This window comes from Streptomyces sp. NBC_00647 (genome assembly GCF_045207245.1).
GTDB lineage: Bacteria > Actinomycetota > Actinomycetes > Streptomycetales > Streptomycetaceae > Streptomyces.
This window is the reverse complement of record NZ_CP109040.1, coordinates 7217097-7274767: the sequence shown is the minus strand read 5'-3', so window position 1 is coordinate 7274767 and position 57671 is coordinate 7217097. Positions and strand designations below refer to the sequence as shown.

Annotated in this window: 40 protein-coding genes and 2 pseudogenes (2 of these 42 cut by a window edge); 17 read left to right on the top strand and 25 right to left on the bottom strand. The window is 71.5% G+C overall.

Going from position 1 to position 57671, the window contains the following annotated elements; all coding sequences use genetic code 11:
* Nucleotides 1-777, bottom strand: the 5' portion of a protein-coding gene (locus tag OG788_RS32105) for an ABC transporter permease subunit (protein WP_356752471.1). The gene continues 288 nt to the left of window position 1, outside the view; the window shows 777 of its 1065 coding nt (coding positions 1-777); it begins with the start codon at nt 775-777; its stop codon lies beyond the left edge, outside the window.
* A gap of 26 nt (nt 778-803) precedes the next feature.
* Nucleotides 804-2483, bottom strand: a complete 1680-nt coding sequence (locus tag OG788_RS32100) for a Tat pathway signal sequence domain protein (protein WP_406374708.1) — start codon at nt 2481-2483, stop codon at nt 804-806.
* Nucleotides 2484-2847: 364 nt separating this feature from the next.
* On the opposite strand from OG788_RS32100, the gene OG788_RS32095 reads away from it, so the two are divergent.
* Entirely contained in the window at nt 2848-5700 is a 2853-nt protein-coding gene (locus tag OG788_RS32095) for a glycoside hydrolase family 3 C-terminal domain-containing protein (protein ID WP_406374707.1), read from the top strand.
* 252 nt (nt 5701-5952) lie between these two features.
* Here OG788_RS32095 and OG788_RS32090 read toward each other — a convergent pair whose 3' ends face one another.
* From OG788_RS32090 to OG788_RS32080, 3 genes are all read right to left on the bottom strand, one after another.
* Complete coding sequence (locus OG788_RS32090; RefSeq protein ID WP_406374706.1) at nt 5953-7398, bottom strand: aldehyde dehydrogenase family protein; 1446 nt, start codon at nt 7396-7398, stop codon at nt 5953-5955.
* A 248-nt stretch (nt 7399-7646) separates the two neighbouring features.
* Nucleotides 7647-9314: a PucR family transcriptional regulator gene (locus OG788_RS32085; RefSeq protein WP_406374705.1), complete on the bottom strand. Its 1668-nt coding sequence runs from the start codon at nt 9312-9314 to the stop codon at nt 7647-7649.
* Nucleotides 9315-9517: 203 nt separating this feature from the next.
* Nucleotides 9518-11665 carry an ATP-binding protein gene (locus tag OG788_RS32080; protein WP_406374704.1) on the bottom strand — a complete coding sequence of 716 codons (2148 nt, stop codon included), beginning with the start codon at nt 11663-11665 and terminating at the stop codon, nt 9518-9520.
* Between the two features lie 303 nt (nt 11666-11968).
* Here OG788_RS32080 and gabT point away from each other — a divergent pair, with 303 nt between their 5' ends.
* Nucleotides 11969-13303, top strand: coding sequence for a 4-aminobutyrate--2-oxoglutarate transaminase (gene gabT, locus OG788_RS32075; RefSeq protein ID WP_356752459.1), 1335 nt, complete (start codon nt 11969-11971; stop codon nt 13301-13303).
* A 197-nt stretch (nt 13304-13500) separates the two neighbouring features.
* A pseudogene (locus OG788_RS32070) lies at nt 13501-14442 on the top strand (hypothetical protein); the annotation flags it as partial.
* Here the strand turns inward: OG788_RS32070 and OG788_RS32065 are convergent.
* From OG788_RS32065 to OG788_RS32030, 8 genes are all read right to left on the bottom strand, one after another.
* Nucleotides 14384-16213 (bottom strand): chitinase, encoded by a 1830-nt coding sequence (locus tag OG788_RS32065; RefSeq protein ID WP_406374703.1) that lies wholly within the window; start codon nt 16211-16213, stop codon nt 14384-14386. The pseudogene OG788_RS32070 and the gene OG788_RS32065 overlap by 59 nt on opposite strands.
* Nucleotides 16214-16333: 120 nt before the next feature.
* Nucleotides 16334-16792, bottom strand: coding sequence for a hypothetical protein (locus tag OG788_RS32060; RefSeq protein WP_406374702.1), 459 nt, complete (start codon nt 16790-16792; stop codon nt 16334-16336).
* Between the two features lie 160 nt (nt 16793-16952).
* Nucleotides 16953-18380, bottom strand: a complete 1428-nt coding sequence (locus tag OG788_RS32055) for an NAD(P)/FAD-dependent oxidoreductase (protein ID WP_406374701.1) — start codon at nt 18378-18380, stop codon at nt 16953-16955.
* A gap of 32 nt (nt 18381-18412) precedes the next feature.
* Nucleotides 18413-19213, bottom strand: a complete 801-nt coding sequence (locus OG788_RS32050; RefSeq protein ID WP_266763303.1) for an ABC transporter permease — start codon at nt 19211-19213, stop codon at nt 18413-18415.
* Nucleotides 19214-20143 (bottom strand): ABC transporter permease, encoded by a 930-nt coding sequence (locus OG788_RS32045; RefSeq protein ID WP_351540373.1) that lies wholly within the window; start codon nt 20141-20143, stop codon nt 19214-19216.
* Nucleotides 20143-21294, bottom strand: a complete 1152-nt coding sequence (locus OG788_RS32040; protein ID WP_406374700.1) for an ABC transporter ATP-binding protein — start codon at nt 21292-21294, stop codon at nt 20143-20145. Before OG788_RS32040 ends, OG788_RS32045 begins: the two co-directional genes overlap by 1 nt.
* Nucleotides 21295-21299: 5 nt before the next feature.
* Nucleotides 21300-22547, bottom strand: a complete 1248-nt coding sequence (locus OG788_RS32035) for a spermidine/putrescine ABC transporter substrate-binding protein (protein WP_406374699.1) — start codon at nt 22545-22547, stop codon at nt 21300-21302.
* 76 nt (nt 22548-22623) lie between these two features.
* Complete coding sequence (locus tag OG788_RS32030) at nt 22624-24150, bottom strand: gamma-aminobutyraldehyde dehydrogenase (RefSeq protein ID WP_406374698.1); 1527 nt, start codon at nt 24148-24150, stop codon at nt 22624-22626.
* 208 nt (nt 24151-24358) lie between these two features.
* Between OG788_RS32030 and OG788_RS32025 the strand changes: the two genes are divergently transcribed.
* Together OG788_RS32025 and OG788_RS32020 are read left to right on the top strand one after the other, a co-directional pair.
* Nucleotides 24359-24910 (top strand): NADAR family protein, encoded by a 552-nt coding sequence (locus OG788_RS32025; protein WP_406374697.1) that lies wholly within the window; start codon nt 24359-24361, stop codon nt 24908-24910.
* 316 nt (nt 24911-25226) lie between these two features.
* The gene (locus OG788_RS32020; RefSeq protein WP_351540661.1) at nt 25227-26750 is read left to right on the top strand and encodes an MFS transporter; all 1524 of its coding nucleotides are present in this window, start codon (nt 25227-25229) and stop codon (nt 26748-26750) included.
* 28 nt (nt 26751-26778) lie between these two features.
* Here OG788_RS32020 and OG788_RS32015 read toward each other — a convergent pair whose 3' ends face one another.
* A complete protein-coding gene (locus tag OG788_RS32015) occupies nt 26779-27810 on the bottom strand; it encodes a DUF4190 domain-containing protein (protein ID WP_406374696.1) in 1032 nt (343 codons plus the stop codon).
* Between the two features lie 420 nt (nt 27811-28230).
* On the opposite strand from OG788_RS32015, the pseudogene OG788_RS32010 reads away from it, so the two are divergent.
* From OG788_RS32010 to OG788_RS32000, 3 genes and pseudogenes are all read left to right on the top strand, one after another.
* Nucleotides 28231-29390 (top strand): annotated as a pseudogene (locus OG788_RS32010) (adenosine deaminase); the annotation flags it as partial.
* A gap of 31 nt (nt 29391-29421) precedes the next feature.
* A complete protein-coding gene (locus OG788_RS32005) occupies nt 29422-30105 on the top strand; it encodes a glycerophosphodiester phosphodiesterase (RefSeq protein WP_406374695.1) in 684 nt (227 codons plus the stop codon).
* A 435-nt stretch (nt 30106-30540) separates the two neighbouring features.
* Complete coding sequence (locus tag OG788_RS32000) at nt 30541-31689, top strand: serine hydrolase domain-containing protein (protein ID WP_406374694.1); 1149 nt, start codon at nt 30541-30543, stop codon at nt 31687-31689.
* Here OG788_RS32000 and OG788_RS31995 read toward each other — a convergent pair.
* The 6 genes from OG788_RS31995 to OG788_RS31970 form a co-directional block, all read right to left on the bottom strand.
* Entirely contained in the window at nt 31682-32209 is a 528-nt protein-coding gene (locus OG788_RS31995) for a hypothetical protein (RefSeq protein WP_406374693.1), read from the bottom strand. The two genes, OG788_RS32000 and OG788_RS31995, sit on opposite strands and share 8 nt — an antisense overlap.
* 62 nt (nt 32210-32271) lie before the next feature.
* The gene (locus tag OG788_RS31990) at nt 32272-33636 is read right to left on the bottom strand and encodes an FAD-dependent oxidoreductase (RefSeq protein WP_351540396.1); all 1365 of its coding nucleotides are present in this window, start codon (nt 33634-33636) and stop codon (nt 32272-32274) included.
* A 177-nt stretch (nt 33637-33813) separates the two neighbouring features.
* Nucleotides 33814-34317, bottom strand: a complete 504-nt coding sequence (locus OG788_RS31985; RefSeq protein ID WP_406374692.1) for a hypothetical protein — start codon at nt 34315-34317, stop codon at nt 33814-33816.
* Nucleotides 34301-34792 (bottom strand): RNA polymerase sigma factor, encoded by a 492-nt coding sequence (locus OG788_RS31980; protein ID WP_406374691.1) that lies wholly within the window; start codon nt 34790-34792, stop codon nt 34301-34303. The genes OG788_RS31985 and OG788_RS31980 overlap by 17 nt, the downstream gene beginning before the upstream one ends.
* Nucleotides 34793-34969: 177 nt before the next feature.
* Entirely contained in the window at nt 34970-35593 is a 624-nt protein-coding gene (locus OG788_RS31975) for a class F sortase (protein ID WP_406374690.1), read from the bottom strand.
* On the bottom strand, nt 35590-35955 hold the full coding sequence (locus tag OG788_RS31970; RefSeq protein WP_406374689.1) for a sortase-dependent protein: 366 nt from the start codon (nt 35953-35955) through the stop codon (nt 35590-35592). Before OG788_RS31970 ends, OG788_RS31975 begins: the two co-directional genes overlap by 4 nt.
* A 347-nt stretch (nt 35956-36302) precedes the next feature.
* Here OG788_RS31970 and OG788_RS31965 point away from each other — a divergent pair, with 347 nt between their 5' ends.
* The 3 genes from OG788_RS31965 (at nt 36303) to OG788_RS31955 (ending at nt 45327) form a co-directional block, all read left to right on the top strand.
* Complete coding sequence (locus OG788_RS31965) at nt 36303-38861, top strand: S8 family serine peptidase (protein WP_406374688.1); 2559 nt, start codon at nt 36303-36305, stop codon at nt 38859-38861.
* Nucleotides 38861-41836 carry an FG-GAP repeat domain-containing protein gene (locus OG788_RS31960; RefSeq protein ID WP_406374687.1) on the top strand — a complete coding sequence of 992 codons (2976 nt, stop codon included), beginning with the start codon at nt 38861-38863 and terminating at the stop codon, nt 41834-41836. Before OG788_RS31965 ends, OG788_RS31960 begins: the two co-directional genes overlap by 1 nt.
* Before the next feature lie 158 nt (nt 41837-41994).
* Nucleotides 41995-45327 carry an ATP-binding protein gene (locus tag OG788_RS31955; RefSeq protein WP_406374686.1) on the top strand — a complete coding sequence of 1111 codons (3333 nt, stop codon included), beginning with the start codon at nt 41995-41997 and terminating at the stop codon, nt 45325-45327.
* A gap of 46 nt (nt 45328-45373) precedes the next feature.
* Here OG788_RS31955 and OG788_RS31950 read toward each other — a convergent pair whose 3' ends face one another.
* Nucleotides 45374-46294 carry a LysR family transcriptional regulator gene (locus OG788_RS31950; RefSeq protein ID WP_406374685.1) on the bottom strand — a complete coding sequence of 307 codons (921 nt, stop codon included), beginning with the start codon at nt 46292-46294 and terminating at the stop codon, nt 45374-45376.
* A gap of 150 nt (nt 46295-46444) precedes the next feature.
* Between OG788_RS31950 and OG788_RS31945 the strand changes: the two genes are divergently transcribed.
* Entirely contained in the window at nt 46445-47407 is a 963-nt protein-coding gene (locus OG788_RS31945; RefSeq protein WP_406374684.1) for a DMT family transporter, read from the top strand.
* 86 nt (nt 47408-47493) lie between these two features.
* Here the strand turns inward: OG788_RS31945 and OG788_RS31940 are convergent, their stop codons facing one another.
* From OG788_RS31940 to OG788_RS31930, 3 genes are all read right to left on the bottom strand, one after another.
* On the bottom strand, nt 47494-48684 hold the full coding sequence (locus OG788_RS31940) for a PotD/PotF family extracellular solute-binding protein (protein WP_406374683.1): 1191 nt from the start codon (nt 48682-48684) through the stop codon (nt 47494-47496).
* A gap of 82 nt (nt 48685-48766) precedes the next feature.
* The gene (locus OG788_RS31935) at nt 48767-50407 is read right to left on the bottom strand and encodes a sensor histidine kinase (protein WP_406374682.1); all 1641 of its coding nucleotides are present in this window, start codon (nt 50405-50407) and stop codon (nt 48767-48769) included.
* Nucleotides 50404-51060 carry a response regulator transcription factor gene (locus tag OG788_RS31930; RefSeq protein ID WP_406374681.1) on the bottom strand — a complete coding sequence of 219 codons (657 nt, stop codon included), beginning with the start codon at nt 51058-51060 and terminating at the stop codon, nt 50404-50406. Before OG788_RS31930 ends, OG788_RS31935 begins: the two co-directional genes overlap by 4 nt.
* Before the next feature lie 405 nt (nt 51061-51465).
* Here OG788_RS31930 and OG788_RS31925 point away from each other — a divergent pair, with 405 nt between their 5' ends.
* Nucleotides 51466-52077, top strand: coding sequence for a hypothetical protein (locus OG788_RS31925; protein ID WP_406374680.1), 612 nt, complete (start codon nt 51466-51468; stop codon nt 52075-52077).
* A gap of 114 nt (nt 52078-52191) precedes the next feature.
* On the opposite strand, the gene OG788_RS31920 is transcribed toward OG788_RS31925, so the two are convergent.
* Nucleotides 52192-53631 carry a gamma-aminobutyraldehyde dehydrogenase gene (locus OG788_RS31920; RefSeq protein ID WP_266763217.1) on the bottom strand — a complete coding sequence of 480 codons (1440 nt, stop codon included), beginning with the start codon at nt 53629-53631 and terminating at the stop codon, nt 52192-52194.
* Between the two features lie 188 nt (nt 53632-53819).
* Between OG788_RS31920 and OG788_RS31915 the strand changes: the two genes are divergently transcribed.
* From OG788_RS31915 to OG788_RS31900, 4 genes are all read left to right on the top strand, one after another.
* Nucleotides 53820-54335: an Lrp/AsnC family transcriptional regulator gene (locus OG788_RS31915; protein WP_351540434.1), complete on the top strand. Its 516-nt coding sequence runs from the start codon at nt 53820-53822 to the stop codon at nt 54333-54335.
* Entirely contained in the window at nt 54320-55702 is a 1383-nt protein-coding gene (locus OG788_RS31910; RefSeq protein WP_351540436.1) for an aspartate aminotransferase family protein, read from the top strand. The genes OG788_RS31915 and OG788_RS31910 overlap by 16 nt, the downstream gene beginning before the upstream one ends.
* Nucleotides 55703-56037: 335 nt before the next feature.
* Nucleotides 56038-56775, top strand: a complete 738-nt coding sequence (locus OG788_RS31905; RefSeq protein ID WP_406374679.1) for an ABC transporter ATP-binding protein — start codon at nt 56038-56040, stop codon at nt 56773-56775.
* Nucleotides 56757-57671: the 5' portion of a hypothetical protein gene (locus OG788_RS31900; RefSeq protein WP_406374678.1), read on the top strand. Its footprint extends 690 nt past the window's final position; the window shows 915 of its 1605 coding nt (coding positions 1-915); its start codon is at nt 56757-56759; its stop codon lies beyond the right edge, outside the window. The genes OG788_RS31905 and OG788_RS31900 overlap by 19 nt, the downstream gene beginning before the upstream one ends.

Genomic DNA, 57671 nt, shown 5'->3' with positions numbered 1-57671 from the left:
CCACATCCGCCGCCAGCGCCCGGCTCCGTCCATGGCGGCGGCCTCGTACAGGTCGGGCGAGACGGCCGACAGGGCCGCGAGGAAGACGATGATGCCCCAGCCCGCGTCCTTCCAGACGCCCTCGGCCGTCACCAGGAACTTGAAGATCCCCGGGTCGGTCATCAGGTCGATGCCCTGGTGCCCGTGTTGGCGCAGGGTCTGCGCGATGATGCCCGCCCCGCCGAAGATCTGCTGGAAGACGGTGACGACGAGGACCCAGGAGAAGAAGTGCGGGAGGTACATGACCGCCTGGGCGACCGCCCGGACCCGGGGCCTGACCACGCTGTTGATGAGCAGCGCGAGCAGGACCGGGATCGGGAAGTACAGCACCAGTTGGAGGAAGAACAGCACGAAGGTGTTCTGGACGGCGTGCCAGAAGGCCGAGTCCGCGAAGATCCGCTGGAAGTTCTCCAGGCCGGTCCAGGGGCTCTCGAACATCGCGACGAAGCCGTTGTCGCTCAGATACGGGTCGTAGTCCTGGAAGGCGACGACATTGCCCAGGACCGGTATGTAGGTGAAGACGAGGACCAACGCGACAGCCGGCAGGGTCATCAGGATCAGGGTGCGGTCGCGTCGGAACCGCAGCCGGAAGCTCAGCTTTCCGGCGCCCTGTCCGGTCCGCCGGCCTGCCCTCCGCCGGGCGGCGCGCCCTGCGGCGCGGTCCGGCGGACTCCCGTCCGGGCTCCTCTTGCCCGCCTGTGCCCCGGCCCTGCTCCGAGGCACCGTGCTGTTCGACACGGCCTTCTCCTTGCCTCAGCCCTGGGTCACTTGGCCGCGGAGCCGTTGTCGTCGAGCAGCTTCTTGTACCAGGCGCGCAGGTCGTCGCCGCCCTTCTGCTTCCAGTCCGCGACGGCCTGCTGCATGTCGCCGACCTTCTTGCGGCCCCGGACGATGTCGTCCTCCAGCTGCTCGAAGTCGTTGGCGAGGTTGGTCCACCGGTTGGGCTCGGTGATCGTCAGGCCGTAGAAGGAGGACTTCTTGGTGAAGGCGCCCATGCGCTGCTGCCACTCGACCTGGAGCTTGGCGATCTCCGGCAGATCGGGGTGGGCGAGGTAGGCGGCCGGGTCACCGGTGTAGTCGTAGGCGCCGTTGACCTCGTTGGTGCCCTTGGTGGTCTTGGTGGGGAGGCCGTCCTTGAGCGTGTAGTCGGTGCCTTCGACGCCGTACACCGTGAGCATGTACTCCTTGGTGCCGTACGGCGCCGCGCAGAAGTCGGCGAGCGCGAGGAAGTCCTTGATCTGCCGCTTGGACGCCTTCTTGCTGACGAAGGTGAAGATGCCCGCGGGCTGGGTGGCCCAGAGCGTGGGGTCACCGCCGTCGGGGCCGAAGATGTCGAACGCGCCCATCTCGAAGTCCGTCTTCTGGGTGCGCTGTTCGGCCGTCGAGCCGTACCAGTAGGACAGGTCGCCGTTGAAGACGAGGGACTGGCCCGCGGTGAATCGGTTGGACGCGTCACCCTTGACGGCCCGGGCGTCGGGGTGGACGACGCCCGCCGCGTACAGCTTGCGCGTCCACTCCAGGGCTTCGAGGTACTCGTCGGTCTCGATCCGGTTGACCAGCTTGCCGTCCCGGAGGTCCCACCACAGCGCCTTGTCACTGCCGTTGAGGACGCCGTAGATGTTGAAGGCCGTCCACTTGAGGTCGTCGCAGGCCCACACCTTGGCCTTGGCGTCGGTGGCCTCCTTCGCCCAGGACAGGAACTCGTCGGGCGACTTGGGCAGGGTGTAGCCCTTCTTGGCGAAGATGTCCTTGCGGTAGAAGGGCGCGATGTTCGTGACGTAGGAGGCCGGCATCGGGATCGCGCGCAACTGGCCGCCGAAGATGGAACGCTGCCAGGCGTCGGTCGGTACGGCCGCGAGGTTCGGATAGTCCTTGACCTTGTCGCCGGACAGGTACGGCCCGAGGTCGGCGAACTTGGCGTTGATGGCGCTGGGTATCTTGCCGTTCAGGTTCCAGCCCGGGACGACCACCACGTCCGGGATGTCGCTGGAGGCGAGGATCGCGCCCAGCTTCTCGTCGTAGGTGTTGCCGTCCTGGTTCTGCCAGGTGGCCCTGACGCCGATGGCCTCGTTCATGGCCGTGTAGTACGCGTTGTCGCCGGCCGGCGGGCTGCCCCAGAACGGCGACATGATCTTCAGGTCGCTGCCGCCGCCCAGCTTCTTCGGGACGGACGTCTTCAGCGCGGTCAGGTCGATCGCCGCGGTGAAGCCCGCCGCCGATCCGTTCTTCGACGGAAGGTCGGGCGTGACGACGCTCGACGCCACGAACGTCGGAAGGATCTTCTGGGCGTCCTTCCCCGAGGTGGTGCCGTCCTTCTTGCCGTCCTGTCCGCCGCCGCAGGCGGCGAGCAGGGGCATTCCGCCGGCCACGGCGGCCGCTGCGACCGCCGTGGAGGCGAGGAAGCTTCTCCGGCTGGGGGCGGAGGTGGCGGAGTTCGGCGTCATTGCGTCAACCCTTCATGGCGCACAGCAGGACACCCGGCGGTGGGGCCGTCGGCTGCGGTGTCTTGAGTGGATCCGGCTGAGCCGAAGCGGTCATCGGAGGACTGTGCCCTCCGAGAGGGAAGCCCCACAGTCGAAGCGCTTCGATGTTGCTGCGAGGTTAAGTGAACGCCTGGGGGTGCACAAGGGTCGATCCCAAGATTCCTCGGAGGGGTCACCCAACCAGGCTCTTCCGCCTGGCACTTGACATCACTGCCGGGAAACGGAGTTGTTGCGCCCGGGTGTCTTGACACCCACCCCTCGTTCGATCGAGCATCGAAGCGCTTCGAAAGTGCCTCTCGCCGCTCCATCGCAAAGGGATCGCCACGTGACCGCACAGACGCCACCCATGCCGCCTTTCCGCGACGCGAGCCTGCCGTTCGCGAAGCGCATCGACGACCTGCTGGCGCGGCTCACCCTCGACGAACGGATCGCGTTCCTGCACCAGTTCGCGCCCGCCGTGGAGCGACTCGGGGTGCGGGCCTTCCGCACCGGCCAGGAGGCGCTGCACGGGGTCGCCTGGATGGGTCCGGCGACGGTGTTCCCGCAGGCCGTCGGGCTCGGCGCGACCTGGAACGAAGCTCTCGTGCGCCGGATCGGCGAGGCCGTCTCCGCGGAGGTCCGCGCGATGCGCGCCCTCGACGACCGCGTGGGCCTCAACGTCTGGTCCCCCACGGTCAATCTGCTCCGCCACCCGCTGTGGGGCCGCAACGAGGAGGGCTACTCGGAGGACCCGGGGCTCACCTCCGCCATCGCCACCGCGTACACCCGCGGGCTGCGCGGCGGCCATCCGGCCTATTGGCGTACGGCGCCCGTCCTCAAGCACTGGCTCGCGCACAACAACGAGACGAGCAGGGACACTTCGTCCTCGTCCGTCCGCCCGCGCGTGCTGCACGAGTACGATCTGCGCGCCTTCCGCGAGACCGTCGAGGCCGGCGCGGTCGCCGGCGTGATGCCCGCGTACAACCTGGTCAACGGCCGCCCCAACCACGTCTCGCCGTATCTGCGCGAGCACCTGCGCACCTGGACCGGCCAGGAGATGCTGGTGTGCTCGGACGCGGGCGCGCCCTCCAACCTGGTCGACTCCGAGCACTATTTCGACACCCACGAGGAGGCCACCGCCGCGGCGCTCCGCGCCGGCGTCGACAGCTTCACCGACCACGGCACGGACGGCTCGCGGATCGCCGAGCGCGTCCGGGGCGCCCTGGAGCGGGGCCTGCTGAGCGAGGCCGACATCGACGCGGCGGTCCGCCGCCAGCTCTCCGTGCGCTTCCGGCTGGGCGAGTTCGACCCGCACCTCGACCCGTACGCCGACACCAAGGACTTCGACACGCCCGCCCACCGCGCACTCGCCCGGGAGGCAGCGGAGCAGGCGGTCGTCCTCCTCAAGAACGACGGTCTGCTGCCGCTCGGCCCCGGCGTCCGCGTCGCCGTCGTCGGCCTGCTCGCCGACGAGTGCAAGCTCGACTGGTACAGCGGCACGCTGATCCACCGCTCGACCCCGCTGGAGGGCCTGTACGAGCGCTTCGGCGCCGAGCGCGTGGACTTCGCCGAGGGCGTGGACCGCGTACGCCTGCGGACGTCGTCCGGCGGGTACCTCGCGGTGCCCGCCGACGACGGCGGGTCCGGTGGGACGCGCGGGGCCGAAGGCGCCCTCGACCCGGCCCTGCTCGCGGGCCGCACGGACCTGCACCCGCTGACGGCCGACACCGTCGGCACCGAGCTGGCGCTGATCGACTGGGGCGAGGGCGTCCTCACCCTGCGGGCCCCCGACGGCCGGTTCCTCTCGGTCGCCGACGACGGCTTCGTCCGCGCCTCCGCCGACCAGCCGGGCGGCTGGGTCGTCCAGGAGACCTTCCGCCTGGAACCCTCCGCATCCCATGAGAACGGCCACCTCCTGAAGCACCTGGGGACGGGCAGGTACGTCTCTGTCGCCGCCGACGGCGTGAAGGTTGCCGAGGAGGAGCCCGGGAACGCCGAGATCTTCGAGCTGGAGTTCGGCGAGCGCGGCGAGGACGCGGTGGCCCGGGCCGCCGCCTCGGCCGACGTGGTCGTCGTCGTCGCGGGCAACGACCCGCACATCAACGGCCGTGAGACCGAGGACCGTACGACGCTGCGGCTGCCCGCTCATCAGGAGCGGTTGCTGCGCGCCGCCCGCGCGGCGAACCCGGACACGGCGCTGGCCCTGGTCTCCGCCTACCCGTACGCGGTCGACCACGCCGAGCTGCCCGCCGTGCTGTGGACCGCGCACGGCGGCCAGGCGGCCGGCACCGCGCTGGCCCGCGTCCTCGCCGGTGACGTCTCACCCGCGGGCCGCCTCCCGCAGACCTGGTACGCCGGGGACGACGACCTGCCCCGCCTGTTCGACTACGACGTGATCGGCAGCCGGCAGACCTATCTCTACTTCGAGGGCACTCCCCTGTTCCCCTTCGGACACGGCCTGTCGTACGCCTCGTTCGCCTACGCGGATCTCCAGGTCGGGCGGAACGCCGACGCGTTGACGGTCTCCTGCACCGTCACCAACACCTCGGCGGTGACCGCCGACGAGGTGGTCCAGCTCTACACCCGCGCGGTCGCCCCGTCCGTGCCCCGCCCGCGCCGCGAGCTGGCGGGACACCACAGGTTCCGGCTCGCTCCTGGCGCCTCGACGGTGATCTCTTTCGAACTCCCCCTCTCGGACCTCGAGTTCTGGGACGTGGCGCACGGCCGCCGACGCCTGGAGGCGGGCGCGTACGAGCTGCTGGTCGGCGCGTCCAGCGAGGACATCCGGCTCAGCGCGACCGTCGAGCTCGAGGGCGAGCCGGGTGCGCCCCGCCCGGTCCGCGAACGCGGCCTGGACGCGGCCGACTTCGACGAACAGCGGGACACCGTCATCGTCGACCGTACGAAGACGGCGGGCGACGCGGTGACCCCGGTGGACGGCGGCACGGGCGAACTCGTCTACCGGGGCTGCGACTTCGGCGAGGGCGCCACTCGGATCACCGCAGAGGCGGCGGGCGAGGGTGTCGTGGAACTCTCCCTGAACGGCGGCCCGCCGGTCGCCGAACTCCCGCGGGTCGCGACGCGGGGGGCCTACGACTACCGCACCGTCGCCACGGCGTTCAGCGCCGACGGTGTGCACGACGTCCACCTCAGACTGCGCGGCCCAATACGGCTCGCGCACGTCGGCTTCTCCGGCTGAGGGTCCGGAGGAGGCGGCGCAGGGGTCCGGCACCGGAAGGCATCGGTGCCGGGCCCCTTCATCGGTGACGTTATCTGAAAACGATTGTCACTAGACATGCCGTTTTCGGTCATGTCCCGGCATGCCGACGGCCGAAGCCTTGCTGTGGCGCGACGGCCGGAGCCTTCCCGCGACGGGGTCAGGTCCCGATACGCCGACGGCCCGAGCCCCCGCACAGCGGGCTCGGGCCGTCGGCTTCGGGAAGGTCCGCCGTCAGAGGGCAAGACCCGTGAGCACCAGCACACGCTCGTAGGTGTAGTCGTCCATCGCGAACTTGACGCCCTCGCGGCCGACACCGGACTGCTTCGCACCGCCGTACGGCATCTGGTCGGCGCGGTAGGACGGCACGTCGCCGATCACGACACCGCCCACCTCCAGCGCGCGGTGGGCACGGAAGGCGGTCTGCAGGTCGTGCGTGAACACACCTGTCTGCAGGCCGTACTTGGAGTTGTTGGCGGCGGCGAACGCGGCGGCCTCGCCCTCCACCCTCTGCACGGTGAGGACCGGCCCGAAGACCTCCTCGCAGGAGATCGTGACATCGGCCGGCACGTCGGCGAGCACGGTCGGCGCGTAGGAGGCACCGTCCCGCTTGCCGCCGGTGAGCAGCGTGGCGCCGGCCGCGACGGCCTCGTCCACCCAGGACTCGACGCGCTGGGCGGCGGCCTCGCTGACCAGCGGGCCGACGTCCGTCGTGTCGTCGGACGGGTCGCCGGTGACCTGCGCCTCGACGGCGGCGACGATGCGCGGCAGCAGCCGCTCGTACACCGACGCGTCCGCGATCACGCGCTGCACCGAGATGCAGGACTGGCCGCCCTGGTAGTTGGAGAAGGTCGCGATGCGGGTCGCGGCCCAGTCCAGGTCCGCGTCGCTCGCGAAGTCGGCGAGGACGACGGCCGCGCCGTTGCCGCCCAGCTCCAGGGTGCAGTGCTTGCGCGGCACCGAGTCCATGATCGCGTAACCGACCGTCTCGGACCCGGTGAAGGAGATGACCGGAAGCCGCTCGTCCTGGACCAGGGCGGGCATCCGCTCGTTGGCGACCGGCAGGATGCTCCACGAACCGGCCGGAAGGTCGGTCTCCGCCAGCAGGTCACCGATGATCAGTCCGGAGAGCGGGGTCGCGGGCGCCGGCTTCAGGATGATCGGGGCACCCGCGGCGATGGCCGGGGCGACCTTGTGGGCGCACAGGTTCAGCGGGAAGTTGAAGGGCGCGATACCGAGGACGACACCCTTGGGGAAGCGGCGCGTGAGGGCGAGCCGGCCCTGACCGCCCGCGTCGGTGTCGAGGCGCTGGGCCTCGCCGCCGTTGAAACGGCGGGCCTCCTCCGCGGCGAACCGGAACACGGACACCGCGCGGCCGACCTCGCCACGGGCCCACTTGATCGGCTTGCCGTTCTCGGCGGAGATGAGCTGCGCGATCTCCTCGGTGCGCTCGGCGAGGCGGCGCGAGACGTGATCGAGGGCGGCGGCGCGCACGTGGGCCGGCGTGGCGGCGAACTCGTCCCGCACGGCGTGGGCCGCGGCCACGGCCTCCTCGACCTGCGCCTCGGTGGGCACGCTGACCTGACCGACGACCCGGCCGTCCCACGGCGAGGTGACGTCGAACGTGGTCTCACCGGTGGCCTGGCGGCCGGCGAGCCAGAAGGCGTGGGGGGAAGTCATGTGCGAGTCCCGGCCCTTCCATGTCGAGGGGTGTTTCTGGTGGTCTTGCGCTTTCCCGTCCACGGTAGGGCCGGGACCACCGCGGGTCGTTTGTCCGGCGCGTAGCAGTCGGGGAGCGGGGTACGCCGGATTGGCCTGATCGCCCGGTGATCCGTATCCGAAGGCCGGGGTCGCCGTGTCCCGTGCCGAGCGCCTCGCCCCTGTCCTAGCCGGCCAGGGTTCAGGAATGCGTCCGCGGCGGGCCGGGCTCACTCCCCCGGTGCGGTCGTGGCCTTCAGGGCCAGCCAGAGTTCCATGCGGACGTCCGCGTCGTCGAGTGAGCGTCCGAGGATCTCCTCGACCCTGCGCATCCGGTAGCGCAGTGTGTGCCGGTGCACCCCCAGGTCGGCGGCCGCCGCGTCCCACTGGCCGTGGCGCGACAGCCAGGCCCGCAGCGAGGCGACCAGGTCTCCGCGTCCGGTGGCGTCGTGTTCGTGGAGCGCCCGCAGGAGCCCGTCCGCGAAGGCCCGCACCGCGTCGTCCGCGAGCAGCGGCAGCACGGACCCGGCGGCCAGCTCCTCGTGCTCGACGAGGAACCGGCCCCGCCGCCGGGCGACGGACAGGGCCTGTTCGGCCTGCTTGTAGGCGGCACGGGCGGCGATCGGACCGGCGGGTGCCGAGAGCCCGACGACGAGTTCGTCCTCGTCCCCGGTGGCCCCGGCGGGCTGCTCGCGCGGGGCGGTCCGCGCCGCCTCCAGCACCACGGCGTAGTCCCCGCAGGCGGCGACCGCGGCGCCCCCGTCCACGGCGAGGACGACCAGCCGCTCCCCGTCGGGCACGACGAGCACGGACTCCCCGGCACGCGCGGCGGCGGATTCGACGACCTCGGCGAGGCCGCCCAGCGGATCGCCGTTGACGTCGGGCACGGCGACCGGGGTCTTCGCGGGCGCGGCGGCCCCCACGCGCGCGTGCCCGTCGGCGTGCGCCCGCCCGGCCGAGGCGGACACCGACTCGGCGATGATCAGCCGGAAGGGCGCGTCGAGCAGTTCGCCGTAGAGGTCACCGGCGACGGCCCGGGCGTGGTCGGGTTCCCCGGCGAGCAGCATTCCGAGCACGGCCGCCCCGATCCGCTGCTCGGCGGCGTGCAGGGATCGCGACCGCTCGGTGGTGAGCGTCAGCAGGGCGATCGCCGAGTGCACGGCGTAACGCTCGGCGGTGCCGAGGGCTCCGGCGGTCCCGACGGCGAGCGCGGCGCGCGGCCTGCGTCCCGTTCCGAGGGAGTGGAGTTCGACGCGGTCCTCCCCGCCCACCACCGAGCTCGCGGGCGCCGGCCGCTCCCGCAGCCGCTCCACGTCCGGGGTGAGCCGCGCGGCGCGGCGGCCCGCCCAGTCCGGCGCGGTGGCGACGACGGCGCCGGACGCGTCGTAGAGCGCCGCCCATCCGTCGACCTGTCCGGCGAGCGCGGCGAGCAGTCCCTCCGGCCCGTCGCTCAGCGCCTGTTTGGTGAGTTCGCGCTGTGCCGCGAATCCGGCGGTGACGGCCCGGTACTGATCCGCCGCGATGGCGGCGGACACCGCCTTGCTGATGGCGAGGAAGGGGGTGCGCCGGGGCACTTCGAGGAGGGGCAGCCCCTCCTCCTCGGCCGCGTCGACGAGCGCCTTCGGGATCTCCTCGTAGTTGACCCCGACGGCGAAGCCCAGCCCGACGACTCCGGCACCGGCCAGCCGCTTCACATAGCGCCGCATGACCTCGGGATCGTCCGCGTCCAGCTTGAGCGCGGTGATCAGCAGCAGTTCCCCGCCCTCCATGTACGGCACGGGGTCCGCGAGCTCACTGACGTGTGCCCAGCGGACGGGCACGTCCAGGCGCTCCTCGCCCGCGCGCACCGTGAGCTTGAGCGCGGAGTGGTGGACGAGCGAGGCGAGCGTGGGGGGCATGAGGCCTTCAGGTCTGTGTGATCTCTGTGATCTTTTGTCCGCCGCGTATGAACGGCCTGTGTCGATTCTGCCTCACCGTACGGTCGCCGCGTGTGGTCCTGTCCATACGTCCTGGTCAGCGGGTCCCGGTGTCCACGCGTCCCGTCGGCGAGGTCCCGGGAGGCGGGACCGACCGCCCGGCGGCGCGTTCCGACCGGCTCCGTTCAGCCCCGCAGGTCCACCAGCAGCGGGGGCGCGTGCTCGCCCTTCACGCTGGTCAGCGACAGCACCGCGTGCCCCGGCGGCACCCCGTGGGCCAGTTCGGACGCGGACCAGCGCTCCCGCTCGACCTGACGCACGGTGACGGCCCGCGCGGTCGGCGCGTTGCCGGTGATCACCCGGCGCAGCATGTGCACGGCCTTGCCGGCGGGCGTCTCGGCGATGATCTGCCGGTCGGTGACGTCACGCGCCTCGATCCATTCCTTGCCCCAGACCTCGGCGAAGTCCTGCCCGTCCCAGGGGGTGAGCCCGGACAGGGCCATCCGGCAGCCGATGGCCCCGAGCAGCGGGCTGCGCAGCGGCCGGGGGGCGTCGTCGAGGGTGCGCAGCGTCAGGACCGCTCCCGCGTTGCCGGACCGCAGCCGCTGGATGCCCCGTACGGCCTCGGGGGTCACGACGCCGCTCGCGTCGTCGAGGACGAGGCAGGCGAACAGCGACCGGTCCTCGCGTACCGCGACGCTGGCCGTGAACTGCGCGAGCACCAGCCGCGCGAGAATCCGGGAGGCGTCGGCGTGGCCGCGGGCCGGCAGATCGATCCGGACCCGCACCGGATGGTCGAGGGCGCGCAGTGAGAAGGGCCGCGACTGCCCCGAGGTGTCGAAGAAGCCGGCGAACGCCGGCCGGTCGAGCAGCGCGACCCGGTCGGCGAGCACCTCTCCGACGTCCCCCGGGTGCCCCAACTGCCGCTCGCGGGCGTCGAGTTCCCGCAGCAGCGATTCCTGGCCGGTGTCCTCGAGGCCGCTGCGGAGCGCGCCGAGGGGTCCGGGGGCTCCGTCGAGCAGCTGCCGCAGCTCGGGCACGGACGGGAACCTGCCGTGGACGGCCTGGAAGGGCCCGAGCAGCTGGGCGAGCACGGTGGTGGACCGCCGGCTGTCGCCGCCGGGGTGCGGGTCGGCGAGATCACCGACGAGTGCCTCGGCGAGCACGGCCGCGGCCTCGTCGGGGTCGGTGGTACCGCCGTACAGGTCCAGGTCGTACACGGACTCGGGATTCCCGATCCGTACGACCACGTCGTACGCGTCGACGGGCCCGAGCCCGGCGCCCGCCGCACCGACCACGACCACGGCGGCCCGCCCGGCGAGGGCGTGCAGGCACAGCGACTCGGCGAGCGGCCAGACGACGCTGCCGGTCTTGCCGGATCCGGGGGGCCCGACGGCGAGCAGCGAGGTGCCCAGCAGCTCGGGTCCGAGGGCGAGTCCGGTGCCGCGGTAGGCGTAGGGATTGCGCGCGTCGTCGGCGGTCGTGCCGAGCCGTACCTGCCCGGTGACGAGGTCGTGGCGCGCGAGCCGCCCGGGCAGGTCGCGCTCCCCGGAAGGGTGCAGGCAGGCGGCGGAGCCGTCCTTCAGCACCGCCCCGGTGAAGGTGGCGAGGCTGTGCCGCCCGCTGCGTACGCCCTGCCAGGCCCGCGCGATCCGGGCGTGGTCGACGTCGCGCATCAGTCCGGAGCGGGCCTCGGCGGCGAGCCGGTCGGCGGCGTCGACACCACCGGCCGCGCGGAGCTGGTTCCACTGGACGGGGTCGTCCTCGGGGGCGGGCGGGCGTTCGCTCACCGGCGCGGCCCGCCGCCACGCGGGAAGCCCCCAGCGGCGCCAGACCTCACTCCAACGGCCCAGACGCCCGACGCCGATCATGATGATGAGGGCGATCAGCGTGTAGTAGCCGTACCAGAGGAAGAACGCGCTTCCGACACGGTCGTCGCTGTGCCGCCAGGAGTCCGGGGTGAACAGTTCGAGGGGCAGGACCCACCAGCCCCCCAGGTAGCCGTTCCACAGCAGTGACCAGATCAGCCATCCCACGAGGAAGGCGATCACGGCACCGCTCAGCAGCTGCCGGGCCGGAATCCGCTCGGGCTCCTCCTCCGGGCGCGGCCGGTGCCCGAACCGCCACACGCCGAGTGCCGCGTCCGGCCGGGGCGCGCGCACCCAGTCCACGAACGCCGACCCGTCGGGCAGCGGAGGCACCCCGGGCGCCCGTGCGGGCCGGGGCGGAGCGGACGGCGGTCCCGGCGCCGCCGCCCCGTCCGGCGGCCCTGCCGGACGCGGCACAGGATTGGCATGTGTGCCCCGCGCGTCCTGGGTCCCGTCGCTGTCCATCGCCCTTGCCCCCTGACCAGCCGATCCGTGCGTCGTCCGCGAGTCAATCTAGTGCCCCTGCGGGGCGAGTTCACCGTTTACGCGGCCGGGCCCGCTCCGGGGCCGGAGCGGGCGGTCCTCCGCCCCTCTATGTCCACCGCGGACAACCGATTCCTCCGACAACGCCCACATGGAGCATGCCGACCCCCCGCCCTCGGCCCTAGCCTGCGAAGAAAGAAGGCAAGCGTCCGAAAACACCCCCGCCCGGACCACCCCGCGTTCGCCGGGGACCGTCCGGTTCGCAAGATCATCAGGGAGCCCCTCATGACCGCACTTCCGCAGGAGCGCCGCGTCGTCACCGCCATCCCCGGCCCGAAGTCGCAGGAGCTGCAGGCCCGACGCACCGCCGTGGTCGCGGCCGGTGTGGGGTCGGTGCTCCCTGTCTTCACCACGCGCGCCGGCGGCGGGATCATCGAGGACGTCGACGGCAACCGGCTCATCGACTTCGGCTCCGGCATCGCCGTGACGTCGGTCGGCGCGAGCGCCGAGGCCGTCGTGCGCCGCGCCTCCGCGCAGCTCCAGGACTTCACCCACACCTGTTTCATGGTCACGCCGTACGAGGGCTACGTCGCCGTCGCCGAGGCGCTCGCCGAGCTGACCCCGGGCGACCACGCCAAGAAGTCCGCGCTGTTCAACTCGGGCGCCGAGGCCGTCGAGAACGCCGTCAAGATCGCCCGTGCGTACACCAAGCGCCAGGCCGTCGTCGTCTTCGACCACGGCTACCACGGCCGGACGAACCTCACGATGGCACTGACCGCCAAGAACATGCCGTACAAGAACGGCTTCGGCCCGTTCGCGCCCGAGGTCTACCGCGTGCCGGTCGCCTACGGCTACCGCTGGCTGACGGGCCCGGAGAACGCCGGCGCCGAGGCGTCCGCCCAGGCCATCGACATGATCAACAAGCAGATCGGCGCCGACAACGTCGCCGCGATCATCATCGAGCCGCTGCTCGGCGAGGGCGGCTTCATCGAGCCCGCGAAGGGCTTCCTGCCGGCCATCAGCCAGTTCGCCAAGGACAACGGCATCGTCTTCGTCGCGGACGAGATCCAGTCCGGCTTCTGCCGCACCGGCCAGTGGTTCGCCTGCGAGGACGAGGGCATCGTCCCGGACCTGATCACCACCGCCAAGGGCATCGCGGGCGGTCTGCCGCTCGCCGCCGTGACGGGCCGCGCCGAGATCATGGACGCCGCGCACTCCGGCGGCCTGGGCGGCACCTACGGCGGCAACCCGGTGGCCTGCGCCGGTGCGCTCGGCGCGATCGAGACGATGAAGGAGCTCGACCTCAACGCCAAGGCCAAGCACATCGAGTCGGTCATGAAGACCCGCCTCGGTGCCATGGCCGAGAAGTTCGACATCATCGGCGAGGTCCGCGGACGCGGCGCCATGATCGCGATCGAGCTGGTCAAGGACGCCGCCACCAAGGAGCCGAACCCGGAGGCGGCGGGCGCGCTCGCCAAGGCCTGCCACCAGGAGGGCCTGCTGGTCCTGACCTGTGGCACCTACGGCAACGTCCTCCGCTTCCTGCCGCCGCTGGTCATCGGCGAGGACCTCCTCAACGAGGGCCTCGACATCATCGAGCAGGCCTTCTCCCGCATCTGACATCCGCGTCGCCGCAGCACCGGAACGCGGGACACCGCCACGGCGGATTCCGCTTGGTTCCGGTGCTGCGGCGTTCCGGGTCGGAGCGTGTGAAGAAGGTGTGCGAGGTGCATGACGGGACGCGATTCCGCCTGTCGGAGCCGCACCCCCTGCCGTAGGTTCTAACCAGATCAGAGATACACCTCGCCCACAGGGGACTGTGGGTGGCACCGGGTCGAGGCCTCCCCAGCTTCGCCCTGGTCGTGCCCTCGCGCACACACCCGGAGCTTCCGGCTTCGGTTCTCCTCACCGATCGGACAGTCGCCCGCCCCAAACCCCCCGGGGCGCGCGGCATTCCGGTCCGGACGGCCGCCTCGGAACCACCCCCCCTGTTCCGGGGCGGCCGACCCTCCTTCTTCTTTTTTCTTTCTTCCTCTTCGCGGACCCGTCGCTGCTCAGAGCCGGCGCAGCCCGTACCGGACGGCCGGACCTGTTCTGACAGGCTGTCCCCCATGCCACCCGTGCCCCTCCTGTTCGGCCTGCTCGCCCTCGGCTTCGTTTTCATCACCTGGCAGGTCGTGGCGGACGGCCCGCTCCTGGGCCTGGACGAGCGGCTGAGCGGCGCCGTCGTCCACCCGGACCGGCTCTCCGAGTTGCTCGCCGATCTGGGCAACGTCCAGGTGGCGGTTCCGGTCCTCGCCCTGACGCTGGGATACGTCGCGTGGCGGCGGCGCGCCGCCGGTCTGGACCGATGGTGGCTGCCGCCAGCCGCCGCCGCGGTACTGATGGCCGTCGTCCCCGCGCTGATCGTGCCGCTGAAGGAACTCGTCGCCCGCCCGGGCCCCCCGGTCATGGGGCCCGGCACCGGCTTCTATCCCTCGGGGCACACCGCGACCGCCGCCATCGCGTACGGCGCCGCGGCGCTGCTCCTCCTTCCGCTGCTCGGCACCGCGGGCGCCCGCCGCGCGGTACTGGCCGTCTGCGTGATCCTGAACGCGTGCGTGGCCTTCGGCCTGGTCCGGCGCGGCTACCACTGGCCACTGGACGTGGTGGCCAGTTGGTGCCTCTGCGCGGTGCTGCTGTACTCCCTGTGGCTCTTCCTCAGCCGAAGTACGCGTCGAAGTTGCGAGAGAACTCCCAGCCGCCGAACCGGTCCCAGTTGACCGACCAGGTCATGAGGCCGCGCAGGCCCGGCCAGGTGCCGTGGGTGGCGTACGAACCGCAGTTGGTCTTCTTCGTGAGGCAGTCGAGCGTCTTGGTGACCTCGGCCGGGGACACATAGCCGTTGCCGGCGTTGGTGGTGGCGGGCATGCCGACGGCTATCTGGTCGGGGCGCAGGGGCGGGAAGACGTTGCCCGCGTCTCCCGCGACCGGGAAGCCCGTCAGGAGCATGTCGGTCATCGCGATGTGGAAGTCGGCGCCGCCCATGGAGTGGTACTGGTTGTCGAGGCCCATGATCGAGCCGGAGTTGTAGTCCTGGACGTGCAGCAGGGTCAGGTCGTCGCGCAGGGCGTGGATCACGGGGAGGTAGGCGCCGGCACGCGGGTCCTGGCCGCCCCACTTCCCGGTGCCGTAGTACTGGTAACCGAGCTGGACGAAGAAGGTCTCCGGGGCCATGCTCAGGACGAACTTCGAGCCGTACTTGGCCTTCAGGGTCTTCAGCGCCGAGATGAGGTTGACGACCACCGGGGTGGTCGGGTTCTTGAAGTCGGTGTCGCTCGCGTCCAGGGAGAGCGAGTGACCCTCGAAGTCGATGTCCAGGCCGTCCAGGCCGTAGGTGTCGATGATCTTCGAGACCGAGGAGACGAAGGTGTCGCGGGCGGCCGCGGTCGTCAGCTGGACCTGGCCGTTCTGGCCGCCGATCGAGATCAGCACCTTCTTGCCCGCCGCCTGCTTGGCCTTGATCGCGGCCTTGAAGTCGGCGTCGCTCTCCACCGTCGGGCACTCCGTGACCGGGCAGCGGGTGAAGCGGATGTCGCCCGAGGTGGTGGAAGTCGGTTCACCGAAGGCCAGGTCGATGACGTCCCAGCTGTCCGGCACGTCGGCCATGCGTGTGTAGCCCGCGCCGTTGGCGAAGCTCGCGTGGAGGTAGCCGACCAGGGCGTGGGTGGGAAGGTCCGAGGAACCGCCGCCGCCCGAACCCGCGGACGTCGTCGCGGTCACCGTCGCCGACTTGGCCGACTCGCCCGCGTCGTTCGTCGCCGTGACCTGGAAGGAGTACGCCGTGGAGGCCGTCAGACCGCTCACGGTCGTCGAGGTGCCGGTGGCCGTCTGGACCTTGACTCCGTCGCGGTAGACGGCGTAGCCGGTCGCGCCCGCCACCGCCGTCCAGGACAGGCCGACGGACGAGGAGCCGACGGTGCCGACCTTCAGTCCGGTGGGCACGGCCGGCGGCTGTCCGGCGTCGACGCCGGGGCCGGTCAGCGAGAGGTCGTCGGCGTAGTACGTGCCGGTGCCGTACCAGCCGTGCGTGTAGATCGTGACCTTGGTGGTGGCGGCGCCGGTCCGGAAGGTGGTGCTCAGCTGCTGCCAGTCGGCCGCGGACTGGGTCCAGGTGCTGACGTCGGTCGTGCCGGTGCCGGTCGCGCCGAGGTAGACATAGCTGCCGCGGACGTAGCCGGAGAGGGTGTACTGCGCGTCGGGTTTCACGGTCACGGTCTGCGAGCACTGCGCGAAGTCGTTGCCGGCCGGGGTCGCCTTCAGCGCCGAACTGCCGCCGTGAACAGGGGAGTTGACGGTGCTGCCCGCCGTGCAGGTCCAGCCGTCCAGGCCCGACTCGAACCCGCCGTTCCTGGCGAGGTCCGCGTCGGCCGCACGGGCGGCCGACGAGAGCGTGACGAGGCCGGGCAGGGCCAGGGCGGTGGCCGTGCACACGGCGAGAAGCCTTCGATGACGACGGGCGAACGGTCTGTCGTGTCCGGTCCGGTCCACAACTGCCTCCGGGCATGGGGGGATGGGAGGATGGAGCGCGCCCAACTTGGTCCAGACCAATTCGCTTGTCAAGACCTCCGACAGGTAACCGGCTCCGGACGGCCGCCGGGCCCGGCCCCCTCACCGTTGCCGGTCCTCGTTGCCGGCCAGGCCCGCCGCGGCCTCGTGCATGGCCAGTTCGAGCAGGGCCGGGTCCGTGAGCGTGCCCGAGCCGTCCGGCGGGACCAGCCACCGGACCCCGCCGGTCGACCGTCCCGGGTAGGGCACCACGATCCAGGTGCCGGCGCCCGCGGTGCGCACCCCCGTCCCGAGCCACCGGGCCGCGGTGCCCGCGGGCACGAAGAACCCCATCCGGGCGTCGCCGAAGTCGACGAGCACCGGCCCGGGTTGGTCGATCACCCGGGTCAGCACGTCGAGCGTGGGATAGCCGAGCTCGCCCGGCAGGATGAGTACGTCCCAGGCCCTCCCCGCCGGCAGCAGCGCGATCCCGAGGGGATTGCGCTCCCACTCCCAGCGGCAGGCCTCGGGATCCGGAGCCACGGATGTCAGCCACTCGACCGCCGCCTTGGGCCCTGTCATGACGGAACCTCCCTCTCGTGTCGACGCTGGTCGCGTCACAGAGGAGAGGGAGGTTCGGGCCGGGCATTACGCGGGTTCGGGCCACCAGTTGGCAGTGGACCGGGTCACACCGGCGGTGGTGGGCGTACGCCCGTGGATCAGGTCCGGGATCACACGCCGCTCAGCTGTCGAAGCCGAGGCCCAGCCGGTCCATCGTCTTCAGCCACAGATTGCGCCGGCCGCCGTGCGTGTCCGCCCGTGCCAGCGACCACTTGGTGAGCGCGATGCCGGTCCAGGCGAAGGGCTCGGGCGGGAACGGCAGCGGCTTGCGGCGGACCATCTCCAGCTCGGTGCGTTCGGTGCGTTCCCCCGCCAGCAGGTCGAGCATCACGTCGGCGCCGAACCGGGTGGCGCCCACGCCGAGGCCCGTATAGCCCGCCGCGTAAGCGACTTTGCCCCCGTGGGCGCTGCCGAAGAACGCCGAGAAGCGCGAGCAGGTGTCGATCGCGCCGCCCCAGGCGTGGGAGAAACGGACACCCTCCAGCTGCGGGAAGCAGGTGAAGAAGTGCTCGGCAAGCTTGGCGTAGGTCTCGGGGCGGTCGTCGTACTCGGCGCGCATCCGGCCGCCGTACGGGTAGATCGCGTCGTAACCGCCCCACAGGATGCGGTTGTCCGCCGACAGCCGGAAGTAGTGGAACTGGTTGGCCGAGTCGCCGAGACCCTGGCGGTTCTTCCAGCCGACGGACGCCAGCTGGTCGGCGGTGAGCGGCTCGGTCATCAGCGCGTAGTCGTAGACCGGGACGGTGTACGGGCGGACGCGTTTGACCAGGTTCGGGAAGATATTGGTGCCGAGGGCCACCCGGCGGGCGCGGACCGATCCGTACGGCGTGCGGACGGCCATGCCGGCGCCGGACGGCTTCAGGGCGAGGGCGGGCGTGTGCTCGTACACCCGCACCCCGAGCTCCACGCACGCCCGCTTCAGGCCCCAGGCCAGCTTGGCCGGATGGAGCATGGCGACACCGCGGCGGTCGTGCAGCCCGGCCAGGAAGGTCGGCGAGTCGACCTGTTCCCGTACGGCCTCGGTGTCGAGGAACTCGATGCCGTCGGCGAGACCCTCGCGCTCCAGTTCCTGGTGCCAGTCACGCAGTTCGGCAGCCTGGTGCGGCTCGGTGGCGACGTCGATCTCGCCGCTGCGCTCGAAGTCGCAGTCGAGGGAGTAGCGGGCGACGGCCGCCTCGATCTCGTCGAGGTTGCGGGCGCCCAGCTCCTCCAGCTTCCTGATCTCGTCCGGCCAGCGGGTGAGCCCGTTGGACAGACCGTGGGTGAGGGAGGCGGCACAGAAGCCGCCGTTGCGGCCGGAGGCGGCCCAGCCCACCTCACGGCCCTCCACCAGGACGACATCCCGCCCGGGGTCGCGCTCCTTGGCGATCAGCGCGGTCCACAGTCCGCTGTAGCCGCCGCCGACGACGAGCAGGTCGCACGTCTCGGCGCCGGTGAGCGCCGGCTCCGGGCGGGGTTTGCCGGGGTCGTCCAGCCAGTACGAGACCGGCTGGGCGTCGGAGAGAGACTTCGTCCACTGATTACCACGGGTCATGGCGCTTGGGGCCATGATTTCCAACTCCCTACGAGGGTTTTCGAGCGTTATGCCTTTTGCCTGTTACGGCGATTCCCGACGACCATTCCGGCCAGGACGAACAGTACGGCGACGAGGAACATGGCCGTACCGATGACGTTGATCTGAACGGGTGTTCCGCGCTGTGCCGAACCCCAGACGAACATGGGGAACGTGACGGTCGAGCCCGCGTTGAAATTGGTGATGATGAAATCGTCGAAGGAGAGCGCGAAGGCGAGCAGCGCGCCCGCGGCGATTCCGGGGGCCGCGATGGGCAGGGTGACGCGCAGGAAGGTCTGCGCGGGACCGGCGTACAGGTCCTGGGCCGCCTGCTCCAGCCGCGGGTCCATCGACATGACACGGGCCTTGACGGCCGTCACGACGAAGCTGAGACAGAACATGATGTGGGCGATCAGAATCGTCCAGAAGCCCAGCTGAGCACCCATGTTGAGGAACAGGGTGAGCAGCGACGCGGCCATGACGACCTCGGGCATCGCCATCGGCAGGAAGATCAGCGAGTTCACGGTGCCGCGCGCGCGGAAGCGGTAGCGGACCAGCGCGAAGGCGATCATCGTGCCGAGGACGGTGGCTCCGACGGTCGCCCAGAGGGCGATCTGGAGGCTGAGCGAGAGCGAGCCGCACATGTCGGCGACCCCGCACGGATCGCGCCAGGCGTCCGTCGAGAACTGCTGCCATTCGTAATTGAAGCGCCCCTTCGGTTTGTTGAAGGAGAACACCGTGACGACGATGTTGGGCAGCAGCAGATATCCGAGCGTCACCAGGCCGGCGATGACGACGAGATGGCGCTTGAGCCAGTTCACGAAGGCCATTTAAACCAGATCCTCCGTCCCGGACTTGCGGATGTAGAGCGTGACCATGATGAGGATCGCGGCCATGAGAATGAAGGAGAGCGCCGCGGCCGTCGGATAGTCGAGAATCCGCAGGAACTGGGTCTGGATGACATTGCCGACCATCCGGGTGTCGGTGGAGCCGAGCAGGTCGGCGTTCACGTAGTCACCGCTGGCGGGGATGAAGGTCAGCAGCGTCCCCGAGACCACACCGGGCATCGACAGCGGGAACGTCACCTTGCGGAAGGTGGTGATCGGCCGCGCGTACAGGTCGCCCGCCGCCTCGTGCAGCCGTCCGTCGATCCGCTCCAGCGAGGTGTAGAGCGGCAGGACCATGAACGGCAGGAAGTTGTACGTGAGTCCGCAGACCACCGCGAGCGGGGTGGCGAGGACGCGGTCCCCTGACGTGAAGCCGAGCCAGCTCGTGACGTCCAGGACGTGCAGCGAGTTCAGGGCGCCGACGACCGGGCCGCCGTCCGCGAGGATCGTCTTCCAGGCGAGCGTGCGGATCAGGAAGCTGGTGAAGAACGGCGCGATCACCAGGATCATGATCAGGTTGCGCCAGCGGCCCGCGCGGAACGCGATCAGATACGCGAGCGGGTACCCGAGCACCAGACACAGGACCGTCGCGGCGCCGGCGTAGAGCACGGAGCGCAGGAACTGCGGCCAGTAGTCGGTGAGCGCGTCCCAGTACGTCTGGAAGTGCCAGGTGACCTTGAAGCCCTCCTCCAGCGATCCCGTCTGCACGGACGTGGAGGCCTGGTAGACCATCGGCAGCGCGAAGAAGACGACGAGCCACAGGAGCCCGGGCAGCAGCAGCCAGTACGGGACGAGACGGCCGCGCTTTCTGGGCGGCTTCCCGGCGGACTTCGGCGCGATCGGTGGCGCCTCCACCTCGGTGACGGTGGCCATCAGGCGGCCTCCTCCTCGGCCGTTTCGACGCCCGCGTCGATGTCCTGGGCGGCGTCGAGACCGAAGGTGTGCTCCGGGCTCCAGTGCAGGACGACGTCCGCACCGGGGACGAGCCGGGAGTCCCGGTCGATGTTCTGGGCGTAGACCTCGAACTCGGGACAGACGGCGCTGTCGATGACGTACTGGGTGGAGACACCGATGAAGCTGGAGTCGGCGATCTTGCCGGTGATCCGGTTGCGGCCGGCGGGTATCTCGCCCGCGTCGTCGGCGTGCGTGAGGGAGATCTTCTCCGGGCGGACACCGACCAGGACCTTGCCGCCGGTCGTGGCGGGGGCGGAACAGCGCGCCCCGGGGAGCACCAGCTTGCCGCCGCCCGCCCTGAGCACGATCTCGTCGCCGCTCCGGGAGTCGACCTCGGCCTCGATGAGGTTGGAGGTGCCGAGGAAGTTGGCGACGAAGGTGGTGTTCGGGTTCTCGTAGAGGTCGGCGGGCGCGCCCAGCTGCTCGACGCGGCCCGCGTTCATCACGGCGACCGTGTCGGCCATGGTCATGGCCTCCTCCTGGTCGTGCGTGACATGGATGAAGGTGATGCCGACCTCGGTCTGGATGCGCTTGAGCTCCAGCTGCATCTGGCGGCGCAGCTTGAGGTCGAGGGCGCCGAGCGGCTCGTCGAGGAGCAGCACCTTGGGGTGGTTGATCAGCGCGCGGGCCACGGCGACCCGCTGCTGCTGGCCGCCGGAGAGCTGGTGCGGCTTCTTGCGCGCCTGCTCACCGAGCTGTACGAGCTCGAGCATGTCCTCGACCTGCTTCTTCACCGACTTGATGCCGCGCCGGCGCAGGCCGAAGGCGACGTTCTCGAAGATGTCGAGGTGCGGGAAGAGGGCGTACGACTGGAAGACCGTGTTCACCGGCCGCTTGTAGGGCGGCAGGTTCGTCACGTCCTGCTCGCCGAGCGAGACGGTGCCCGAGCTGGGCTCCTCCAGGCCGGCGATCATCCGCAGGGTGGTGGTCTTGCCGCAGCCCGACGCCCCGAGGAGGGCGAAGAACGAGCCCTGCGGCACGGTCAGGTCGAGGGGGTGCACGGCCGTGAAGGCGCCGTACGTCTTGCTGATCCCGGAGAGGCGGACGTCGCCGCTGTTTTCGTTCGTCATGGTGGTCACGCCCCTGTGAGCTTCGCGAACTTCTCTTCGTAGGCCGTCTCTTCCTTCTGGCTCAACGAGCGGAAGGCGTGGGACTTCGCGGCCATGGCCTTGTCAGGAATGATCAGCGGATTGGTCGCCGCGTCGTTGTCGATCTTCGCGAGGTAGGGCTTCACCCCGTCGACCGGGCAGACGTAGTTGATGTAGGCGGCGAGTTCCGCGGCGGGCTCGGGCTCGTAGTAGTAGTCCATGAGCCGCTCGGCGTTCGTCTTGTGACGTGCCTTGTTGGGGACCAGCATGTTGTCCGTGGACGTCAGGTAGCCGCTGTCCGGGATGAGGAAGTCGACGTCCGGGCTGTCCGCCTTGAGCTGGACGACGTCGCCGGCCCAGGCGAGACAGGCCGCGAGGTCGCCCTTGGTGAGGTCGGACGTGTAGTCGTTGCCGGTGAAGCGGCGTATCTGACCCTTGTCGACGGCCTTCTGGAGGCGGGCGATCGCCGCGTCGAAGTCGTCGTCGGTGAACTTGACCGGGTCCTTGCCCATGTCGAGCAGCGTCATGCCGATGCTGTCGCGCATCTCCGAGAGGAAGCCGACGCGCCCCTTGAGCTTGGGGTTGTCGAGCAGATCGGAGACGGACCTGACCTCGACCCCGTCGAGCGCCTTCTTGTTGTAGGCGATGACGGTCGAGATGCCCTGCCAGGGATAGGAGTAGGCACGGCCGGGGTCCCAGTCGGGGTTGCGGAACTGGGCGGACAGGTTCGTGTACGCGTGCGGAAGGTTCGCCGGGTCGAGCTTCTGCACCCAGCCGAAGCGGATCAGCCGCGCGGCCAGCCAGTCGGTGACGACGATCATGTCGCGCCCGGTGTCCTGGCCCGCCGCGAGCTGCGGCTTGATCTTGCCGAAGAACTCGACGTTGTCGTTGATGTCCTCGGTGTACTTGACCTTGATACCGGTCCGCTCGGTGAACGTGTCGAGCGTGGGGTGGTGCTTCTCGCTGTCGTCGACGTCCATGTACTCGGTCCAGTTGGAGAAGTTGATCGTCTTCTCCTTGGCCGAGTGGTCCTCGGACGAGACGCTGCCCTGGGGCTTGCCGGCCGCGGGGATACCGCAGGCGCTCAGCGTCCCGAGCCCGCCGACGGCGAGCGCGCCGCCCGCCGAGGCGCGCAGCAGTGACCGACGGGTGAGGGAGGCCCTGCCGTTCCGGAAGCTGCGCCGCAAGGCGGCCAGTTGAACCGGGGACAGGCGTTCGGGCTCGTACTGCTCCATGCTCTGGTGCCCTTTCGAGAGGGTCGCGGCCGTGGTCGCGGCCTGGTCTGCCACAGGGCCGTAGCCGGTCGATCGGCTACGGCCGGTCCCCGAAGACCGTGCGGTGCCAGTCCTTCCTGGCGACCGCGGTGTTGTCGAACATGACGTGCTTGATCTGCGTGTACTCCTCGAAGGAGTAGGCAGACATGTCCTTGCCGAAGCCGGACGCCTTGTAGCCCCCGTGCGGCATCTCGCTGATGATCGGAATGTGATCGTTGACCCAGACGCAGCCCGCCTTGATCTCGCGGGTCGCGCGGTTGGCACGGTAGACGTCGCGGCTCCAGGCGGAGGCGGCGAGTCCGTACGGGGTGTCGTTGGCCAGCGCGATGCCCTCGTCGTCGGTGTCGAAGGGGAGCACGACGAGCACCGGGCCGAAGATCTCGGCCTGCACGATCTCGCTGTCCTGCCCGGCGTCGGCGACGAGCGTGGGCGCATAGTACGCGCCGCTCTTGAGCTCTCCCTGTGGGGCCTCACCGCCGGTGACCACGCGCGCGTAGCCGCGGGCCCGGTCGACGAATCCGGCGACGCGGTCGCGCTGGGCGTGCGAGATCAGCGGGCCGAGGTCGGTGCCGGGCGCGAAGGGGTCGCCCACGCGGACGCTCGCCATCAGGGCACCCGTGCGCTCCACGAACGCTTCGTAGAGCGGCCTTTGCACGTACGCGCGCGTGGCGGCCGTGCAGTCCTGGCCGGTGTTGATGAGCGAACCGGCGACCGCGCCGTGCACGGCGGCCTCCAGATCCGCGTCGTCGAAGACGAGGAAGGGGGCCTTGCCGCCGAGCTCCAGGTGGAGGCGCTTGACGGTCGAGGTGGCGATCTCCGCGACGCGCTTGCCGACGGCGGTCGACCCGGTGAAGGAGGTCATGGCGACGTCGGGGTGCCCGACGAGGTGCTCACCGGCCTCCTTGCCGAGACCCGTGACGATGTTGATGACCCCGTCCGGGATTCCCGCGTGCGTGGCCGCCTCGGCGAACAACAGGGAGGTGAGCGGGGTCAGCTCCGCGGGCTTCAGCACGATCGTGTTGCCGGCCGCGATCGCCGGGAGGATCTTCCAGGCGGCCATCTGGAGCGGATAGTTCCACGGCGCGATGGAACCGACCACACCGATGGGTTCCCGGCGTACGTACGAGGTGTGGTCGCCGGAGTACTCACCGGCCGACTGGCCCTGCAGATGCCGGGCGGCGCCCGCGAAGAAGGCGGTGTTGTCGATGGTCCCCGGCACGTCGAACTCGCGGGTCAGCTTGAGGGGCTTTCCGCACTGCAGCGACTCGGCCTGGGCGAACTCCTCGGCGCGCTCCGCGAGCACGGCGGCGAAGCGGTGCAGGGCGTCGGAGCGATCGCCCGGGGTGGCGCCCGCCCAGCCGGGGAACGCCGCGCGGGCGGCCGCGACGGCCGCGTCCACGTCGGCGGTGCTCGCCAGCTCGTATGTGTACACCTCTTCGCCGGTGGCGGGGTCCACGACCGCGTGCGTGCGGCCGGAGGTGCCCTTGGTCAGGCGGCCTCCGATGTACTGCGCGCCGTCCGCGAGGCGGTCCTGCGCCTGGAAGCGATGGCCCGGATTGTGCATGTCGCTCTCCTCCGCCGTCCTCCCCGTCGGGACGGGGGTGGGCGTAGCTCCAGCTCGATTTGAGTGCCGATCCTGACAGAGCAAAGGGACTCCAACAAGTGATTCCGTTGTTGCCTTTTGGTTACGCGACGGAATCCTTCGACCAGGTGTCGAGTCCTTCTGGAAAAGGCGGGACGGAATGTCAGTGGTGCGTGCCACAGTGGCGTGCATGGGGAAGATCGATACGCGGGAAGCACTGGTCAGTGCGGTTCAGTCGGGGACGCGAGTGAAGTACCTGCACTTCTGGGGGCACCGCCCGCGGCCCGACGGCCAGGTGGGACCGAGCTGTCTCAGCCAGTGGTGGCCGTCACCCTTCGTGGTCGAAGGTGTCACCTACGCGACGGCGGAGCACTGGATGATGGCCTCCAAGGCACGCCTCTTCGGCGACGCGGAGGCCGAGCGGCAGGCGATCGAGGCTCCGAACCCCGCGCTCGCCAAGAAGGCCGGGCGACTGGTGCGCGACTTCGACAACGCCGTGTGGGAGCGCGAGCGGTTCGAGATCGTCGTCGAGGGAAGCGTCCACAAGTTCGCCGCCCACCCCGGTCTGCGGGCGTTCCTGCTGGGCACGGGCGGGCGCGTCCTGGTGGAGGCGAGCCCCATGGACCGGATCTGGGGCATCGGCCTCGCCGCGACCGACGACGGGGCTTCGGATCCCCGCCGCTGGCAGGGACCCAACCTCCTGGGCTTCGCCCTGATGGAGGCACGCGACCGGCTGCGGTAGCCGCGGGGGGCGCCCCGGGGCCGGGGCTGACACTCACGCCCTGCCCGGACGGCTCCGGTGACACCGGGGTCCGGGGGCCACCCGCCCCCGGGGCCCCGCCCGGGGGGCGCCTTCCCGGGACCGCCGGGACCTCCGAGCCCGCCGTGCCCTCCGCGCCTGCCGTGACCTCCAAGCCCTCCGAGCCCGCCGCCACTCTGCGGATGCGCAGGCGCCCTGACCACCCGAAACTGTCCGTGTGAGTCGCACCTCCGTAGCGCGTGACGAAGCCGCGCCCCAGGCGCCCCGCGCCCCGCACCAGTCACTGGCCCTCGCGGCCATGCTCTTCGCGGTGTCGATGACGTTCATCGACCAGACGATCGTCTCCATCGCGGCTCCGGACATCGTCCGCGAGCTGGGGCTGTCGGCCTCCGGAATGCAATGGGTGGTGAACGCCTACCTGCTGTCGCTGGCCGCGTTCTTCGCCCTCGGCGGGCGTCTGGCGGACCTGCTGGGACCACGCCGTGTCGTCGTGGCCGGGACCCTGGTGTTCGTCATCTCGTCGGTGCTCTGCGGATGCGTGCCGAAGGGGGACTTCGCACAGACCTGGCTGATCACTTTCCGGGCGACGCAGGGACTGGGGGCCGCTCTCCTCTTCCCCGCGGCCCTCGCCGTGGTCGTGGCCGTGTTCCCGGTGGACCGGCGCGGCCGGGCGCTGGCGTTGTTCTTCGGGCTGTCCGGGGCGCTGACGGCCATCGGCCCGTTGCTGGGCGGCTGGCTCACGGCGTGGACCTGGAGAGCGATCTTCTGGGTCAATGTGCCCGTCGCCGTCGTGGCCCTCGTCCTGACGGTGATGGCGCGCATTCCCGACCGGCGGCGCGACGAGTCGCTGGACGGCGTCGGAGCCCTGCTGATCGCGGTGGGCATGGGCCTGAGCGTGCTCGGTTTCCAGCAGGCCGCGGCCTGGGGCTGGGACAGCGCTGCGACCTGGGGCTGCATCGCGGGCGGCCTGGCGGTGCTGGTCCTCTTCTGGCGCTACGAGGGAGGCAGACGTCACCCGCTGGTCAACCTGGCGGTCTTCCGGGACAAGGCGTTCACCGTGGACTCCCTGGTGCTCTTCTTCGCCATGCTCGCCTTCGTACCGGTCTTCTTCTTCGCCTCGGTGTACGCACAGGTCTCCCTGAGCGCATCGCCCAACCAGGCCGCGCTCTACCTGCTCTACTTCTTCGCCGGCTTCGCGATCGCCTCCCAATGGGGCGGCCGGATGCTGGACAAGCGGGGCGCGCGGCCGGCCATGAAGATCGGCACCGCCCTGGGCGCCGTCGGATTCGCTCTCTGGGCGGGCAAGCTGACCGACCTGTCCATGCACGACCAGTGGCCCTACGTGGCTCTCGCGGGCGCGGGCATCGGTTTCATCCTGGCGCCCGCTTCCACGGATGCCGTCAACCGGTCCATCGGAGCCTCGTACGGCGAGGTCACCGGGATCACGCAGACCGTGCGCAACTACGCGGCGAGTGTGGGCCTGGCCGTCTTCGGGACCATCCTCACCCACAACATGACGGACAACATCGTGTCGACGCTCCGCTCCCGGGGCCTGACCTCGGCCGAGGCCAACGAAGTGGCCAAGGACATCGCCGAGGCGGTCACGGGCAACGCCGACGCGCAGCAGCCCACCGGCGGCGGCGCCACCGCCGAGGTCATGCGCGAGACGATGCCGAGCGTGCGGATGGACTTCGCCGAGGCCAACCAGTGGGTCTTCTACGCCATGGCCGTCGCACTGGCCGTCGGGTTCCTCTGCGCCCTGCGCCACCCCGGAGACCGGGGAAAGGCTGCCGCGGGCGACGAACCACCGACAGCCGCCTGACACAGGCTCCCGGCACAGCCGCCGCTGGCTATCGGCTGTGCGTCACCAGAGAGGTGGAGAAGCCGTAGTCGCCGCCCGAGTCCTCGCCGCCGTTGTCGTCCGGCGCGACGATGATGATGACGAGCAGCGCGATGGCGAGCGCGACGCCGACGGCTCCGCAGATGACCCCGGCCAGCGCCTGCCCTGGATTCGTCGCCTCACCCCGGCGTGCCTTCCCCCGGCCGATCAGACCGAAGATCACGGCGAGGATGCCCAGCACGATCGCCAACGGCCACACACAGAACAGCACCGCCGCGATGATGCCCAGCACCAGACCGGCGGTCCCCATCCCATTGCTCGGCATGGGCTGCATCAAGGGCCAGCCGTAGCCCGGTGCGCCCGGGTGGGCGAAACCCGCAGGGGCGGCGCCGTACTGGGGGTAGCCGTAGCCGTACGGGAGCCGCCCCGGGCCGTCGGGGGCGATCGGCGGCGGGGGGACGTGCTCGCCGGGAGCGGGCTGCGGATACGGGGTGTGGGCCCCCGGCGCTGCGAAGGGGTTGTCCAGGGAGGGGCCGCCGAGGCTTCCGGGGCCGGGCGGCACCGGCGCGCCGGGGAACGAGGTGATCGTCGGCAGGCCGTACACCGGAGGCGGCGTGGCACTCCCCAGGGCACTCCCCGTGGACGAAGCGCGCCCTTCGGGCGGCGCCCAGGAATGGGTCTCCTCCTCGAGCGGCGCCCAGGGGTTGGGCTCGGAGTCCCGGCCGACGGCGGGCTTCCCGAGGGAGACCCGGGCAGCGGGGGCGGATGCAGGGGCCGCAAAGGGCGGGGTGCCCTGCCCGGGCACGGAACCCTTCGGCACGTCACCACCCTTCGGCCCGTCACCGAACGCGCTGTCCACCCACCGCGCGCTCTGCGCCGGCGCGGAATCCGGACCGCTGTCCGCCGGAGGCGCCGCGGGGTCCGGGGCGTCGGCGTGTGCACGGTCTGCTCCGGGTATCGCGTCCCCGGGCTCGGGTATCGCCCCGGTCGGCTCGGGTATCGCGTCCCCGGGCTCGGGTATCGCCCCGGTCGGCTCTGGCATCGCGTCCCCGGGCTCGGGTATCGCCCCGGTCGGCTCTGGCATCCCGTCCCCGGGCTCGGGTATCGCCCCGGTCGGCTCTGGCATCGCGTCCCCGGGCTCGGGTATCGCCCCGGTCGGCTCTGGCATCGCGTCCGCGGGCTCGGGTATCGCGTCCCTGGGCTCCGCGCTCGGCGCGGCGTCCACCGCGGGGGACCCGTTCCGTGTGGACGTCGGGTTCCCGTCGCCCGGCGCGCTCGACGCGTGCCCCTCGCCCGGCGGAGCCCACGCGCCCGCGTCGCGTGGCGCATTCGGCCTCTGGGCGTCGTCGGACATGCGCGAGGTCCCCTCTGTCGTACGTTCGGTCATGCTACGGCCCGGGCGCGGCCGGCGGATCTCCCCGGCACGACGGCCCAGGCCGGACACGCCGGGCCCGCACGGCGGTGGGCCGCCGCCTACGATGATTCCCCGAGTCATCGATCAGCCGATCACCCGCGTCCCGCCGAGCACGGCCCGGAGACGCCGTTCCGGGGAGGAACCCCTTGACCGAGCACATCACCGCACGCGACGACCTCCACGACCTGCACTCCTTCATCGCCGGACTGCCCAAGGCCGAACTGCACGTCCACCACGTCGGCTCCGCCTCCCCGCGCATCGTGTCCGCCCTCGCCGCCCGCCACCCCGACTCCCGGGTGCCGACCGACCCCGAGGCGCTCGCGGACTACTTCACGTTCACGGACTTCGCCCACTTCATCCAGGTGTACCTGTCCGTCGTCGACCTCATCCGGACCCCCGAGGACGTACGGCTGCTGACGTACGAGGTCGCACGGGACATGGCCCGCCAGCAGGTGCGCTACGCCGAGCTGACGATCACTCCGTGGTCCTCCACGCGGCGCGGGATCGACGAGCTCGCCTTCATGGAGGCGATCGAGGACGCCCGAAAGGCCGCCGAGAAGGAACTCGGTGTCGTCCTGCGCTGGTGCTTCGACATTCCGGGCGAGGCCGGACTCGAGGCGGCCGAGGAGACCGTGCGGCTCGCGACCGACGACCGGCTGCGGCCGGAGGGGCTCGTCTCCTTCGGACTCGGCGGACCCGAAGTCGGCGTGCCGAGGCCGCAGTTCAAGCCGTACTTCGACCGTGCCCGCGCCGCGGGACTGCGGTCGGTGCCGCATGCCGGTGAGACGACGGGCCCGGAGACGGTCTGGGACGCGCTGAACTTCCTGGGCGCCGAGCGCATCGGCCACGGCACCAGCTCCGCCGGGGACCCGAGGCTGCTCGCCCATCTCGCCGAGCACGGCATCGCCCTGGAGGTCTGCCCGACCTCGAACATCGCCACCCGCGCGGTACGCACCCTCGAAGAGCACCCCGTCAAGGACTTCGTGGCGGCCGGGGTGACGGTCACCGTCAACTCCGACGACCCGCCGATGTTCGGCACCAACCTCAACTCCGAGTACGCGGTCGCCTCCCGCCTCCTCGGCCTCGAGGAGCAGGGGCTCGCGGCGCTCGCCAAGAACGCGGTGGCGGCGTCGTTCCTCGACGAGGCCGGCAAGGCGAAGATCGCCGCGGAGATCGACACCTACACCGCGACCTGGCTCGCGCTCTGACCCAGCAGATCCGACCCAGCACAATGGGCACATGCGCACCGTGATCGCAGTCGCCCACCGCGGCGACCCCTACCGCGCCCGGGAGAACACGATCGACTCGTTGCGTTCCGCGCTCCACCAGGGCGCGGACGCCATCGAGATCGACGTACGGCTGACCCGCGACCGCGTACCCGTACTGCTGCACGACGAGACGCTCAAGCGCCTGTGGGACCACGACCGGCCGCTGGGCTCGCTCTCCTGCGACGAGGTGCGCGGGCTCACGGCGGGCGGGGTGCCGACGCTGGCGGAGGCCCTGGAGGCGACCGGCGACACACGGGTCATGATCGATCTGCCGGGAGCGGTGGACGCGGGGGTCGTACGCGAGGTCGTGGACGTGGTGCGGGCGTGCGGGGCGGAGGAGCGGGTGTACTACTGCGCCGCGGCACCCGCCATGCTCGCGGTGCGGGCCGTCGACCCGTCCGCGGAGATCGCGCTGACCTGGACGACCCTGGCACCGCCGCGCCCGGCGCTGCTCGACGCCGTACGGCCGCGCTGGCTCAACTACCGCTTCAGTCTGGTGCACCGGGATCTCGCGGCCCGCGTCCACCGCGACGGCCACCTGCTCTCCGTGTGGACCCCGGACACCCGTCGCTCGATGCGCCGGCTGCTCGACGTGGGGGTCGACTCGATCACGACCAACCGCATCGACGCACTGACCGCCCTGCGCAGGGACTGAGCCGGAGGACCCGCAGGGCTGCGCCGATGACGGACGGCGGACCGCGGACCGCGGTCTGCGGTCTGCGGTCTGCGGTCTGCGGTCTGCGGTCTGCGGTCCGCGGTCCGCAGACCGGACGCGGCGGGTGCCCCGTCGGCGGACCGGACGCGGCAACGTCGGGCGAAGCCCTCTGCGGACCGGACGCGGCAACGTCGGGTGAAGCCCTCTGCGGACCGGGCGCGGCGGTGCGTCGAAAGGGCAACGCCGGACCCGTGCCGCGGCCGGTCGGGCACGGCGGCGGCGCCGGGACCGGGCGGGGTGGTCCGGTCGTCCCTTAGGGGCGACCCTCGCCCGGATACCGGGGACGGCGCCCTGCTCGGTGAGGATCCGGAGGATCGCGCGGGGCCTGAGGATGACGGGAGTCCGCTTCCAGCTCACCGCCCTCAGGAGCACTCAATGTCCTTACGCCGCCCTGTAGTCGCCCTCGCCGCCGCCCTCGCTCTCGGTCTCGCGGCCGGACCACTGGGCGCCCCGGCGTCCGCCTCCCCCACCACGTCGTCGGCACGGACCGCCGCACCCGACGCCGACGCGCTGCGCGCCGCGCTGGCCGGACTCCCGGACGCTGACGCGACGGCGGCGCTCGTACGGGTCGGGGGCACCGACGGCACCTGGCGCGGCAGCGCGGGGGTGCACGACCTGGAGAGCGGGCGCGCGGCCGATCCCGAGGCCCGCTTCCGGGCCGGTTCCACGACGAAGGTCGTCACGGCCGCGGTCGTCCTCCAACTCGCGGCCGAGCGCAGGGTGGGGCTGGGGACTCCGGTGCAGAAGTACCTCCCCGGGCTGCTGCCGGCCGGCTTCGAGCCCGTCACCGTACGGCAGTTGCTCAACCACACGAGTGGCATCCAGGCCGGTGACGGCTTCGGCGACGACTTCGAGGACGTCTACGCGCACCGCTTCGACACCCTCACGCCGCGCGAGGTCGTGGCCTCGGCGGTGGCGAAGGGACCGGAGTTCGCGCCGGGCACCCGGCAGCACTACCTGAACATCAACTACACGATCCTGGGCCTGCTGATCGAGAAGGTGACCGGCCGCTCGTACGCGCACGAGGCGGACCGGCGGATCCTCCGGCCCGCCGGGATGCGCCACACGTACTTCCCCGGCACCGACCCGCGCATCCACGGGCCGCACAACCATGGTTACCAGGCGGTGCCGCAGCCGGACGGCACGACGACGTTCGTGGACGTCACCGACTGGAACCAGGCGGACCCCTGGGCGGCCGGCGACATGATCTCCACGACGGCGGACCTGGAGCGTCTGATCAGGCGTCTGTTCAGGGGCGACCTGGTCCCGGCACGGCAGTTGGAGGAGATGTTCACCCTGCCCTCGGGCATCGAGGGCGCCGACATGAGCGCCGGACTCCAGCGCTTCGCGTACGGGGGCGAGGTGTACTGGCTCAAGTCGGGCGCCCGTTACGGCTACAGCGCGGTCGTGGTGGCCACCCGGGACCTGTCCCGCATCCTGGTGTTCTCGGTCAACTCCACCGACGCCAAGGGCGAGTCGATGAACAAGGTCGCCCAGCGGATCGCGTCGGCGGCCCTCAAGTAGCGGGCACCGGAGCGGTCGCACGCTCCGGGGTGAGCGCCTCCAGGCGCTTGATCCTCTTCCGTACGACATAGAGGGGGATCACCCCGAAGATCCCGAAGGACATGTCGACGACCGTCCACCAGAAGGGGATTCCGCGTATCGGTCCGCAGATCAGGGCCAGCGGGACGATGCCGGCGCAGGCGATCATCCCGAACTCGACGACCCAGATGTTGCGGACCGGATCGCGGTACGGACCGTAGAAGGCGACCGCGATCACCAGGTGGGCGAACGCCAGCCAGTCCGTTCCGTAGAGCAGGAAGGGGTACTGGGAGTCGGCGTCGTCGAGGCCGTGCCGCACCCGCTCGATCCAGTCCATCAGGGCGGGCAGGTGCTCCGACACGGACAGGGACCGCAACAGGTCCTCGGTCCAGTGGAGTTCGTGCACCAGCGGGAAGGCCGTGGCGCCACTGAGCACCAGGCTGACGACGAAAAAGACAAGCCACGCACGGATGCCCTTGAGCAGGGCGGCTCTGTCGCTCATGCCTGGAGCCTACGCCCCGACTTGAACGTGTTCAAAACCGCCCCGCCCGGGGCTCCGACGACTCAGGCGCCGCTCTCCCGCAGCATGTCCTCGCGCTCGACGATCTTCACGCGCTCGCGGCCCTGCGGTTCACCGAGCGCCTTCTCCGCGGCGTCCAGCCGGTACCAGCCGTCCCACGTGGTGAAACGCACGTCCCGCTCGCCGAGGAAGGCGTCCACGGCGGCCGGTTCGGGCGAAGAGGGGACGCCCAGACGGCCGTTGGCGTGGTCGTCGAGCAGGCTGGCGACCGTCTCGTTGGCGTCGCCCTTGGTGTGACCGATCAGACCGATGGGACCGCGTCGGATCCAGCCGGTGACGTACGTGGACCGCAGGTGTTCGCCGGAGTCCTCCAGCACACGGCCGGCGGCGTCCGGCACCGTGCCCGAGTCGACGTCCCAGGGCAGCTTCGGCAGGCTGTCGGAGAGGTAGCCCACGGCGCGGTAGACCGCGGTGACGTCCCAGTCCTTGAACTCGCCCGTGCCCTTGACGTTCCCGGTGCCGTCGAGGGCGGTGCGCTCGGTGCGCAGGCCGACGACCTCGCCGTTCTCGCCGAGGATCTCGGTCGGCGACTCGAAGAAGTGCAGGAACAGCTTGTGCGGGCGGTCGCCTGCGTCGCGGATGGCCCAGTTCTCCAGGGTCTTGGCGACCATGTCGGCCTGCTTGTTGCCGCGCCGGGTGGCGATCGAACCCTCGTCGTAGTCGATGTCCTCGGGGTCGACGATGACCTCGATGTTCGGCGAGTGGTCCAGCTCGCGCAGCTCCATCGGGCTGAACTTCGCCTGCGCCGGACCGCGGCGGCCGAAGACGTGGACCTCGAGCGCCTTGTTGGCCTTGAGGCCCTCGTGGACGTTCGGCGGGATCTCGGTGGGCAGCAGCTCGTCCGCGGTCTTGGCGAGGATGCGGGCCACGTCCAGCGCCACATTGCCGACGCCGAGGACGGCGACCTTCTCCGCCTCCAGCGGCCAGGTGCGCGGAACGTCCGGGTGACCGTCGTACCAGGAGACGAAGTCCGCCGCGCCGTACGAGCCGTCGAGGTCGATGCCGGGAATGTCGAGGGCCCGGTCGGCCGTGGCGCCCGTGGAGAAGATCACCGCGTCGTAGAAGGCGCGCAGATCGTCGAGGCTGATGTCCCTCGGGTAGTCGACGTTGCCGAAGAGACGGATCTGCGGCTTGTCGAGCACCTGGTGCAGGGCGGTGATGATGCCCTTGATCCGGGGATGATCGGGGGCGACGCCGTACCGGATGAGACCGAACGGGGCCGGCATCCGCTCGAACAGGTCGATGGACACGCCGGGCTCGGCGGCCACTGCGGATTTCAGCAGCGCGTCGGCGGCGTAGATTCCGGCGGGGCCGGCTCCGACAATGGCTACCCGCAGAGGGCGAGGCATGATCAGATTCCCTTCGAGCAGGGGCAGGGGACTCGACGGGAAGCCTAAACTGAGGCAAACCTAAGTCAGTAGGCGGGTCGGGGCTATGACCTCATAAGGCTGACTTATGGGTGATCAAGGTCCGCTTTATGGGTGGCCGGAGAACCGGCCGGAGGCCTTGTCGCTCGCGCCACCCGCCTAGCGCTGGACCGCCCTCGACGGGGTGGGGTTCGCCCCGGTCCGGACGGCGGACGGCTCGACGGACACGGAGGTGGGCGTCGCCGACGGCGATCCGGTGCGCGCCGGCGAGCGGGTCGGTCCGGTGGAGCCGGGCGCGGTGCTCGGCGCCGAGGTCCGGTCGGAGCGGCCGGTCGCGCTGGGCCGGGGGCTGACGCGCCCGGGCGACACCGACGGCGTGGGCTCGGCCGACGGACTGCTCGCGGGCGGCGGGGCCAGCGGAACCACCGGGGACACGGGCGACTCCGGTGCCGCCGACCGGAGCGGCAGCGCGACCAGGACACCGACGGCACAGGCCAGGCCGGCTCCGGCCGCGGCGCGCAGCAGCCGGCGGCGGGCGGCACCCCGGCGGATCGCCTCGTAGCGGCCCGGCGGTGGACCCAGGTAGTCGGAGGGGGGCCGCATGATGACGGCGAGCGGGTCCTCGGCGTCGAAGTCCGGACCGTCGTCAGAGTGTGTGATCAAGACTTCTCCTCAGGTGGGCGCGGAGCAGTTCGCGGGCCGCGTGGAGATCGGCCTTGACGGTGCCTTCCTTGCGCCCGGTCAGCACGGACACCTCCCGGATCGGCATGTCAGCGTAGTAGTGCAGCAGGATCGGGACGCGCAGCCGTTCGGGCAGCGACTGCACGAGCAGACGTACGGACGGATCGGCCTGCTCGTTGGGCGGGCCGACGACGGCCTCGGTGGTGGCCCGGCGCACGGCCCTGCGTTCCCGCTCCAGCTTGCGCCAGTGGTCCCGGACGAGGTTGGCCGCGGTGACGTAGAGGAACCCCCGCGGCTCGGCCACGGAGGTCCAGCGGGACCAGAGCCGGGTGAACGCCTCCGAGGCGATCTCGTGGGCCGTCTCGTCGTCGTCGACGAGACGGCGGCACCAGCCGGCGAGGCGCGGATAGAGGGCGGCGAACAGCTCGGACGCCGCCTTCTCACGGGACCCTTTCAACACTCTCCATGGTCGTGACAGGACTCGAAGGGAAGGATCCCGGGCCGAGGGCGTACGGTCCATCGGCCCAGGATCCCGCCTCCGCGTCCGCGGGGGACCCGGAGGCTGCGACGGGGAACGCGACGGTCGCGCGGGCGGAACGGCCACCCGGCGCCCCGACGGACGGCCGGACGCCCGTCAGGGACTCGCGGAGCTCAGCGCCGCGAACACGATCACGTTGTCGCGGTAACCGCTTCCGGAGCGGGGACCTCCGCAGGTGATGAGCCGCAGCTCCGGGCGGTCCACGTCGCCGTAGACCGCGTCGGCCGGGAAGTCGGCCTTGGCGACCGTGCGTACGGCGCTGACGGCGAACTCCGCCGACCTGCCGTTCTCCAGGCGCGCCACGATCCGGTCGCCGTGGCGCAGCCGCGCGAGGTGACGGAAGACGCCGTCGCCGTACGAGCCGACCGTGACGTGACCGAGGATCACCGACGGGCCCTTCTGGCCGGGCGTCGGCGAGTTCCGGTACCAGCCGGCCCGGTCGTGCGCCGCGATCGGGGGCACCCGCACGCTGCCGTCCGGGGCCAGTCCGAGCCGGATCAGCGGGGTGTCGACCCCGATGGCCGGTATCCGAAGACGGACCGGGACCGAACGCCCGAGCGCACGCGCCGGCTTCGCGGCCGGCCGTGCGGCCGTGGACGCGCCGCCGGGCCCTGCGGTCGCGGGTTTCCCGCCGGGCGGGGCGGCCGGGTGGCCGCCGCAGCCCACGAGCAGCGCGGCCGCGGCCGTGGTGACGAACGCGCGCCTGGAGAGAGGCGTCATGCCCCGGTCGCCCGCCGGCGGCGTACGACGAGGACGGCCGCGCCTCCGACGACGAACACCGCCGCGGCGCTCCCCCCGATCAGCCCGCCCTGCCCGGCGGAGTTCGCCGTCGGCACCACACCGGTGTCGGGCGCTCCGCTCGGCCGCACGGAGACCTGTCCGGGGGACGGCACCCGCGTCGGTTCGGCGCTCGGGGCGGCGGTGGGCGTACGCGTCGCGGCGGAGCTCGCCGGGGCCGGCGCGGCCGTGACACTCGGACGGCTCGTGGGGCTCGGGGACGTCCCGTCGGCGAACGCGGGCACCGTGCCCACCAGCACGGCGGTGCACGCGAGTGCCGTGGCACTGAAGACGGTTCGGCGCATGAATCGCTCTCTTTCGTCGGTCGGCCCGCCGCTCGGAACGGCGGGCCGGTTACGGATCGAGCGGAGAGACGAGCCGGCGGCGGACGGGGTTGTAAAGAGACGGCAAAGCCGCAGTGCGGAAGCCGCGCCATGCGGGAACTGGGCTGCGCCGGCGGCCGTCCGCGTCCGTCCTGGTGTCAATCTCCCCCGTTCGTCTGCGGTGTTGACGCGACCGTATGGGGGCACATGACCTGGTTCGCCCTGGAAAGCGGGCAGTTGTACGGCCGGGTCGAACCCTGTAATGCCCGAGTAACGGCGGCTGCCTAGCGTCCGAGCTCCCCCGTACCGTTCCTGGAGGAGCACCCCAGATGCACCTGCCCCAACCGCCCCGGCGCAGACGCGCCGTCTGGGCGGCGGCCGCCTTCACCGCGACCGCCCTGCTGACCGCGTCGACACCCGCGCTCGCCGCCGACACCGCCCCGTCGGCCGAGGTCGACTCCACACTCACCGCCGCCGTGGCCAAGGGCGGTGACGCGACGTTCTTCGTCCTCCTGAAGGACCAGGCGGCCCTGTCCGGCGCCAAGAAGCAGAAGACGCACGCCGCGAGGGCCAGGGCCGCCTTCAAGGAGCTGCGCGCGAACGCCGCCGACAGCCAGGCCTCCCTCACGTCCTTCCTGGACAGGAAGAGGATCGGCCACCAGGACTACTGGATCGCGAACGCGGTCCAGGTCACCGGTGACCAGGACCTCGTGAACGAGCTGGCGAGGCGTTCGGACGTCGCGTCGATCGTCAAGGAGCAGCACTACAAGCTCGACAGCGTCGAGACGGCCGACAGCGAGATCACCACGTCGCGCACGGACTCCTCGGCGAGCGGTGACGACACCCCCGAGTGGGGCGTCGCCGACATCGGCGCCGACGACGTGTGGAAGCAGTACGACGACCGCGGCGAAGGCATCGTCATCGCCAACGTCGACTCGGGCGTGCAGTACAACCACCCCGACCTGGTCGCCCAGTACCGGGGCAACAACGGCGACGGCTCCTTCACGCACGACTACAACTGGTACGACCCGACCGGCCAGTGCGGCACCAGTGGCGTCCCCTGCGACAACAACGGCCACGGCACCCACACGATGGGCACGATGGTCGGCAGGAACGGCATCGGTGTCGCGCCGAACGCCAAGTGGATAGCCGCCAAGGGCTGCGAGTCCTCCTCCTGCTCGGACGCGTCGCTGCTCGCGGCCGGACAGTGGATCCTCGCGCCCACCGACCACAACGGTCAGAACCCGCGCCCGGACCTCGCGCCGAACATCGTCAACAACTCCTGGGGCGGCGGCGACACGACGTTCTACCAGGACATCGTCGAGGCGTGGAACGCCGCCGGCATCTTCGAGGCGTTCGCGGCCGGCAACGACGGTGACGGCAAGACCTGCTCCACCGCGCACGCCCCCGGCTCGCAGGCCCCGTCCTACGGCGTCGGCGCCTACGACTCCGCCGGCACGATCGCCTCGTTCTCCGGCTTCGGCCCCTCGCTGGTCGACGGCTCGATGAAGCCGAACATCTCGGCGCCGGGCGTCAACGTCCGGTCCACGTGGCCCGGTTCGTCGTACAACGCCATATCCGGTACGTCCATGGCGACACCGCACGTCGCGGGCGCCGTCGCGCTGCTGTGGTCGGCGGCCCCCTCGCTGATCGGCAAGATCGACGAGACCCGTGCGCTGCTCGACCAGGGCGCGCGCGACGTCGACGACACCCACTGCGGCGGCACCGCCGGCATGAACAACGTGTGGGGTCAGGGCAAGCTCGACATCCTCGCCTCCGTGGACCTGGCCCCGCACACCGCGGCCACCGTCACCGGCAAGGCCACCGACAAGGCGACCGGCGCGGCCCTCGCCAACATCACCGTCTCGGCCACCGGTACCGGCGGCGACGTCCGCACCGTCACCACCGCCGCCGACGGCACGTACCGCATCGCCCTGCCGGCAGGCACGTACGCCTTCGCGTACAGCGGTTACGGCTACGCGACCGGCTCGGCCACCGGTGTCACGGTCACCGAGAACCAGGCCCTCACCCAGGACTTCGCGCTGACAGCGGTGGCCTCCCACAAGGTCGCCGGCACCGTGCTCGACGTCTCCGGAAAGGCGCTCGCGGGTGCCACGGTCGAGTTGACCGGCTCCCCGGTCGCCGCCGTCACCACCGACGCCAAGGGCACCTACAGCTTCGCGAAGGTCGCCGAGGGCACCTACGGCCTGACGGTGAAGCCCGCGGCGCCGGTCCTGTGCAACGGCGTCTACACCGGTACCGCCACCGTCGCCTCCGCCGACCTGGCCAAGGACGTCCGGGTCCCGGCCCGCACCGACAGCTCCGGCAACAGCTGCGCCCCGGCCGCGTACTCCTGGATCGCCGGCTCCAAGAAGGTCTCGCTGACCGGTGACGAGGACTCCGCGAGCGTCGCGCTGCCCTTCGCGGTGAGCCTGTACGGGGTCTCGTACTCCTCCGCCTCCGTCACCACCGACGGCCTGGTCGATTTCCTGTCCTCGCGCGTCGGCGACTACAGCAACACCGCGCTGCCGACGACCGGCGCGAACAGCGTCAAGGGCATCATCGCCCCGCTGTGGGACGACCTGACCCTCGACAAGAAGTCGTCGGTGCAGACCGCCACGACCGGCACCACGGGCAGCCGCCGGTTCGCCGTCGTCTGGAACAACGCCGCCTACGCCAACGGCACTTCGGGCCGCTCCTCCTTCGAGGTCGTCTTCGACGAGGCGACCGGCTCCGTGACCGTCCAGTACCAGTCGGTCGCCGACAAGGGCGCGGGCGCCACCGTCGGCATCGCGAACCAGTCCGGCACCGACGCCCTCCAGTACTCCTACAACCAGTCCGTGATCGCCGACGGCACCGCCGTCCGCTTCGCGCAGGGAGCCAAGTGATGAGAGCCCCCCAGTCCCGGCGGGCCCTGCGCCTCGCCTCCGCCCTGGTCGCGGCGGGCCTGTGCCTGAGCGTGAGCCCGCAGGCCCTGGCCGCCGACGACAGCGGCTCGGCCATGAAGCTGACCGGTGCCGAGGCCGAGACGCTGGCCGCCCATGTCAGCCTCGACCCGTACGCCGACGCCACCGGCACGAGCACGGTCAGCCCGAAGTCCGACGACGCCCCGAAGCCCGCCGACGACGGCACCGGCACGGACACCGGCTCCGGCTCCGGCACGGACACCGGCAGCGGCTCCCAGCTCGACGGCGCCTCCGCCGACGTCGACCCGACCACCAAGGTCACGCTCACCGGTGCCTCCACGCTGGAAGGCGTGCGCGGCATGGGCGCCACCGTGCCCGTCGGCAAGAACGGCGACTACTTCACCGTCAACAGCATGGGCTACGTGCAGCGGCACACGGCCGACGGCAGCGAGGTGTGGGCGCGCACCAGCAGCTCCTTCTTCACGGACTGGCAGGTCAAGCCGACGCAGCCGTGGCGGACCGAGCCGTACCCGGCGCAGATCCTGATGGGCTACAACGCGGTCTCGCCGTTCTCCGCCAACTCGGACAACGGATACTCCACCGGAGACCTGACCGGCGACGGCGTCCCGGACGTGGTCTTCTCGGCGCAGGTCGGCACGACGCCGTACCCGCGTCCGTTCACCTCGCCGGGGTCGTCGCTGACCACGGGCACGTTCGTGACGGTCCTCAACGGCAAGACCGGCAGGACCGTGTGGTCGAAGCTGTACAACCGCGCCTCCATGGTCAAGATCGTCGAGGGCACCCTGCTGGTCGCCGACGCACCGCGGATGAGCGGCGACTCCAAGGTCCCGGCCGCCGCCACGATGACCCTGACCGGCATCCGCTTCTCCTCCGCGGACGGCGTGCTGACCCCGGCACAGACCTGGACGTACGACACCGGGGAGGCCCGCAAGGGCAACTGGGGCGACATCCAGGACCTGGGCAAGGGCAAGGTCGCCCTCACCTGGAACCTGGCCAAGGCCACCGGTGTCGACGGGCGCGGCCGCACCCTCGTGCTCGACACGGCGGACGGCTCGGTGGACTGGCAGACCGACAGCGCGCTCTACGGCCGTCAGCTGCGCCTGGACGCGGGTCGCGAGCGGATCGTCGCGCTGGAGCAGCGGGACGCGACGGACGCCGTGCGCTACGAGGTCGCCTCCTACGACGTGAAAACCGGTCACCGCGCCACGCTGGAGACCCGGGACAACGTCCTGCCCACCGCGCTGACGGTCGGTGACCTCACCGCGAAGGACGGCGAGGAGTACGCGGTCGCCGAGTCCTCGCTCGACGAGGGCTACTGGGTCAACGCCAGCACCGTGCGCGTGCTCGACGGCACCGACCCCGACACGCTGCTGTGGTCGAGCACGGTCAAGCGCGACGCCGACAACTCCAAGGACGCGGCGAGCGTCTGGCGGCTGCAGGTGGCCGACGGCAAGCTGGTCACCTCCGCCCAGGACGACCGCGAGATCAACGGGGCGAACAACCCCGGAGGCGGACGGTACGCGTCCTTGACGGTCTACTCCGCCAAGGGCGACATCAAGTGGCAGCAGAAGGGCATCGCCGCCGCCCCGATGTACCAGGACGTCTTCAGCGACGACCGGGGCACACACGTGCGGGTCGTCGACCAGGCGGAGAACATCCGCACGTTCAAGCTCGGCAGCGGCAAGGCCGAGGACGTGACGCCGCTGATGGGCGACATCGCGTACGCCAAGGCCACCGACCTGGACAAGGACGGCAAGAAGGACGTCGTCATGGCCGGTTCGTCCGACGGCGTGTGGGCCTACTCCGGTCCGTCGCTGGTGGGCGGCAAGCCCGAGAAGCTGTGGCAGGCCACCGTGCCGGGCGCGGTGCACGACATCGAGACCGGTGACGTCGACGGCGACGGCAGGCCGGAGATCGTCGTCGCGGCCGACACCGCCGTGGTCGTCCTCGACGGCAGGACGGGCAAGATCCTCGCCACCATCGAGGGCGGCGCGGGCCAGTACGTGCGCTCGGCCGAGCTGGCCGACCTGAACGGGGACGGCGAGCTGGACATCCTCGTCCCGACCGACGCCCTGCGCGCCTACCACGGCGACGGCCACGCCCTGTGGACGTACAGCGCGCCCAAGAGCGCCGGCGACGTGCGCTTCACCGACCCGTCCGTGAACGACGGCAAGGTCTACGCGGCCTACGCGAGCCTCAACGCGTACCAGCGGACCGACGCGGTGACCGACGCCGTCGCGCTCGACGCCAAGAACGGCAGGGTCCGCTGGGACGTGGCGCCGAAGGCCCCCGCGGAGGCGGTCGGCGGCGTCGGTACCGCCACCCCGAACGACGGCATCCTCGCGTCCGAGGACATCCCGTACGCGGACGGGCACGCGGTCGTCTACCAGTGGAACGTCACCGCCCCGCTCGAGATCAACGGTGCCGAATCCCTCAGCCCGCGGAACTACTTCGAGATCCGCGACGGCCGCACCGGTGAGGTGCTGCACTCCGGCTACGCGGGCGGCCTGTGGACGCACTTCAGCTACTTCACCGACAAGGGTGTGCTGTACGAGGGAGGCACGGCCTCGTTCCGGCGGTACGAGGCCGACGGCGTGGACTCCAAGGCCGGGGTGCTGCCGCAGTCCTACGGCGGCGGCTTCCTGACCGGTCCCGGCGGCCGCAAGCTGCTGGTCGCCGGTGTCGAGGGCGGGCTCTACCTGTGGGACCCGAGCATCTTCGAGTCCGCCGACACCTGGGCGAACGGCGTCGGAAGCGCGACCATCATGGGTGCGCGCGACTACCTCGCCGCCGACCTGGACGGCGACGGGGTCGACGAGGCGCTCTCGCTCACGGGCGACTACAACGGCGTCGACCGGACGGCCGAGGAGTTCGGCGGCCGCTACTACCTGCCGAACAACGCCATCCACCAGGTCACCACGTACAAGCTCTCCTGAGGTCGTACGGAACCTGCTCGACCTGACGTGACCTGACGTGACCTGACCTGACCTGACCTGAGCCTGCCGGGTCGGGTCGGGTCGGATCGGGTCGGCCGAGGACCCCCCGGGCACACGCCCGGGGGGTCCTCGGCACGCTCGGCTACAGTGGCGCCCTGATGAGTCCGCAGCAGCCGCCCCACCGCACGACCCCGTCCGCCCCGCTGCTCCGGCTGCACCTTTTCAACGGTTTTCGGGCCACCCGGGACGGCGGCCCCGCACTCGCCGAACGGTGGCCCCGGCCCAGCGCCCAGGCCCTGGTGAAACTCCTCGCCGTGTCGCCCGCGCACCGCCTGCACCGCGAACAGGCGATGGCCGTCTGCTGGCCCGACGCCGATCCGCATGCCGCCGCGGGCAGTCTGCGGGTCGCCCTGCACGCCGCGCGCCACGCCCTCGAACCCGAACTCGCGCCGCGCGCCTCCTCCTCGTACCTCGTCTCCGACGGGGGGCTCCTCCAGCTCGACCCCGCGACCGTGTGGATCGACGCCGACGAGGCCGAGACGTCGGCCCGCGCGGCCCTCGCCGACGGCGGGATCGGTGAACTGACCGGCGCCCTGGACCGGTTCACCGGCGAGGTGCTCCCGGAGGACCGCTACGCGCGCTGGGCCGACGACCGGCGCGCCCGGCTCACACTTCTGCGCGAACAACTGCTGCTCCGGCTCGCCGGCGAGCACCTGGAGCGGGGTGCCCCGGCCGACGCGGCCGCGTTCGCCGAGCAGGTCCTCGCCGTCAGCCCCGCCGAGGAGATGGCCCACCGCTTCCTCATCGACGCCTGGCTGCGCCAGGGGCTCCGTCGGCGAGCCGTCCATCAGTACCACGTGTGCCGCGACACGCTCGACACCGAACTCGGCGTACGGCCGGGGCCGGAGACGGAGCGGCTGCACCGGCTCGCGCTGGCCGCGGCCCCCGCCCCCGTCCCCGCCACGCCCCTGCTCCCGGCCCCGCTGCGGACCGCCCGTGGCGCGCCCGTGCTGCGGGGCCGTGACGCCGTGCTCGAACGGCTCCTCTCGGCGGACGGCCCGCCGGTCACGCTCCTCACCGGCGAGGCGGGCGTGGGCAAGACCCGCCTGGTCGCCGAGGTGGCGCGGCGGGCCACCTCGGCCGGTACCGCCGTGCTGTGGGGCGGCGGCCGGGACGCCGAGGGGCACACACCGTACGGGGCCTTCGCGGAGGCGCTGGAGGGATGGCTCGCCGGGCACAGTGCGGCCGAGCGCGCCCGGGTCGGCGCCGAATATCCCGAACTGGCCTCGTTCCTGCCGTCGCTGGGGCAGGTGGGAGCGACCGGTGAGCGCAGTCCCGAGGAGGAGCGGGACCGGCTGTTCCGGGCGAGCGCGGCGCTGCTCGGCGACCTGGCCGCGGTGCGCCCGGTGCTGATGGTCCTCGACGATCTGCACGCCGCCGACACCGGCTCGTACCAACTGCTCGGCCATCTGGCCCGGCGGGCCGTGGAGCGGGGCACGGCGCTGCGGTTTCTGGCGACGTATCGCGAGGAAGAACTCCCCGAGGGCGATACGCGCCGCTCGGTCGTGGCGTCGCTGCTGCGCCAACGTCTGGCCGTACGGCGGGAGTTGGGACGGCTCGACAAAGAGGCATGCCTGGCGGTGGTGCGCGACGCGGCTGCGGACGCGCCGGGCGACGACCGGATCCATCGTGTGTGGGAACTCTCCCTCGGCAACCCGCTGTTCGCCCTCGAACTCGCTCGCGGCCCGGCCGACGGGGTCCCGGGCGACCACGCCCCCGAGGGCGTACGGGAACTGGTGGCCGACCGGCTCGTACGGCTCGCCCCGGACGCACGCCGCATCGTCGAGGCGCTCTCCGTGGCCGGGGGCGACGCCGCACTGTCCGAGCTGCTCGACGTCGCCGAACACGGTCTGCGGCCACCGGTGTCCGGCGCCGCCGCGGCCGATGCCCTGGAGCAGGCCATCGCGGCCTCGCTCGTCGAGGAACGACACGTCGTGGTGGCCGGGCGGTCCGAGGAAGGGGTGGCCTTCCGGCATCCGCTGGTCCGGCTGACCTGCTACGAACAGCTGGCCGTGGTCCGCCGCAGACAGCTGCACGCCGCGTTCGCACAAGCGGTGCGGCGGCGCCGGCCCGATGCCGTCGACGCGCTCGCCTCCCATTTCGCGCGCGCCGATGACCCGCGCGCGGCCGAGTACCTGCGCCGGGCGGCCGAGCGGGCCGCGGCCCTGTACGCCAACGACACCGCCGACCGCTACTACCGCGACCTGGTGGCCCGGCTGGACGTCGACGCGGCCCGCGCCCGGCTCGCGCACGCCCATGTCCTGCGGAGAATGGGCCACTTCGAGCAGGCGGCCGACGCTCTGCGGCTCGCCCTGGCCGAGTTCGAGCGGCGCGGCGACCACGACGACGCGGTCCTCGCCGCGGCGCTGCTCGCCGAGACACTCGTCAAGACGAGCGTCCCCGGTTCCGGTCGCCGAACGCTGCGGGAGCATCCGGTCACGGCGGACACCGCGCCGGAACCGGCTGCCGCCCACTTCCTCGCCCTGTCCCTCATCCGCTGCGTCCAGGGACGCTACGGGGCCGGCGCGGAAGCCGCCCGGCACGCCCTGACCGCCGCACGGAACGTGCCGGGCCTGCGGGGGCAGGGGCTCGCGGCTCGCGCCTTCGCCCTGCAAGCCACCAACCTCGGACTCGCCGGCCGCTTCGACCAGGCACGCGAAGCCGGCGACCAGGCTCTGGCACCGGCCGAGGCGTACGGGGATCCGACGCTGCTCGGCTCGGTCCTGTCGACCCTGCGCGAGAACGCGCGGCGAGCCGGCCGGTTGGGCGAGGCCGTCGAGATCGGGACCCGCGCGCTCGGCCTCGCCGAACGGTCCGGTGATCCGACCGCCGCCGCGTTCGAGCGGGCGAACCTCGCCGAACTCCGGCTGCTGCTCGAAGAGCCCGAGCCTGCCCGGGCTCTCGCCGAACAAGCCGTGGCGGGCGCGGAGGCGTACGACGCCTGGTGCCTTCCGTACGCGCTCACGACCCTGGCGCGGGTGCGGGTGTTCCTGGACGAGACGGCGGAGGCCACGGCGCTCCTGGACCGCGCCGAAACGGTCGCCACCGCGCTCGGGGACCGGCAGGCCGAGCACGAGGTACGCACGGCCCGCGCCGAACTCGCGCTGCACGCACGCCGTCCGGACGAGGCGCTGAACGCCCTGGACGGACATGCCGACGACGCGCCCGTGCTGGTGGCCTGGGCGGAACTCCTGTCAGGGCGGGCCGAGGCCGCGCTGCGGATCGCCGGCACCGAGGTGGCCCGGACCCAGCGCACCGGAGAACGGCTCGCCGAGGTGGAGGCGCGGATCGCTCTCGGGACGTCCCTGTCCCGGCTCGCGCGGACCCGGGAGGGCGTGGAGGAACTGAAGCGGGCCGAGTCACTGGCCGGAGGGCTGCCGTATCCGGCCGGAGCGCGCCGGGCGGCACGGGCTCTGCTGCGCGAGGCGTAGCGGGCCGCTCCGAGGCGCGGACGCGGAGGCAGCCCTCCTGACGCGGTCAGTCCGACCCGGGGCCGTCGGAGGGGTCGGCGGTGGTGGCCGCGTCGCGCAGCGCGTCCAGCAGACCGCGCAGGGCGGGCTGCTCGAAGGCGATCTCCCGTGCGGCCGCCGAGATCACCCGGACCGGCTCGGGGTTGCGGACCGGGCGTACGACGACGCCGGGGTGCCGGCTGCGCAGCCCCAGCCGCGGCATCAGGCCGACACCGAGACCGGCCGCGACAAAGCCCTGAGCGGTGGCGTAATCCTCGCTCTGGATGACGAAGTCGGGACTGAAACCGGCCGCCGCACAGGAGTCGATCACCGGTTCCAGGCAGGGCCCGGGCGGCTCGCTGCCGACCCACTGCTCGCCGGACAGCGCGCTCAGGTCGATGATCTCCTCGTCGGCGAGCGGATGACCGAGGGGCAGTACGGCGGCGTAGGGGTCGTCGAGGAGGTGGACGAGCCGGAAGCCGTCGCCGGCACGGTCACGCGCCTGGACGACCACGGCCAGGTCGGCCCGGCCTCGTGCGACTTCCTGGAACGGGTCCTCCGGGTCGGCGAGTTGAAGGTCGACACGGACGCCGGGGTGCTCGGCACGCAGCCGGGCCAGGGCGGGGGCCACCAACGTGGACCCCGCTGTGGCGAAGTAGCGGACCGCCAGGCGTCCGGTGCGTCCCGCGCGGAGGTCGGCGAGGGCGGTCTCCGCCTGGGCGACCGCAGAGCCGATCAGGGCCGCGTGCTCGGTGAGCAGCAGGCCTGCGGCGGTGGGCCGCACCCCGCGGCCCACCCGTTCGAGCAGCGCCGTGCCGGCCTGCTTCTCCAGCGCCGCCACCTGCTGACTGACGGCGGACGGTGTGTAGCCGAGGTGGGCCGCGGCAGCGGTGACCGTGCCGCTGGTGACCACCGCGCGCAGGACCTGCAGTCGCCTCACGTCAAGCATGTAGCACAGCTTAACAGAATGGGTAGAACCATTCGCTTGTCCTCAAAGCTTGACTGAGGCACCTTCGAAGGACCGGGACCGAGGGGCCCGCCGGACCGACCGCGGAACCGACCACCGAGCGAGACATCGACCGAATCGAGGAAAGCCATCGTGAGCAGCGGTACACGGAGTCTGCGGGGCGGTGCGCGGGTGGCCGTGCTCGCTCTGCTGTGGGGCTCGACCTTCCTCTGGATCGAACTGGCGCTGCGCGGGCTCTCCCCGCTCCAGGTCACGTTCATCCGCTGTGTCCTCGGCGCGCTCGTCCTCACCGTCGCCTGCTACGCGACGGGCCGGAGCATGCCTCGTGGCGTCACCGTCTGGCGCCACATCGTCGTCGCGGCCTTCTTCTGCAACGCGCTCCCGTTCGCGCTGTTCAGCCTGGGCCAGCAGACCGTCGACTCGGGTCTCGCCGGAGTCCTGAACTCCACGACTCCCCTCTGGTCGATCGCGCTCGGTCTCGCCCTGGGCTCGGAACGCGGGCTCCGTCCCGTCCGCCTGACGGGTCTTCTGCTCGGTTTCGCCGGCACGGTCATCATCTTCGCCCCCTGGGAGACGACCGGGGCCATCGGCTGGGGCGCGCTCGCCATCCTCGGCGCGGCCGCCAGCTACGCCGTCGCGTTCACGTACATGGGTCGCACCCTGGTCCGTAAGGGCACCCCCACCATCTCCCTCTCCGCCGCCCAACTCGTCGCCGCGAGCGGACTGACCGCCGTCACGATGCCGATCGGCGGCCTGAAGCCGATCGACCCCGGCCCGGTCGTCCTGGTCGCGGCCGTCGTTCTCGGAGTCTTCTGCACCGCGATCACGTTCCACCTCACCTACCGGATCATCAATGACGAGGGCGCCACCAGCGCGGCCGTGGTCGGCTACCTGCTGCCGGTGGTCTCCGTTCTCCTCGGCGTGGCCGTCCTGGGCGAACACCTCAGCGTCCGGGTGGTGCTGGGCATGGCCGTGGTCCTCGTGGGCGTCGCGATGACGCGACGGAACGGCGCTCCGGCCGAGGACGCGACGGACGGCCCCGCGGGCCCTGGCCGACGGCTCCGGTCACGCCACGGCGCCCTGCGCGGTACGTGACCGCCATCCGGCGCGAGGTCCCCCGACCCCCGCCATCCGCGCCGGAGCAAGGATTCACGCCTCGTCATAAGACAGCTGACCGCCGATCACAGCCCCGCGATCGCGTTCCAGCGCTTGGCGAACTCCGTACGTTCGGTGGAGGTGATGTCGCGGGCGATCGCGAGGCGCTTGCGCATGGTCGCGTCGGGAAAGATCAGGGGGTCCTCGGCGAGGGCCGCGGTGTCCTTGTCCTTGGAGGAGGCGAGGACGTCCTGCGCGGCGGGGACCGGACAGACGTAGTTGACCCAGGCGGCCAGCTCGGCGGCGACCTCGGGCTCGTAGTAGTAGTCGATGAGCTTCTCCGCGTTGGCCTTGTGCCGGGCCAGGTTGGGGATCATCAGCGACTCGGCCCACAACTCGGCGCCCTCCTCCGGGACGACGAAACGGATGTCGGGATCGTCGGCCTGGAGCTGGATCACGTCGCCCGAGTAGGCCTGGCAGGCCAGGACGTCCCCGCTGGAGAGGTCCTTGATGTAGTCGTTGCCGGTGAAGCGGCGGATCCGACCGGTGCTCACGTGCTTCTCGACCTGATCGCACACCCGGTGGAAGTCGTCCGCGCGCCACTTCGTGATGTCGACCCCGTTGCCCTGCATGAGCAGCGCGAACGCCTCGTCCAGGCCGGAGAGCAGCGTGACCCGGCCCTTGAGGTCGTCGGCCCACAGGTCGGACACGTGCTTGATCTCGCGGCCGACCTTGCGGCGGTTGTACGCGATGCCGGTGATCCCCGACTGCCAGGGCACCGACGACTTGCGGCCGGGGTCGAAGGCGGGCGAACTCAGCAGTGGGTCCAGGTACTTGGTGACGTTCGGCTGCTTGGCCCGGTCCATCTCCTGGACCCAGCCGAGCCGGACGAAGCGGGCGCACATCCAGTCGCTGATGACGATGAGGTCCCGGCCCGTCCGCTGATGGTTCATCAGGGACGGGCTGATCTTGCCGAAGAACTCGTCGTTGTCGTTGATCTCCTCGATGTAGTCGACGGAGATCCCGGTGCGCTTCTCGAAGGCCTCCAGCGTCGGCCTGCTGGTCGTGTCGTCGTCATCGGTGTCGATGTACAGCGGCCAGTTCGCCCAGGTCAGCCGCTTGTCCGTGGCGGAGAGGTCGGCTCCGGCCCGGTCGCCGGGTCCCACGTACGCCGCCGGCACCCCGCACCCCGCCAGGGCTCCGAGCGCGGCACCGCCGCCCAGGGCGCGCAGCAGGGACCGGCGGGACAGGGGCGAGGTCTTCCGATTCACTGGCACGCTCGAAGCATGCCCACCCGCGCCGGGTGCGGACAATGGACGCTGCGTCGAGCACTCGCCCGCCGACCCGACACCCTGTCGATCAGTTCCCGGGCGTTCCGAAGGCCCCGGGCGGGTGCGCGCCGCCCGGGCTCGCGGAGCAAGCGGGCCCCTCGGTCGGCCGCGTACGGGGAGCACTCCTGTCGGCCGGTCGCACGGACGCCGGACCGTCGGCCGGCCCCGGCCCCGGCCGGGACGCGTGCCCGTCGGCCGACACCGGCCGGGTGACGGGCGGTGCGCACGGTGGGAACGTGACCCTCACCGTCAGGCCGCCCTGCGGACGGGGCCACGCCTCGACCGTGCCGCCGTGAGCGGTGGCGACGGCCGTGACGATGGACAGGCCGAGGCCCAGGCCGTCCCGCTGGTGGCCCTTCCCTCGCGGGCGGGGCCGAGGGTGCGTATGGGTCCGTTCCGCACCCAGGCGCCGGAACGGCTGGAAGAGTCCGGCCACCTGGTCGCGCGGGATCACCGGGCCGGTGTTGTCGATCCGCAGCACGGGCCGCCCCTCCTCGGTCCCGGTCCACAGACGAACCCAGCTCTCCCCGTTTTCCGGGCTGTTGTGCCGTACGGCGTTGTCCGTGAGGTTGACGACCAGCCGCTCGATCAGCTGCGGATCACCCAGGACGGGCGCGAAGTCGAGGTCGGCCCGCACCCGCGGCCCACGGTCCTCGCCCCCACCGGACGAAACCCCGCCGTCCTCGCCCCCGGAGGACGGCACCTCACCGTCCCCGGTCCCACGACCGTCCTCGGTCCCACAACCGTCCCCGGTCTCACAGCGCTCCCCGGTCCCACGGGACGGCACCTCACCGTCCTCGCCCCCACCGGACGCCCCCTCCCCACCCTCGACCCCACCGGACGACCCCGTGCTGTCGGCGGAGCCGCCGGCCACCACCGCACCGTCCGGCAACCGCCCCCGCACCATCTCCGCGAGGTCGACGAACTCGCTCCGCTGAAGCCCCCGTTGACTGCGCGCGAGTGTCAGCAGGGCGTCGATGAGCCGCGCCTGCTCCTGTCCGGCCGCGCGCACGCGAAGGCACGCGGCCCGCAGACTCTCCACGGACGCACCGGGGTCGGCGAGGGCGACGTCCACGATCGCCTGCTGGAGCGTGAGCGGGGTGCGCAGTTCGTGCGAGGCGTTGGCCACGAACTGCTTCTGCGCCTCGAACGCGCCCTCCAGTCGCCCCAGTACGTCGTCGAAGGTGTCCGCCATCGCCTTGAGTTCGTCCTCGGGGCCCGGCACCGCCAGCCGCTGCCGGAGGTTGTCGGCGGAGATACGCCGGGCGGCGGCGGTCATCGTGCGCAGGGGTGCGAGGACACGTCCGGCCATCAGCCGGCCGAGGGCCACGGAGGCGACCGTCATCACGGCGAGAGCGATGCCCGCCTCGACCAGCAACTGGTGCAGTTGATCGGCGCGCAGGGCCTCGGCGTACATCGTCAGCGTCGGCGGATCGGGGCTGGGGAAGCCGCTGCCCGCCGGCAGCCCCGACTCCACGCTCGAGCCGACGGCCGTCGACGGCTTGGACCGCGACGCGAGCAGGTAGGTGAAGCCGAGCAACGCCGCCCCCGCCACCATGAACAGCGCGCTGTAGAGCAGGGTCAGCCGCCAGCGAATGCTGCGCGGAGCCAGCTGCCACCGCACGCCGTACGGAGCCGGCCGGTTCGGGCCGCCGGACAGGTCCGTCATGCGATCCGATACCCCGCCCGGTCCACCGTCGCGATCAGCGGCGGCTCCCCCAGTTTGCGGCGAAGGCGGCTGACGGTGACCTTCACGGTCTGGCTGAAGGGGTCGGCCGCCTCGTCCCAGGCCCGCTCCAGGAGTTCCTCGGTGGAGACCACGGCGCCCTGCGCGGCCAGCAGGAGTTCGAGCACGGCGAACTCCTTCGGACTGAGGGCGAGCCCCGAACCGCCCCGGGTCGCCTGTCGTCGCGCCGGGTCGAGCCGCAGCTCTCCGCGGACCAGGACAGGAGGCAGCGCGGGCTGCGCACGCCGCGCCAACGCCCGTACACGCGCGACGAGTTCGGCGAAGGCGAACGGCTTCGGCAGATAGTCGTCGGCTCCGAGGCCGAGCCCCATGACGCGGTCGGCCACCGTGCCGGACGCGGTGAGCATCAGCACCCTCGCCCGGCTGCCGCCCGCGGCCAGCGTCCGGCACACCTGGTCGCCGTGGACGCCGGGCAGATCGCGGTCGAGCACCACGACGTCGTAGGCGTTGACACCGGCGCGTTCCAGCGCCGTGGGCCCGTCCAGCGCGAGATCGACCGCCATGCCCTCGCGGCGCAGCCCGGCTGCCAGCGTCTCGGCGAGCTCTTCATGGTCCTCGACCACCAGCACACGCATGGCGGTCAGTGTGGCGGTCCGACGGTTACACGGAGATAAGCGCCCCCTGTGCGGGCACCCCGTTCCCCTGCCGCCGCCGGACCCGCGCACCTCGCCGCCACTGACGGCCCCGCCCACCGCACCACTGACGGCCCGCCCGACGCGCCACTGCCGAACCCCGTTCCCCCTTCGCTGCCTGCCGGGCCGAGCGGCAGCCCCCGTTCACCCGGCCGAACGCCGCTCCTGTTGCGTCCCGATAAGGACGGCCGTTCCCGCGCCGTAACCGCCGCCGGGCTTGTCTGGAGCCCAGCACGACACGGCGCACCGCACGACAGCCCGTCACGGCGCGACGCGTGACGGCACGGCGCATCGGTGCGCCACCGCATCCGCTCGGCGGCGACGCCGCCCACTCCATGGAGGAACCCCATGCGCGCACTGGCCACCCGGCCACAACGACTCGCCCTGGTCTGCGCCCTGATCTCGGCCGCCACGCTCGGGACCGTCAGCGCGTCGGCGGCCTCGGCCTCCGGCGAGTCCACGGTGCCGACCGCGACGGCCGTGACGGCCCAGTACCCGTCGCACGCCAGGACCACCGAGCCGCCCAAGGGAGCCCCGCCGGCCATCGCCTACCGGCCGACCGCGCACGCGCCCGGCGATGTGAACACCGCCGACGACGCGTTCGCGGCCTGCATGCGCGGCCATGGCCAGAAGGTCTTCCCGGACTTCCACGCCTCGAAGGACCGGCAGGGCCACATCCGGTTCGAGGTGAGGATGAGGGCGAGCAAGGGGTTCGACCCGACGTCGAAGAGCTACCGGGCCGCCGTGAAGGCGTGCGCGCCGATCCTGAAGAAGGCCGGCATCACCTTCTCGTCGGGGACCGGCCTGCCTCCGCTGCCCGTCCCGGGCAAGCCCGGCGGCGAACACGGCACCGGCTCCGGCGGCGGCTCGGTCAAGCTGCCGCCCCGCCTCCACACGGAGAAGGGCGAGCCGGGCGCACCCGACCTGCCCTCGTTCTCCAGCTCGATCGAGAGCGCCTGAGCCTGCGCGGAGGGGGAACAGCGTGGCCCCGGACGGGATCGACTCCCGTCCGGGGCCACGTGGTTCACGCTCGACGCGCGGTCGACCCGCCGTAGCCCGGCGGTCGGTTCGCGGTCAGCCGTCGAGCGACGTCATCACGTGCTTGATGCGCGTGTAGTCGTCGAAGCCGTACGCGGAGAGGTCCTTGCCGTAGCCGGACTTCTTGAAGCCGCCGTGCGGCATCTCGGCGACCAGCGGGATGTGGGTGTTGATCCACACGCAGCCGAAGTCGAGGGACTTGGACAGACGCATCGCGCGGCCGTGGTCCTTGGTCCACACCGAGGAGGCGAGGGCGAAGTCGACGCCGTTGGCCCACTCGATGGCCTGGGCCTCGTCCGAGAAGGACTGGACGGTGATGACCGGGCCGAAGACCTCGTTCTGGATGATCTCGTCGTCCTGCTTGAGGCCGGAAACGACGGTCGCGGCGTAGAAGTAGCCCTTGTCGCCGACCTGCTTGCCGCCCGCCTCGACCTTGGCGTGGGCGGGCAGGCGCTCGATGAACCCGGCGACCTGCTTGAGCTGGTTCGGATTGTTCAGCGGGCCGTAGAGCACGTCCTCGTCGTCCGGCTGCCCGGTCTTCGTCTCCGCGGCGGCCTTGGCGAGCGCGGTGACGAACTCGTCGTGGATGGACTCCTGGACGAGGACGCGGGTGGCGGCCGTACAGTCCTGGCCGGCGTTGAAGAAGCCCGCGACCGAGATGTCCTCGACCGCCTTGGCGATGTCGGTGTCCTCGAAGACGACGACCGGGGCCTTGCCGCCGAGCTCCAGGTGGACGCGCTTGACGTCCTTGGACGCGGACTCGGCGACCGAGATGCCCGCGCGGACCGAGCCGGTGATGGACGCCATCGCCGGGGTCGGGTGCTCGACCATCGCGCGGCCGGTGTCGCGGTCGCCGCAGAGGACGTTGAAGACGCCCTTGGGCAGGATGCCGCCGATGATGTCGGCGATCAGGACCGTGGAGGCCGGGGTGGTGTCCGACGGCTTCAGGACGACCGTGTTGCCCGCGGCGAGGGCCGGGGCGAACTTCCACACCGCCATCATCATCGGGTAGTTCCACGGCGCGACCTGGGCGCAGACGCCGATCGGTTCGCGGCGGATGATCGAGGTCATGCCCTCCATGTACTCGCCGGCCGAGCGGCCCTCGAGCATGCGGGCGGCACCCGCGAAGAAGCGGATCTGGTCGACCATCGGCGGGATCTCCTCGGACCGGGTCAGTCCGATCGGCTTGCCGGTGTTCTCCACCTCGGCCGCGATGAGCTCCTCGGCCCGCTCCTCGAACGCGTCCGCGATCTTCAGGAGGGCCTTCTGGCGCTCGGAGGGCGTCTGGTCGCGCCAGGCCGGGAAGGCCGCGGCGGCGGCCGCCATCGCGGCGTCGACGTCCGCCTGGCCGGAGAGCGGCGCGGTCGCGTACGCCTCGCCGTTCGCGGGGTTGACCACCTCCGTGGTCCGTCCATCGGCGGCATCGCGGAACTCTCCGTCGATGTAATTGCGCAGACGACGCAGCTCGGTGCTCACTGCCCGGCCCTCCTGTCGGATGTCCAACGACCCAGGTGTCCAGTACCTGAGATGCCTGAGACCCCACCCTAATCCGTGGCTCGACGTTTTCAACACCCCCGCGCCGCTCAGAACTGCGAAATCCGCAAGACACGTACCCGTAAACAACGAATTTCATCGCCGCATGCTTGCGGAACTATCGAGACGTCGTGCACAGTGAGCTCGTGGCCAGTCGAAGCGCGGAACCAAGGGACTCCCGCGAGTCCAGGAACGGCAGTCCCCAGTTGGATGCCGTCTCCCTCGCCATCATCGAGCAGCTTCAGCAGGACGGACGCCGCCCGTACGCCGCGATCGGCAAGGCCGTGGGCCTCTCCGAGGCGGCGGTGCGCCAGCGCGTCCAGAAGCTGCTCGACCAGGGTGTCATGCAGATCGTCGCCGTCACGGACCCGCTCACCGTGGGATTCCGCCGGCAGGCGATGGTCGGCGTCAACGTGGAGGGCGACCTCGACCCGGTGGCCGAAGCACTGACTGCCATGTCGGAAGTCGAGTACGTGGTGATGACCGCGGGCTCGTTCGACATCCTCGCCGAGATCGTCTGCGAGGACGACGACCACCTGCTGGACGTCATCAACAAACGCATCCGGGCCCTGCCCGGGGTGCGCTCCACCGAGAGCTTCGTCTACCTGAAGCTCAAGAAGCAGACCTACATGTGGGGAACCCGATAGCCGTGAGCACCAAGGACCTCAGCAAGACCGCGTACGACCACCTGTGGATGCACTTCACCCGCATGTCCTCGTACGAGAACGCGCCCGTTCCCACCATCGTCCGTGGTGAGGGCACCTACATCTACGACGACAAGGGCAAGCGCTACCTCGACGGTCTCGCGGGCCTGTTCGTGGTCCAGGCCGGCCACGGCCGCACCGAGCTGGCCGAGACGGCCTTCAAGCAGGCCCAGGAGCTGGCCTTCTTCCCGGTGTGGTCCTACGCCCACCCCAAGGCCATCGAGCTGGCCGAGCGCCTCGCGCACCACGCGCCGGGCGACCTGAACAAGGTGTTCTTCACCACCGGTGGCGGCGAGGCCGTCGAGACCGCGTGGAAGCTGGCCAAGCAGTACTTCAAGCTGCAGGGCAAGCCGACCAAGTACAAGGTCATCTCGCGTGCGGTCGCCTACCACGGCACCCCGCAGGGCGCCCTGTCCATCACCGGCCTGCCGGCCCTGAAGGCTCCCTTCGAGCCGCTGGTCCCGGGTGCCCACAAGGTCCCCAACACCAACATCTACCGCGCCCCGCTCTTCGGCGACGACCCCGAGGCCTACGGCCGCTGGGCCGCCGACCAGATCGAGCAGGAGATCCTCTTCGAGGGCCCGGAGACCGTCGCCGCGGTCTTCCTGGAGCCGGTGCAGAACGCCGGCGGCTGCTTCCCGCCGCCGCCCGGCTACTTCCAGCGCGTGCGCGAGATCTGCGACCAGTACGACGTGCTGCTGGTCTCGGACGAGGTCATCTGCGCCTTCGGCCGCCTCGGCACGATGTTCGGCTGCGACAAGTTCGGCTACGTACCGGACATGATCACCTGCGCCAAGGGCATGACCTCGGGCTACTCCCCGATCGGCGCGTGCATCGTCTCCGACCGCGTCGCCGAGCCGTTCTACAAGGGCGACAACACCTTCCTGCACGGCTACACGTTCGGCGGCCACCCGGTCTCCGCGGCCGTGGCGCTCACCAACCTCGACATCTTCGAGCGTGAGGGCCTGAACCAGCACGTGCTGGACAACGAGGCCAACTTCCTGCAGACCCTGCAGAAGCTGCACGACCTGCCGATCGTCGGCGACGTCCGCGGCAACGGCTTCTTCTACGGCATCGAGCTGGTGAAGGACAAGGCCACCAAGGAGACCTTCACGGACGAGGAGTCGGAGCGCGTGCTCTACGGCTTCGTCTCCAAGAAGCTCTTCGAGTACGGCCTCTACTGCCGCGCCGACGACCGCGGTGACCCGGTCATCCAGCTGTCGCCGCCGCTGATCTCCGACCAGTCGACCTTCGACGAGATCGAGGGGATCGTCCGTCAGGTCCTGACGGAGGCGTGGACCAAGCTCTGATCCCGCGCCCCTGATCCGATCCCGCGCTGCTGATCCCGCACCTCGGATCCCGCACCTCGGATCCCGCACCTCGGATCATCGGTCGCGGGCCCGGCTCCGCCGATCTGCCGTCGGCGGGCTCCGGCCTTCGCCGGACTGATCAACACCGGCCCCGGTGGCGCCCGTTCGAGTGAGAATGGGCGGCCCGGGGCCGCGTGCTGTCCGGCCTCCCGGCCCCGACTCCCTAGCGTGCGCAGTGACCGATCGGCCCTGCCTTCGTTCCCCCGTCCGGGGGACCGAGCGACCTCGAAGAGGTCGCCGGGCACGGCACATCAGATCTGAACGAGGTGTACGCGATGGTGGCCCCGCCTGACAACGACGTGCTCTGGGCACGCGCCCTGCACGTCAAGCACAACGGCTCGCCCGCGCTCAGCGGTGTCTCGCTCGGCGTCCGTGAGGGCGAGATCCTCGCCGTCGGCGGCCCGCGCGGCAGCGGCAAGACGACCCTCCTGCAGTGCCTGTCCGGCCAGCTGCTGCCGCAGCAGGGCGAGGTCTGGTTCAACAGCTCGCCCGTCCACACCATGGGCCCGCTCACCCGGGAGCGGCTGCGCCGCGACCGGTTCGGCTGGATCGATCCGGTCCCGTCCCTGGTCCCAGAGCTGAACGCCTGGGAGAACGCCGCCCTCCCGCTGATGCTGCGCGGCTGGGCCCGCCGGGCCGCCAAGACCGCCGCCCTGGAGTGGCTGGAGCGCCTCGACATCGGCGGCTGCGCCCGCAAACGCCCGCACGCCCTGCTCATGGCCGAGCGGCAGCGCGTCGCCATCGCCCGCGCCCTCGCCCCCACCCCCACCGTGCTGTTCGCCGACGAGCCGACGGCCCCGCTGCACCGCGCCGACCGCGCCCATGTGCTGCGTACGCTCACCACGGCGGCGCGCTCGCACGGCATCACCGTCGTCCTCGCCACCCACGACGCGGACACGGCGGCGCTCGCCGACCGTACGGTGTCGCTGCTCGACGGACGGCGTGTGAACACCGTCCACCTGCCCCCGGTCGCCGAGGCGGAAGGCCGGGCCGCGTGCTCGCTCTCCGTCTAGCCCGCAGGGGCAACCCCCTCGTCCAGCTCGGCCGGCTCCTGGTCGCCACCGCCTCCGCGGGCACCGGGTTCCTGCTGCTGTGCACGCTGGGATACGCGATGAGCCATCCGGACGCCTCGGCCGCCGGCGCGCTGCGCCTGGCCTGGTGCGTCGCCCCCGTCGCCGCCACGGTCTATTTCGCCGTCGCGGTGGCCCGCACCGACCCCGGCACGCGCCCCCGGGCCGGCCTCTCCGCCATCGGCCTCGGCCCGGGCCGGCTGATGGCGATCTCCGCCGCCACCACGGCCCTGTCCACCCTCCTCGGCTCGCTGCTCGCCCTGCTCCTCTTCCTCCACCTGCGCGGCGACCTGACCGGCATCCCGTTCGACGGCGCGGCGGCGGAGTTCCTCGCCGCCGGCCAGTCCCTGCCCCTGCCGGCGGCCCTGACGCTGCTCGCCCTGGTGCCGATCGCGGCCTCGGGCGCGGCCGCCCTGGTCCTGCGCCCCCGGCACAGCGGACCGCGGCGCACCGCCTGGGCGTACGGCCGCACCTGGATGTCGGCACGGCAGAACGCGGTCGCGACCGCTCCCCCGCGCGGTCCCGCGCGGGGTGGACAGCACACGGGCGGCCGGCGCGGCGCACCCGCGGCCTCCGCCGGAACCGGCACGGCCGACGGATTCGAGGACGCGGAGGCGGACACCGGGGCCACGGCCCCGCCGGAGCCCCGCCCCCGTACCCCGGACGCCGCCGCGGACGCCGACGGCCCCGACTTCCACTGGACGGCCGAGGCGCTCGCCGGCGAGGACACCCCTCGCGGGACCGACGGGAACACGGCGCAGGGGAACACCACGCAGAGGGTGGGTGCGCAGGACCGTTCGGCCGCCGTCACCCAAGGGCCCTCCGGGACACCGGCCTCG

Excerpts from the sequence above, each read along its gene's own strand:
- OG788_RS31930 (WP_406374681.1), bottom strand. The coding sequence starts at position 51,060 with ATGCGTGTGCTGGTGGTCGAGGACCATGAAGAGCTCGCCGAGACGCTG.
- OG788_RS32055 (WP_406374701.1), bottom strand. The coding sequence starts at position 18,380 with ATGGCCCCAAGCGCCATGACCCGTGGTAATCAGTGGACGAAGTCTCTC.
- OG788_RS31995 (WP_406374693.1), bottom strand. The coding sequence starts at position 32,209 with ATGAGCGACAGAGCCGCCCTGCTCAAGGGCATCCGTGCGTGGCTTGTC.
- OG788_RS31955 (WP_406374686.1), top strand. The coding sequence starts at position 41,995 with ATGAGTCCGCAGCAGCCGCCCCACCGCACGACCCCGTCCGCCCCGCTG.
- OG788_RS31925 (WP_406374680.1), top strand. The coding sequence starts at position 51,466 with ATGCGCGCACTGGCCACCCGGCCACAACGACTCGCCCTGGTCTGCGCC.
- OG788_RS32060 (WP_406374702.1), bottom strand. The coding sequence starts at position 16,792 with ATGACAGGGCCCAAGGCGGCGGTCGAGTGGCTGACATCCGTGGCTCCG.
- OG788_RS31970 (WP_406374689.1), bottom strand. The coding sequence starts at position 35,955 with ATGCGCCGAACCGTCTTCAGTGCCACGGCACTCGCGTGCACCGCCGTG.
- OG788_RS31975 (WP_406374690.1), bottom strand. The coding sequence starts at position 35,593 with ATGACGCCTCTCTCCAGGCGCGCGTTCGTCACCACGGCCGCGGCCGCG.
- OG788_RS32050 (WP_266763303.1), bottom strand. The coding sequence starts at position 19,213 with ATGGCCTTCGTGAACTGGCTCAAGCGCCATCTCGTCGTCATCGCCGGC.
- OG788_RS31965 (WP_406374688.1), top strand. The coding sequence starts at position 36,303 with ATGCACCTGCCCCAACCGCCCCGGCGCAGACGCGCCGTCTGGGCGGCG.
- OG788_RS31935 (WP_406374682.1), bottom strand. The coding sequence starts at position 50,407 with ATGACGGACCTGTCCGGCGGCCCGAACCGGCCGGCTCCGTACGGCGTG.
- OG788_RS32045 (WP_351540373.1), bottom strand. The coding sequence starts at position 20,143 with ATGGCCACCGTCACCGAGGTGGAGGCGCCACCGATCGCGCCGAAGTCC.
- gabT (WP_356752459.1), top strand. The coding sequence starts at position 11,969 with ATGACCGCACTTCCGCAGGAGCGCCGCGTCGTCACCGCCATCCCCGGC.
- OG788_RS32020 (WP_351540661.1), top strand. The coding sequence starts at position 25,227 with ATGCTCTTCGCGGTGTCGATGACGTTCATCGACCAGACGATCGTCTCC.
- OG788_RS32080 (WP_406374704.1), bottom strand. The coding sequence starts at position 11,665 with ATGGACAGCGACGGGACCCAGGACGCGCGGGGCACACATGCCAATCCT.
- OG788_RS31950 (WP_406374685.1), bottom strand. The coding sequence starts at position 46,294 with ATGCTTGACGTGAGGCGACTGCAGGTCCTGCGCGCGGTGGTCACCAGC.
- OG788_RS32005 (WP_406374695.1), top strand. The coding sequence starts at position 29,422 with ATGCGCACCGTGATCGCAGTCGCCCACCGCGGCGACCCCTACCGCGCC.
- OG788_RS32035 (WP_406374699.1), bottom strand. The coding sequence starts at position 22,547 with ATGGAGCAGTACGAGCCCGAACGCCTGTCCCCGGTTCAACTGGCCGCC.
- OG788_RS32015 (WP_406374696.1), bottom strand. The coding sequence starts at position 27,810 with ATGCCAGAGCCGACCGGGGCGATACCCGAGCCCGGGGACGCGATACCC.
- OG788_RS32085 (WP_406374705.1), bottom strand. The coding sequence starts at position 9,314 with ATGCCCCCCACGCTCGCCTCGCTCGTCCACCACTCCGCGCTCAAGCTC.
- OG788_RS32090 (WP_406374706.1), bottom strand. The coding sequence starts at position 7,398 with ATGACTTCCCCCCACGCCTTCTGGCTCGCCGGCCGCCAGGCCACCGGT.
- OG788_RS32040 (WP_406374700.1), bottom strand. The coding sequence starts at position 21,294 with ATGACGAACGAAAACAGCGGCGACGTCCGCCTCTCCGGGATCAGCAAG.
- OG788_RS31990 (WP_351540396.1), bottom strand. The coding sequence starts at position 33,636 with ATGCCTCGCCCTCTGCGGGTAGCCATTGTCGGAGCCGGCCCCGCCGGA.
- OG788_RS32025 (WP_406374697.1), top strand. The coding sequence starts at position 24,359 with ATGGGGAAGATCGATACGCGGGAAGCACTGGTCAGTGCGGTTCAGTCG.
- OG788_RS32030 (WP_406374698.1), bottom strand. The coding sequence starts at position 24,150 with ATGCACAATCCGGGCCATCGCTTCCAGGCGCAGGACCGCCTCGCGGAC.
- OG788_RS32100 (WP_406374708.1), bottom strand. The coding sequence starts at position 2,483 with ATGACGCCGAACTCCGCCACCTCCGCCCCCAGCCGGAGAAGCTTCCTC.
- OG788_RS31905 (WP_406374679.1), top strand. The coding sequence starts at position 56,038 with ATGGTGGCCCCGCCTGACAACGACGTGCTCTGGGCACGCGCCCTGCAC.
- OG788_RS31960 (WP_406374687.1), top strand. The coding sequence starts at position 38,861 with ATGAGAGCCCCCCAGTCCCGGCGGGCCCTGCGCCTCGCCTCCGCCCTG.
- OG788_RS32000 (WP_406374694.1), top strand. The coding sequence starts at position 30,541 with ATGTCCTTACGCCGCCCTGTAGTCGCCCTCGCCGCCGCCCTCGCTCTC.